General features: G+C 55.7%; 49 protein-coding genes. 40 read left to right on the top strand and 9 right to left on the bottom strand.

The features are described 5' to 3' along the window. From C5O24_RS00995 to C5O24_RS00965, 7 genes are all read right to left on the bottom strand, one after another. On the bottom strand, nt 1-852 hold an 852-nt coding region (locus tag C5O24_RS00995), incomplete at its 3' end, for an RsmB/NOP family class I SAM-dependent RNA methyltransferase (protein ID WP_133165420.1). Further along, nucleotides 852-1,832, bottom strand: coding sequence for a 6-phosphofructokinase (gene pfkA / locus C5O24_RS00990; protein WP_107036239.1), 981 nt, complete (start codon nt 1,830-1,832; stop codon nt 852-854). The genes pfkA and C5O24_RS00995, both read right to left, overlap by 1 nt. A gap of 244 nt (nt 1,833-2,076) precedes the next feature. Beyond that, complete coding sequence (locus C5O24_RS00985; protein WP_107036238.1) at nt 2,077-3,888, bottom strand: RagB/SusD family nutrient uptake outer membrane protein; 1,812 nt, start codon at nt 3,886-3,888, stop codon at nt 2,077-2,079. Nucleotides 3,889-3,907: 19 nt separating this feature from the next. Next, nucleotides 3,908-6,949, bottom strand: a complete 3,042-nt coding sequence (locus C5O24_RS00980) for a SusC/RagA family TonB-linked outer membrane protein (protein ID WP_107036237.1) — start codon at nt 6,947-6,949, stop codon at nt 3,908-3,910. Nucleotides 6,950-7,318: 369 nt separating this feature from the next. Continuing rightward, nucleotides 7,319-7,807, bottom strand: a complete 489-nt coding sequence (locus C5O24_RS00975) for a hypothetical protein (RefSeq protein ID WP_107681341.1) — start codon at nt 7,805-7,807, stop codon at nt 7,319-7,321. After that, the gene (locus C5O24_RS00970) at nt 7,794-8,912 is read right to left on the bottom strand and encodes a lysylphosphatidylglycerol synthase transmembrane domain-containing protein (RefSeq protein ID WP_107036235.1); all 1,119 of its coding nucleotides are present in this window, start codon (nt 8,910-8,912) and stop codon (nt 7,794-7,796) included. The genes C5O24_RS00975 and C5O24_RS00970 overlap by 14 nt, the downstream gene beginning before the upstream one ends. Beyond that, a complete protein-coding gene (locus tag C5O24_RS00965) occupies nt 8,909-10,795 on the bottom strand; it encodes an amidophosphoribosyltransferase (protein ID WP_107036234.1) in 1,887 nt (628 codons plus the stop codon). Before C5O24_RS00965 ends, C5O24_RS00970 begins: the two co-directional genes overlap by 4 nt. Before the next feature lie 143 nt (nt 10,796-10,938). Here C5O24_RS00965 and galK point away from each other — a divergent pair, with 143 nt between their 5' ends. From galK to C5O24_RS00935, 6 genes are all read left to right on the top strand, one after another. Further along, nucleotides 10,939-12,084, top strand: a complete 1,146-nt coding sequence (galK, locus tag C5O24_RS00960; protein WP_107036233.1) for a galactokinase — start codon at nt 10,939-10,941, stop codon at nt 12,082-12,084. Nucleotides 12,085-12,404: 320 nt separating this feature from the next. Continuing rightward, entirely contained in the window at nt 12,405-12,875 is a 471-nt protein-coding gene (gene greA / locus C5O24_RS00955; protein WP_107036232.1) for a transcription elongation factor GreA, read from the top strand. Between the two features lie 18 nt (nt 12,876-12,893). After that, nucleotides 12,894-13,298, top strand: coding sequence for an HIT family protein (locus C5O24_RS00950; protein WP_107036231.1), 405 nt, complete (start codon nt 12,894-12,896; stop codon nt 13,296-13,298). Between the two features lie 132 nt (nt 13,299-13,430). Beyond that, complete coding sequence (locus C5O24_RS00945; protein WP_107036230.1) at nt 13,431-14,870, top strand: MFS transporter; 1,440 nt, start codon at nt 13,431-13,433, stop codon at nt 14,868-14,870. 142 nt (nt 14,871-15,012) lie between these two features. Then, entirely contained in the window at nt 15,013-16,032 is a 1,020-nt protein-coding gene (locus tag C5O24_RS00940) for an aspartate-semialdehyde dehydrogenase (protein WP_107036258.1), read from the top strand. A gap of 8 nt (nt 16,033-16,040) precedes the next feature. After that, a complete protein-coding gene (locus tag C5O24_RS00935) occupies nt 16,041-18,230 on the top strand; it encodes a cation:proton antiporter (RefSeq protein WP_107036229.1) in 2,190 nt (729 codons plus the stop codon). A gap of 17 nt (nt 18,231-18,247) precedes the next feature. Here the strand turns inward: C5O24_RS00935 and C5O24_RS00930 are convergent, their stop codons facing one another. Then, the gene (locus tag C5O24_RS00930) at nt 18,248-19,417 is read right to left on the bottom strand and encodes a putative sugar nucleotidyl transferase (protein ID WP_107036228.1); all 1,170 of its coding nucleotides are present in this window, start codon (nt 19,415-19,417) and stop codon (nt 18,248-18,250) included. Nucleotides 19,418-19,739: 322 nt separating this feature from the next. Between C5O24_RS00930 and rpsL the strand changes: the two genes are divergently transcribed. The 34 genes from rpsL to eno all read left to right on the top strand — a co-directional run bounded on the left by rpsL (nt 19,740) and on the right by eno (nt 39,674). After that, complete coding sequence (gene rpsL, locus C5O24_RS00925; protein WP_107681340.1) at nt 19,740-20,123, top strand: 30S ribosomal protein S12; 384 nt, start codon at nt 19,740-19,742, stop codon at nt 20,121-20,123. Nucleotides 20,124-20,313: 190 nt separating this feature from the next. After that, nucleotides 20,314-20,790: a 30S ribosomal protein S7 gene (gene rpsG / locus C5O24_RS00920; protein WP_107036226.1), complete on the top strand. Its 477-nt coding sequence runs from the start codon at nt 20,314-20,316 to the stop codon at nt 20,788-20,790. 55 nt (nt 20,791-20,845) lie between these two features. Next, a complete protein-coding gene (gene fusA / locus C5O24_RS00915) occupies nt 20,846-22,972 on the top strand; it encodes an elongation factor G (RefSeq protein ID WP_107036225.1) in 2,127 nt (708 codons plus the stop codon). A 24-nt stretch (nt 22,973-22,996) separates the two neighbouring features. Further along, nucleotides 22,997-23,302, top strand: coding sequence for a 30S ribosomal protein S10 (gene rpsJ / locus C5O24_RS00910; protein ID WP_016562588.1), 306 nt, complete (start codon nt 22,997-22,999; stop codon nt 23,300-23,302). A 58-nt stretch (nt 23,303-23,360) separates the two neighbouring features. Next, nucleotides 23,361-23,981, top strand: coding sequence for a 50S ribosomal protein L3 (gene rplC, locus C5O24_RS00905; protein ID WP_107036224.1), 621 nt, complete (start codon nt 23,361-23,363; stop codon nt 23,979-23,981). Then, nucleotides 23,981-24,601 (top strand): 50S ribosomal protein L4, encoded by a 621-nt coding sequence (rplD, locus tag C5O24_RS00900; protein WP_107036223.1) that lies wholly within the window; start codon nt 23,981-23,983, stop codon nt 24,599-24,601. Before rplC ends, rplD begins: the two co-directional genes overlap by 1 nt. Before the next feature lie 17 nt (nt 24,602-24,618). After that, nucleotides 24,619-24,909 carry a 50S ribosomal protein L23 gene (gene rplW, locus C5O24_RS00895; protein ID WP_107036222.1) on the top strand — a complete coding sequence of 97 codons (291 nt, stop codon included), beginning with the start codon at nt 24,619-24,621 and terminating at the stop codon, nt 24,907-24,909. Between the two features lie 7 nt (nt 24,910-24,916). Next, on the top strand, nt 24,917-25,744 hold the full coding sequence (gene rplB, locus C5O24_RS00890) for a 50S ribosomal protein L2 (RefSeq protein ID WP_107036221.1): 828 nt from the start codon (nt 24,917-24,919) through the stop codon (nt 25,742-25,744). Between the two features lie 19 nt (nt 25,745-25,763). Beyond that, on the top strand, nt 25,764-26,030 hold the full coding sequence (rpsS, locus tag C5O24_RS00885) for a 30S ribosomal protein S19 (protein ID WP_107681339.1): 267 nt from the start codon (nt 25,764-25,766) through the stop codon (nt 26,028-26,030). Between the two features lie 45 nt (nt 26,031-26,075). Next, nucleotides 26,076-26,486 carry a 50S ribosomal protein L22 gene (gene rplV, locus C5O24_RS00880; protein WP_107036219.1) on the top strand — a complete coding sequence of 137 codons (411 nt, stop codon included), beginning with the start codon at nt 26,076-26,078 and terminating at the stop codon, nt 26,484-26,486. 3 nt (nt 26,487-26,489) lie between these two features. Next, the gene (gene rpsC / locus C5O24_RS00875; RefSeq protein ID WP_107036218.1) at nt 26,490-27,239 is read left to right on the top strand and encodes a 30S ribosomal protein S3; all 750 of its coding nucleotides are present in this window, start codon (nt 26,490-26,492) and stop codon (nt 27,237-27,239) included. A gap of 21 nt (nt 27,240-27,260) precedes the next feature. After that, nucleotides 27,261-27,692, top strand: a complete 432-nt coding sequence (gene rplP, locus C5O24_RS00870; protein ID WP_107036217.1) for a 50S ribosomal protein L16 — start codon at nt 27,261-27,263, stop codon at nt 27,690-27,692. A 6-nt stretch (nt 27,693-27,698) separates the two neighbouring features. Continuing rightward, nucleotides 27,699-27,896 carry a 50S ribosomal protein L29 gene (gene rpmC / locus C5O24_RS00865; RefSeq protein WP_107036216.1) on the top strand — a complete coding sequence of 66 codons (198 nt, stop codon included), beginning with the start codon at nt 27,699-27,701 and terminating at the stop codon, nt 27,894-27,896. A 17-nt stretch (nt 27,897-27,913) separates the two neighbouring features. Then, the gene (gene rpsQ, locus C5O24_RS00860) at nt 27,914-28,171 is read left to right on the top strand and encodes a 30S ribosomal protein S17 (RefSeq protein ID WP_107036215.1); all 258 of its coding nucleotides are present in this window, start codon (nt 27,914-27,916) and stop codon (nt 28,169-28,171) included. A 5-nt stretch (nt 28,172-28,176) separates the two neighbouring features. Then, nucleotides 28,177-28,542, top strand: a complete 366-nt coding sequence (gene rplN / locus C5O24_RS00855; RefSeq protein ID WP_107036214.1) for a 50S ribosomal protein L14 — start codon at nt 28,177-28,179, stop codon at nt 28,540-28,542. A 24-nt stretch (nt 28,543-28,566) separates the two neighbouring features. Further along, nucleotides 28,567-28,887 carry a 50S ribosomal protein L24 gene (rplX, locus tag C5O24_RS00850; RefSeq protein WP_107036213.1) on the top strand — a complete coding sequence of 107 codons (321 nt, stop codon included), beginning with the start codon at nt 28,567-28,569 and terminating at the stop codon, nt 28,885-28,887. Then, nucleotides 28,887-29,438 carry a 50S ribosomal protein L5 gene (rplE, locus tag C5O24_RS00845; RefSeq protein WP_107036212.1) on the top strand — a complete coding sequence of 184 codons (552 nt, stop codon included), beginning with the start codon at nt 28,887-28,889 and terminating at the stop codon, nt 29,436-29,438. The genes rplX and rplE overlap by 1 nt, the downstream gene beginning before the upstream one ends. A 21-nt stretch (nt 29,439-29,459) precedes the next feature. Then, nucleotides 29,460-29,729, top strand: coding sequence for a 30S ribosomal protein S14 (gene rpsN / locus C5O24_RS00840; RefSeq protein ID WP_107036211.1), 270 nt, complete (start codon nt 29,460-29,462; stop codon nt 29,727-29,729). 127 nt (nt 29,730-29,856) lie between these two features. Next, nucleotides 29,857-30,255, top strand: a complete 399-nt coding sequence (rpsH, locus tag C5O24_RS00835) for a 30S ribosomal protein S8 (RefSeq protein WP_107036210.1) — start codon at nt 29,857-29,859, stop codon at nt 30,253-30,255. Nucleotides 30,256-30,271: 16 nt separating this feature from the next. Beyond that, nucleotides 30,272-30,826 (top strand): 50S ribosomal protein L6, encoded by a 555-nt coding sequence (gene rplF / locus C5O24_RS00830; RefSeq protein ID WP_107036209.1) that lies wholly within the window; start codon nt 30,272-30,274, stop codon nt 30,824-30,826. Nucleotides 30,827-30,845: 19 nt separating this feature from the next. Further along, the gene (rplR, locus tag C5O24_RS00825; RefSeq protein WP_107036208.1) at nt 30,846-31,187 is read left to right on the top strand and encodes a 50S ribosomal protein L18; all 342 of its coding nucleotides are present in this window, start codon (nt 30,846-30,848) and stop codon (nt 31,185-31,187) included. A 5-nt stretch (nt 31,188-31,192) separates the two neighbouring features. Beyond that, nucleotides 31,193-31,711, top strand: a complete 519-nt coding sequence (gene rpsE / locus C5O24_RS00820; protein WP_107036207.1) for a 30S ribosomal protein S5 — start codon at nt 31,193-31,195, stop codon at nt 31,709-31,711. A gap of 18 nt (nt 31,712-31,729) precedes the next feature. Continuing rightward, nucleotides 31,730-31,909, top strand: a complete 180-nt coding sequence (gene rpmD, locus C5O24_RS00815; RefSeq protein WP_107036206.1) for a 50S ribosomal protein L30 — start codon at nt 31,730-31,732, stop codon at nt 31,907-31,909. A 16-nt stretch (nt 31,910-31,925) separates the two neighbouring features. Continuing rightward, nucleotides 31,926-32,372: a 50S ribosomal protein L15 gene (gene rplO / locus C5O24_RS00810; RefSeq protein ID WP_107036205.1), complete on the top strand. Its 447-nt coding sequence runs from the start codon at nt 31,926-31,928 to the stop codon at nt 32,370-32,372. A gap of 2 nt (nt 32,373-32,374) precedes the next feature. Next, nucleotides 32,375-33,727, top strand: a complete 1,353-nt coding sequence (gene secY / locus C5O24_RS00805) for a preprotein translocase subunit SecY (protein ID WP_161953415.1) — start codon at nt 32,375-32,377, stop codon at nt 33,725-33,727. A 55-nt stretch (nt 33,728-33,782) separates the two neighbouring features. Then, on the top strand, nt 33,783-34,565 hold the full coding sequence (gene map, locus C5O24_RS00800; RefSeq protein ID WP_107036203.1) for a type I methionyl aminopeptidase: 783 nt from the start codon (nt 33,783-33,785) through the stop codon (nt 34,563-34,565). A 15-nt stretch (nt 34,566-34,580) separates the two neighbouring features. Next, nucleotides 34,581-34,799: a translation initiation factor IF-1 gene (gene infA / locus C5O24_RS00795; RefSeq protein WP_107036202.1), complete on the top strand. Its 219-nt coding sequence runs from the start codon at nt 34,581-34,583 to the stop codon at nt 34,797-34,799. Between the two features lie 31 nt (nt 34,800-34,830). Beyond that, nucleotides 34,831-34,947, top strand: a complete 117-nt coding sequence (gene rpmJ, locus C5O24_RS00790) for a 50S ribosomal protein L36 (RefSeq protein WP_016562612.1) — start codon at nt 34,831-34,833, stop codon at nt 34,945-34,947. 34 nt (nt 34,948-34,981) lie between these two features. After that, nucleotides 34,982-35,362, top strand: coding sequence for a 30S ribosomal protein S13 (rpsM, locus tag C5O24_RS00785; RefSeq protein ID WP_107036201.1), 381 nt, complete (start codon nt 34,982-34,984; stop codon nt 35,360-35,362). Between the two features lie 13 nt (nt 35,363-35,375). Beyond that, the gene (gene rpsK, locus C5O24_RS00780) at nt 35,376-35,765 is read left to right on the top strand and encodes a 30S ribosomal protein S11 (RefSeq protein ID WP_107036200.1); all 390 of its coding nucleotides are present in this window, start codon (nt 35,376-35,378) and stop codon (nt 35,763-35,765) included. 192 nt (nt 35,766-35,957) lie between these two features. Continuing rightward, nucleotides 35,958-36,563, top strand: coding sequence for a 30S ribosomal protein S4 (gene rpsD / locus C5O24_RS00775; RefSeq protein ID WP_107036199.1), 606 nt, complete (start codon nt 35,958-35,960; stop codon nt 36,561-36,563). A 17-nt stretch (nt 36,564-36,580) separates the two neighbouring features. Continuing rightward, nucleotides 36,581-37,573: a DNA-directed RNA polymerase subunit alpha gene (locus C5O24_RS00770; RefSeq protein WP_107036198.1), complete on the top strand. Its 993-nt coding sequence runs from the start codon at nt 36,581-36,583 to the stop codon at nt 37,571-37,573. 5 nt (nt 37,574-37,578) lie between these two features. Beyond that, a complete protein-coding gene (gene rplQ, locus C5O24_RS00765) occupies nt 37,579-38,088 on the top strand; it encodes a 50S ribosomal protein L17 (RefSeq protein WP_107036197.1) in 510 nt (169 codons plus the stop codon). A gap of 296 nt (nt 38,089-38,384) precedes the next feature. Beyond that, nucleotides 38,385-39,674, top strand: coding sequence for a phosphopyruvate hydratase (gene eno, locus C5O24_RS00760; RefSeq protein ID WP_107036196.1), 1,290 nt, complete (start codon nt 38,385-38,387; stop codon nt 39,672-39,674). Between the two features lie 132 nt (nt 39,675-39,806). On the opposite strand, the gene C5O24_RS00755 is transcribed toward eno, so the two are convergent. Next, entirely contained in the window at nt 39,807-40,679 is an 873-nt protein-coding gene (locus tag C5O24_RS00755; protein WP_107036195.1) for an N-acetylmuramoyl-L-alanine amidase-like domain-containing protein, read from the bottom strand. Nucleotides 40,680-41,035 lie beyond the last annotated feature (356 nt).

Genomic DNA, 41,035 nt, shown 5'->3' with positions numbered 1-41,035 from the left:
ATGGGGCATGAAACGCATGCACCATGCATCGGTGCCGATACCGGGCGCGATACCCCATGAAGGGTCGATTGGCTGTGGCATGACGGTCTCTCCGCCGAGGGTGTTGATGATCCACTCCACGTTTTCCTCGTTTTCATGGCGGTTGAAGGTGCAGGTGCTGTAGATCAGATAGCCTCCGGGTCGGATGGCGGGCCACAGATCGGCTATGATCTCTCTCTGGAGCGAGGCGCACTGCGCGGTCAGGGCCAGAGTCCACTGGCGGCGCGCTTCGGCGTCCTTGCGCATCATTCCCTCGCCGGAGCAGGGAACGTCGGCGGCCACGATGTCGAATGAGGCCGGATAGCTTCCGAACTGTCCGACGGAGCCTTGTGTGACTGTGGCCGGAACGCCCCATTTGGCGAGGTTCTCGCAGAGGATTACGTGGCGTTTGCGGTCAAATTCGTTGGCGACGGCCACCGATCCGGGTGGCAGAGCCGACAGGGCGGCGGTGGTCTTGCCGCCGGGAGCCGCGCAGGCGTCGAGATAGCTGACGGGGCGTCCGTCGGCCAGACCTGCTACAACGCGGGCTATGATCATCGAGGATGCGTCCTGCACGTAGTAGCGTCCCTGATGGAGATGCGGATCGGCAGTGAAAAGCGGGCGCTCCGGAAGGTAGAAGCCTTCGGCGCACCAGGGCACCGGCCGTGTGGCGTCCCATTTTCCGTCGGGAACACCTTTGGCCGGATTGACGCGTACAGCCACCGACGGCTCACCGTCGAGCGCGGCCGCGAGGCCTTGCGTCAGCGGTGAGCCGTATGACTCTATCTCCCGGACGAATCCGGAGGGAATTTCGGGGAAACCTTGGCGGTCCATCAGATCGACAGGCGGCGCAGGGTGTCGAGGAGCGCCCGGTTGATGGGCTTGTCGTTCTTGATGGCCTTGGTGAACGGCACGTAGCAGATGTTGTCGTTCGAGATGCCTATCATGACGTTGCGCTGATCCTCAAGCAGTGCGTCGATGGCAGCCGCTCCCATGCGCGAAGCCAGTATGCGGTCGTGGGCTGTGGGCGATCCGCCGCGCTGCAGGTGGCCGAGTATGGACACACGCACGTCGTAGCCCGGATATTCGTTCTTGACGCGTTCGGCCATGCCCATGGCGCCTCCGGTGACGGGGCTTTCGGCCACGAGCACGATCGAGGAGTTTTTCGATTTGCGGAATCCGTTCTGTATCAGTTCGGCCAGCTGGTCGACCTCGGTGGAGATCTCCGGTATGATGGCCGCTTCCGCTCCCGATGCGATGGCTCCGTTGAGAGCCAGAAATCCGGCGTCGCGGCCCATGACCTCGATGAAGAAAAGTCGCTCGTGGGAGGTGGCAGTGTCGCGGATCTTGTCGACGCACTCCATGATGGTGTTGAGCGCGGTGTCATATCCGATGGTCGTGTCGGTGCCGTAGAGGTCGTTGTCGATGGTGCCGGGCAGGCCTATGCAGGGCAGATTGAACTCGTTGGCAAAAATGCGTGCTCCGGTGAGCGATCCGTCGCCTCCGATCACCACCAGGGCGTCGATGCCGTGGCGTTTGATATTGTCATAGGCCAGCTGACGGCCTTCGGGTGTGGTGAATTCCGGGCAGCGTGCTGTCTTGAGGATTGTGCCGCCGAGCTGTATGATGTTGCTGACGTTCTGGGTCTTGAAATCCTGTATCTCGTCGGAGATCAGACCCTTGTAGCCGCGATAGATGCCCTTTACCTTAAATCCGGCGAAGATGGCCGCGCGTGTGACGGCGCGGATGGCTGCGTTCATTCCGGGAGCGTCGCCTCCCGAAGTGAGGATGCCTACGCATTTGATTTCTGACATAATCTATGTGGTTTTTTGGTTTTGATTAAGCCGCAAATATACGTAAAATCCGTCTTACAAATCTTAAAAATAGACTAAATAAATGCTAACGGAGCCGGCAGCCGCGTCAGCTTGCATGTTCACAATGGGAAAAGATCTGATGGTTGGAGCATGGGTGATGAAAAAGAGACTCCCCGGAGCAGCCTGCGAGGCTGCTCCGGGGAGTCCGGTATCTGTTGGGTCACCTCGCAGGGAGGTGTCCGGGTCAGTTGAGGATCACTCCGGCGTTGTCAGTGGGGTTCTGAGTGAGTGTGCCGGGATATGCGTTGATCGCATTCTGGGGGATGTAGTAGACTACGCGGTACTCAGTGGCCGGTATCTCCTGCGACTGTGTGTGCGCGCCGGGATAGTGGCGGGTGAGTGTGCCTCCGTTGCGGAACACGTCGTAGCTCCTCTCGGCCTGATATGCAAGCTCGAGTGTGCGCTCCTTGTCGATGAGTTCGGCAGCGTTGGTGGCGTCAAGCGTCGGATACTCGCCGCCGATGATGGCGCGGCCGCGGACGAGATTGAGGTCCTGGAGAGCCTGGCCGTATTGTCCGAGTTTTGCATTGGCTTCAGCGCGGTTGAGGTAGATTTCGCTCAGACGGCTGATGACGGGCGAATGGAGGTGTGATTCCTCGCCTTCGCGTGAGCACTTGGTGATGTAGAACTGCGGATACACGCGGTTGAGCGAGATGTAGTAGTCGATGAATCCGTCGACAGTCTGTTTGCCGCCCTTCTCGGTAGTGTAGGTGATCGAGTAGATGTCCTGTGCGGCATCGACTGCTGTGAGCGGATAGGTGTTGTCGATCACCGTGTTGCCGTTGTCGTCGGTCTTGGTGTCGTAGGCATCGACAGGCACTCCGTTGGCGTCGCGGTGTATGCGGAGCTGCACGTAGTCCTGAACGTCGGGTGTGGTCCACACGATGAAGCGGATCACCTCGTAGGGCACGTTTTGCTCACCTGTCACCGGATCTTTGGCCAGAGTGGTCTCGTAAGTAGGTTCGATGTAGGCCGCGCGTGCGTCGCTGAGATAGTAGGATTCCTCGCGCCAGTCGTTGCGGCCCGTTTCGTTGAGCAGATCGATGTACTTGGCCGATGCATACATTTCGCCCCAGCCCATGCCGCCGATGTTGGCATACATGCCGCCGATGCCGTAGTAGTGGTCAAATCCGGAGAATTCGGTTTCTACGCGCTTTACCACGAATATAGCCTCAGGGTTGTTTTCAGGCACGATGGTGGGATATTTCATCAGATCGTCGCGGCTGACGAGCGAGTAGTCGCCGGAGTTGATCACCTTGTCGGCATACTCTACTGCGAGGCGTGCATACTCGTTGTTGGGGTTTTCGTAGGTTCCGCTCATGTAGAGATACACACGCGAAAGCATGGCCTGTGCGGCGCCTTTCGAGGCGTAGGCCGGACCCTTGTCGACGGTAATCAGTTCCTCGGCCTTTCTGAGGTCGGAGATCACCTGCTCGTAGGTCTGTGCTACGGTGGCGCGGTCGTCGAGATGCAGGTCGCCGATCACGTCCTCCGGGGTGCCGTTGACGATGGGCACACCGAGGTTTTTCTCGGGAGCCTGATAGTAGGGACGGCCGTAGGCGCGCACGAAATAGAAGTAGAGCATTCCGCGCACGTAGTAGCACTCTCCGAGGGCGTTGTCGACCTCGGCGGATTTTCCTTCCTCAAACATGTTGATGATGTTGGAAGCCTGTGCTATGCCCTTGTAGCCGTAGTCCCAGAAGTTCTGCAGGCGGTAGTTGTTGGGGGTGCGGGCGAAGGAGATGAACTCGAAGAAGGCGTCGGTGGAGTTGCCTCGGATCATCATGTTGTCGCCGGCATATTCGCCGCAGCGGTGCATGGGGTCGGACCATGTCTTGAGCTGGGCATAGACGCCGTTCATGAGTGCGTCGAGCGATGCTTCCGGATTGCCGGTCACCTGCTCTGCCGACATGGAGCCGTTTGGAAGACGCTCCACATCGCATGATGCCGTGATCATCGCGGCTGCCGCTACGGCAGCGGTCAATATCTTTTTCATTTCTGTAATTGCTTAGAGGTTAAAGGGTGATGTTGATTCCGAGCGAGAAGCGGCGGACCGACGGATATACCGATGCGCCGGTGGTTCCCATCACTACTCCGTCCGATGCGGGGAGTTCGGGGTCGACACCCGAGTACTTGGTGACGGTGAAGAGGTTTTCGCCGCTGAGCGAGACGCGCAGGTTGGAGATGCCATAGCGGCGGAGCTGGTTGAAGTTGTAGCCGACGGTGAGCGAGCGGAGCTTGAGGAAGTCGCTGTCCTCAAGGAATCGCGACGATGCGAGGTTGCCTTTGTCGGTGTTGTTGTATTTCGCTACGGGGTGTGTGGCGATGTCGCCGGGTTTTTCCCAGCGGCTCCATCCGCTCTGAAGCTTCATCTGGTTGCGGTCGACGTAGGCACCGTCGGAGTCGTATTCAATACGCGAGTAGTTGAAGATCTTGCCGCCGACGCTGTAGCCGAAGTTGGCGTTGAGGTCGAGGTCTTTCCAGCGGAGGCTTGTGGAGAATCCGCCGTAGAAGTCGGGCGACACGCTTCCTACCTTGTAGTAGTCGGCCTTGGCATAGTTGTCTGTGATGACCTTGTTGCCGTCCTCGTCGTCCATATACCACTGGGGTGCTCCGTTGTCGGGGTTGACGCCGGCCCATTCCTTGAGCCAGTATGTGTCGACAGGTTCGCCGACCTCAAGCAGACGGTTGGCCGATCCGGCTATGCCTGATCCGTCACCGATGATCACGGGCTTGACCACCATTGTGCCGTCGGCTTCTTTCTGCTTGTAGAGGTCGCGGAGCTCGTTTTTGTTGGTGGTGAGATTGGCCTCGAGGCTCCATGTCCAGTCGCGTGTGGCGATGATCTCTCCGCCGATAGTCAGCTCGATGCCTCGGTTGCGCATCTTGCCGATGTTGCGGTAGATCGATGTGACGCCCACGAGGCCGGTGACGGGCACTGCGTAGATAACGTTGTCGGTGTTCTTGTTGTACCAGTCGAAGTTGACGCGCAGACGGTCGTTGAAGAAGTTGGCGTCGAGGCCGACTCCGCCGGTGAAGGTGCGTTCCCATGTGAGATCCTTGTTGCCGATCTGCGAGATGAGTGCTCCGGGGACGCCGTTGTAGTTGACGCCAACGGAGTAGAGGTCATACTGCGGATAGAGCGACGAGGGACGGTTGCCGACGCTGCCGTAGGATGCGCGCAGCTTCAGGAAACTTACCCAGGGAGCGTTGAACCAGCTCTCGCGGTTGATGATCCATCCGCCGCTGACGCTGTAGAGGTTGCCCCAGCGCTGTCCGAGGTTGGAGGCGCCGTCGCGACGGAAGCCTGCCTCGAGGAGGTAGCGGTTGTCGTACATGTAGTTCCACTTTGTGAAGTAGGACTGCACTGCGTATTCAGTGACACCGCCGCCCACGGCTTCGGGCTTGGCGGTGACGTCGAGCACTTCTATGCCGGGCACGAAGCCGACGCCGGTGGCGCTCATGTAGGTGTATTTGTAGTCCTTATACTCGTAGGCGAGCAGGCCGTCGAGGCGGTGCTTGGTGCCGAACATCTTGTTGAAGAGAAGCTTCTGTGTGGTCGATTTGCGGACTACGTCGGAGCTCCACTCGTAGATGCGTCCGTCGACGCCTTCGCCGCCCACCGAACGCGGGTCGGTGTAGCTGTGAGTCTTGTACTGGTTGAAGCGGTAGGAGTTGACGCTCTGCCATTTGAGCCAGGGGGTGAACTGCACGTCGAAGTCGAAGTTGCCGTTGAACTCATAGTTGACCGATGTGCCCTTATTGCCTGCCTCAAGGTCGTTGAGGTAGTTGTTCTGCTGGGAGTTGACCCATCCGCTGTAGCGGTTGGGCACGAGGTTGCCCTCTTCGTCGTAGGGGGAGTCCCAGGGGAGCATCGAGTACATGGCGCTTACCGAATACTGACGGTCCTCGATGTCGCGGCGCGATCCGTAGAGAGTGGGCCGGATTGTGAGGAACTTGTAGGGCTTGTACTCGGTGGTGGCGCGGAAGGAGTATTTCTGGAACTTGTATCCTTTCACTGCTCCGTCCTCGTCGTAGTAGCCGAGCGAGAAGTAGGAGTTGAGTTTATCGTTGCCGCCGGATATGCTCACGTGGTAGTCCTGCGAGAATCCGGTGTGTGTGGCGAGATCCCACCAGCTGAAGTTGTCGTTGCGCAGCTCGGGTGTCCAGCGTGTGAACTTGATTGCGTCTGCGTTCTGGAACGATGCGAAGTAGTCGTAGAGCCCGGCTCCGTCCATTACTTCAAACCGGCCGTTGTTGAGGTTGGCGATGCCGAGCTTCACCGAAGCGCTGGCTTTCATTTCGCCCGACTTACCCTTCTTGGTGGTCACGACCACTACGCCGTTGGCTCCGTCAGATCCGTAGATAGCGGTCGAGGCGGCGTCCTTGAGGATGGTCATGCTCTCCACGTCGTCGGGATTGAGGTCGCCGGCACCTGTGCCGACGATCACTCCGTCCACTACCCATATCGGGGCGGTGGCGCCGCTCAGCGAGGCCTGTCCGCGGATCACTACAGCTGCTCCGGCGCCGGGCTGTCCGCTACCGGGGGCTACATATACGCCCGAAACCTTGCCGTTGAGCATGTTGGCGAGGTTGGGGGTGGTCACGTCCTTGAGTTTTGTGTCCTTGATGCTTGTGAGGGCGCCTGTGAGGCTCTCTTTGGTCTGCACGGTGTAGCCGAGCACCACTACTTCGTCGAGTGTGTTGGCCGCTTCCGACAGTTTGATGTCAAGGTGCTGACCGTTCCATACGACGGTCTTGTCGTTATAGCCGATGTAGCTTACGATGATTGATGAGCCGGCCTTTACGCCCTTGAGGCTGAACTTGCCGTCGATGTCGGTGGAGGCGGCTTTTGTGGCGTCGCCGACCACTTTGACGGTGGCGCCGACGAGCGGTTCGCCGGTGTCGTCTGTTACAGTGCCTTCGCAGGCCGCGGTCTGCTGCTGGGCGGCTACAGGTGCATAACTGCCCCCCCCCTCAGTGGCTTGCGCCGAAGGGATGCCTGCCGAAGCAAGGAATGCTGTGGCCATTAAGGCCGGAAAGAACCTTTTTTTCATGGAAAAAGCGGTTTTTTTGTTAATGATTGGTTTTTGAGATATTACAATTTTTCAGGATCCCGATTGTGTCAATCATGGTTGCCCTGTACATTTGTTAAGGCAAAGATATATAATAAATGTGAAATAATACCAACATAGTAGAAAAAATCATTCGGAAAATCATTCAGAAAATTTAGTCGTGTGCATAGTCGGCTGTCATATAGCCTTGTCCGGACTGCACACTGCTGCCGATGCCGGCGGTGTGGCTACATGGATAACAGCATTCGGCCAAACAACCGAATGAAAATCGGCCAAACAACCGAACGAAAACCGGCCAAACAACCGAATGGGTAGAAAAATATATATTACGTGACCGGAGAAGGGTGCGGGTCAGCGGGTGGCGGTGGCCACGCGGAGCGATTCGCCGCGCCAGGGCAGGGTGCCGTAGTATTTCTCGTAGATGAGTGTGACGGGTCGGCCGTCGGCCTCTGCATCGGCGATGACGCGGGCCAGAGCTTCGGACTCGACGGAAAATGTCATGACGGAGTCGGTGTCGGCCTGACGTATCGAGCCTTCATAGGTCTTGAATATAAGTCCGCGCTTTTCGAGCGATGTTATCCGGCCGGTGATCTGCGCCTCGACTGCGTAGGGACTGCAGTAGCGGAGATATACGGTCATGCCGAGCGCCACTCCGGCGATCAGTGCGATCCATGTTATGACGCAGCGTGTGCGGTGTTTTCTATGATGCCGTCGGTCGGGAGAGAGTGGTGTGGCAGTGTCGCCGGTCCGGAAATCGATAGTATCGGAGGTCGTCGGGTCGGCAGTCGGCTCTTCGTCGTCGAAGAGGTCGTCGGGTCGGTCAGTTTCAGTCGGATACATTGTCGGTGGATTTGGCGGGCACGTGGCATTGGTCGTCCCCGGTCGGTTTGTTATGATGCCGGTCGATGGATATCAGCACGAATGTGAGGATGCCGAGCAGTATCAGCAGCAGTGTCTGGCATCCCATGACGGTGTTGCCGAACGACAGGGCGTATTCGCGGGTCAGTCCGGGCACTCCGGAGGCATACATGCTCAGGCCGAACATCAGTGCCCACTGGTAGGGGCCGATGCCTCCGTTGGATGGGACGGCCATGGAGAGGCTTGAGAGCACGAAGCATACGAGCACGGCTGTAGGACCGAACTCGCCGGCCACATCTGCCGTCAGCGGGAATGCGTAGAAGCAGACGTAGAGTTGTGTGAAGTAGCAGCCCCATATAAGAGCGGTGTAGAGAAGCCACAGGACTTTGCCTTCCATGCGGCCCACTACCGCGAATCCTTGCCAGATGCCCGACAGCAGGCTGCGCAGGGCGGTGACTATGCGGCTGTGGGGGAAGCGGCGCCAGAGCGCTATGCACAGCAGTGCGACGGCTGTGACGGTGATCCAAAGCGCGGGCGAGGCTATGACGGCCATGAGCCGAGTGTAGGTGTCGGGATTCTGCTGGAGGTAGCTGACAATCTGTGGCTGGGCCACGACGAAAGCGAGCAGCGTGAGCAGAAACACGGTTATCGTGTCGCTCAGGCGGTCGCAGATCATCGATCCGAATACGGTGGAGAACGGCGCGCGCTGTCGGGAGGCTATGTAGCCTGTGCGCCATAGTTCGCCGAGGCGAGGGAGCACAAGATTGACCGCGTAGGTGCCGAAAATCGACAGGATGATGATGCCGAGCGGTGTGCGTATGCCGAGGGCGTTGAGCTGAATGCGCCAGCGCATGGCTCTGAACACGTGGGAGAAGATGCTGATGACGAGGGCAAGGGCTATGTAGCCGAAGCGACATTCGGTGCGGATGATCCGAGCCATTTCGTGCATATCCACGCCGGTGAACAGCAGGTAGCAGAGACCGATGGTGATCACCGGCGGCACGCCGTAGCGCAGAAGCCGGCTCCAGATTGTGGCGGAGCGTCGTGGCCGCATGGATGGTGCGTTGCTGTCGGCGGTGTGTTTCATCGGCGGTCGGTGTTGCCTTCGTAGAAATTGATGTATGCGCGATTGACGGCGCGGAAACCTCCGGGGGTGGGGTAGTCGCCGCTGAAATACCAGTCGCCGGGATGGTCGGGGATGGCTTTGTGCAGACCTTCGATGTCCTGATAGATGATCTCTACCTCAGCGTCGACATCGGCGGGGGTGAGCATCTCTGCGATTTTAGCAGCTATCTCCCGGTCGGTGAATGGCGCGTAGATGGCCTTCACGCAGTTGGCCTGCTCGGCGTCGGGGTGGCTCTCCATCTCGATGCACCGGCGGTAGGTGTCGTCGAGTAGCGAGTCCATTCCGCGCTGACGTATCAGCTCCACCGCGGCGCGGAATGCACAGAATTCGGCCATGCGCGACATGTCGATGCCGTAGCAGTCGGGGTATCTTACCTGTGGCGACGAGCTGACGACAACGATCTTGCGGGGGCGCAGGCGGTCGAGTATTCGGAGGATGCTCTGCCGCAGGGTGGTGCCGCGCACAATGGAGTCGTCGATCACTACGAGCGAGTCGATTCCATCGGTGACGCATCCGTAGGTGACGTCGTAGACGTGGGCCGCGAGTTCGTCGCGGGCTGCTCCTTCGGCTATGAACGTGCGCAGTTTTATATCCTTGATGGCTATTTTCTCGATCCTCACCTTGCGGCTCATGATGCGGCCGATGGTTTCGGATGTCAGTGTGCCCTGACGCTGCGCTTCGAGTATGGACTGCGATTTCAGACAGTCGAGATGAGCGTTTAGCCCCTCCATCATGCCGTAGAACGCCACTTCTGCGGTGTTGGGTATGAAGGAGAAAACCGTGTGGTCGATGTCGTGGCCGACGGCGTCGAGTATGCGGTCGACGAGGTTGCGTCCGAGCGCTTTGCGCTCCTGATAGATGTCGGCATCGGATCCGCGTGAGAAGTAGATGCGTTCGAACGAGCAGCGGGCGTTGGGTGCCTGCGGGAGTATGCGGTGGAGTGTCAGACGTCCGGATTTGGTGACAATCAGCGACTGTCCCGGCTCAAGCTCTCTGACATCGGCGCGGCGCACGTTCATCACCGTCTGTATGACGGGGCGTTCGGAGGCCACGACCACAATCTCGTCGTCGGCGTAGTAGAATGCCGGGCGTATTCCGGCCGCGTCGCGCATGGCGAACATGTCGCCCGACCCGGTGGCGCCGCAGATGACAAATCCGCCGTCCCATGTGGGGGATGCTGCCCGGAGCACTTCGGGTATGTCGATGTTGTCCTCTATGTGGTGTGTCAGCTCGATGCCCTGCAGCCGCTGGCGTGCTGCGCGGTAGACTTCGTGGTTGGCATGGTCGAGCGCGTGGCCGAGCTGTTCGAGCAGCACGATGGTGTCGGAATATATGCGCGGATGCTGTCCGGTCGACACTACGTCGGAGAATATGCGGTCGACGTTGGTCATGTTGAAGTTGCCGCACAGCAGCAGGTTGCGTGAGCGCCAGTTGTTGCGTCTCAGGAATGGATGGACGTATGATATTCCGCTTTTGCCGGTGGTGGAGTAGCGCAGGTGGCCCATGTAGATCTCTCCGACGAACGGAACTTCGCGCTCCACCTGCTGCGGAGGCAGACTTTCGACTCCCGATGCGTCGAGAGCCGGGCGTATGGTGTCGAATATCTGCTGTATGGCTCCGGATCCGAGCGCACGTTCGCGGAACACATATTCGTGACCCGGCTCGGCGTGGAGCTTTACCACCCCTATTCCGGCTCCCTCCTGTCCGCGGTTGTGTTGTTTCTCCATCATCAGATAGAGCTTCGAGAGCGCATAGCAGTAGGTGCCGTAGCGCTGCCGGTAGTATTCAAGCGGTTTGAGCAGACGAATCATCGCCACTCCGCATTCGTGTTTCAGCGGTTCCATCTATGTCGTATGGTCTGATTAAGGCGCAAAATTAGTGAGAAACGGCCTAAAATTGATTCGGAGCGACAAAAAAATTTCATCCATCGGATAAAATTGCATACATTTGCAACCATAATAATCTTACCATACACAAATCAATCATCATGAAATCAAAGATCAATAAGGCTTTTGTGGAGCATTTCGGCGGAGAGGGCACTCTCTTTGTGGCTCCGGGACGTTTCAATCTCATCGGCGAGCACACCGATTACAACGGTGGATTCGTATTCCCGGGCGCCATTGACAAGGCTATCATGGCCGAGATACGCCCCAACGGCACAGACCGCGTGAAGTTGTATTCGATCGACCTTGACGCGTCGGCTGAATTCGGTCTGAACGAGGAGGACGCTCCCAAGGAGCAGTGGGCGCGCTACGTGTTCGGCGTGTGCCGCGAGATCATCAAGCGCGGCGGCAAGGTGGAGGGCTTCGACGCCGTGTTCTCCGGCAATGTGCCTCTGGGTGCCGGCCTGTCGTCGTCGGCTGCTCTGGAGAGCTGCTTTGCATTTGCGCTCAACGATCTGTTCAACGACAATAAGTTCGACCGCATGGAGCTGGCCCGTATCGGTCAGAGCACGGAGCACAACTATTGCGGCGTGAACTGCGGCATCATGGACCAGTTCGCAAGCTGCCACGGCAAGAAGGACAATCTGATGCGCCTCGACTGCCGCTCTGGTGAGTTCGAGTATTTCCCCTTCAAGCTCGACGGCTACAAGCTTGTGCTTGTCGACTCGCGGGTGAAGCATGAGCTCGTCGACTCTCCCTACAACAAGCGTCGCGAGAGCTGCGAGCGTGTGGCTCGTCATCTGGGCGTGGAAACCCTCCGCGACGCCGATATGGCGATGCTTGAGGCTGTCAAGGGTGAGCTTTCGCACGAGGACTACATGCGCGCCAAATATGTGATCGAGGAGAAGCAGCGTGTGCTCGACGTGTGCGACGCTCTGCTCAAAGGCGATTACGACACAGTGGGCCGCTGCATGTATGCCACTCACGACGGTCTGTCGAAGGACTATGAGGTGAGCTGCGAGGAGCTCGACTTCCTCAACGATGTGGCCCGCGAATGCGGCGTGACCGGTTCGCGCATCATGGGCGGCGGCTTCGGCGGCTGTACGGTCAATCTGGTGAAGGACGATCTTTACGACAACTTCATAGCCACTGTAAAGGCCCGTTTCAATGAGAAGTATGGCCACGAGCCTCAGATCTATCCCGTGATAGTGAGCGACGGCGCCCGCCGTTGCTGCAGCTGCGAGGGTTGAGCAAGCCATAGACGGAAACAGACTGCAGTGCCGTGTCAGAAGGTCAGCTTTTGACGCGGCGCTGTGTTTATCTGCGATATGATGATATGAGTGCGGTGGAAGTATAGGCGGCGGCCATGAGTGACGGTGAATCGACGGGCACGATGGCGAATCGGCGAATTTGGCGGTTGGGAAAATAATTCGTAACTTTGCGGAGTATTGAAATTCAAGACAGCGAGTATGGGTCTCGCCTGCATGACAAGCAGGCCGGGATTCTTTTCTTTTTCTGTCGTCTGAATGTTTCCCCCTTATAAACAAACCACGAAAAAAATCAAGAAATTATGGCAATAACTTACATGACCAAGGAAGGTTACAAGAAGAAGATGGAGGAGATAGCCCATCTTGAATCGGTGGAGCGTCCGCGCATCTCACATGCTATCGCGGAGGCCCGCGACAAGGGTGACCTTTCGGAAAATTCTGAATATGACGCCGCCAAGGAGGCTCAGGGTTTGCTCGAAATGAAGATAGCGCAGCTGAAGGATCTGGTGGCAAACGCACGTATAATCGACGAAAGCTCACTCAATAACGAGGAGGTGCAGATACTCAATCGTGTGAAGATCAAGAATGTGGCCAACGGGATGGTGATGGAATACACCATCGTGGCCGACAGCGAGGCCAATGTAAAGGAAAAGAAAATAGGCTCTTCGACACCGATAGCCCAGGGGCTGCTCGGCCACAAGCTCGGAGAGCAGGTGGAGATCAAGGTGCCCGCCGGTCTGATGAAGTTTGAGATTGTAGAAATAAGTTTCTGACCAATCATACGACACGATATGGCAACGATATTCACAAAAATAGTCAACGGCGAGATTCCTTGCTACAAGGTGGCCGAGGATGACCGGCATATAGCTTTTCTTGACATCAATCCGGTGACTCCCGGCCATACGCTGGTGGTGCCCAAGCATGAGGTCAGCTATCTGTTTGACCTCAGCGACGATGAGTATGTGGCGCTGGAGCTTTTTGCGAAGAAGGTGGCCAAGGGTCTCCGCGAGGCCATGCCGTGCAAGCGTATCGGTGTGACGGTCATCGGTCTGGAGGTGCCTCATGCCCATATCCATCTGTTGCCCATCACTACCGAGGCCGACATGGATTTCCATCACAAGAGCCAGCTTCCCGGCGAGGAAATGGAGTCGATATGCGCCCGTATCAGAGAGGCTGTGGCCAAGGAACTGGACTGAATTACTTGCGGCGGACGATCACCTTGTGCGGATTGTCCGCCGCTGTTATCGCCTCCGATTAAGGCGCGTCGTGTAGATCGGCCGCCTGAAAACAATGCTAATATCATTATCACGCTATCTTGAATCATTATCATGGCACGACTTTCTGAAAAAATCGGTTATGGTTTCGGCGATATGGCATCGTCGATGTTCTGGAAGATATTCAGTTTCTTCCTTCCTTTCTTCTACAGCAACATATTCGGCCTGAGTCTGATCGACGCGGGCATGCTGATGCTTGTCACCCGTGTGTGGGACGCCGTAAGCGATCCGATGATGGGTGTGATATGCGACCGCACGCACACCCGCTGGGGCAAATACCGTCCGTATCTTCTCTGGGTCGCGCTGCCGTTCGCGCTGTGTGGCGTGATGCTGTTCATGACTCCCGACACCGGCTATGGTTTCAAGCTCTTCTGGGCATATTTCACTTATATACTGATGATGACCTGCTATACGGCCATCAACGTGCCCTACGGCGCGATGCTCGATGTGGTGACGACAAGCTCGCAGGAGAAGACCGTATTTTCCTCATATCGCATGTTTTTCTCCTATGCCGGCAGTTTTATGGCCCTTCTGGCGTGGGAGCCGCTCTGCGGGCTTTTCAACGGCACCGGTGCCGGCACGCCTCTCGAGTCGTGCAGTCCCAGGGCCTGGACTCTGGCCATGACGGTGATCGGAGGGGCATGCTGCCTGTTGTTTCTGCTCTGTTTCGCCATGACGCGCGAGGTTGTCGATTCGCGGTCGAAGGCGTCGGTGGGCAAGGATTTCCGCACTCTGATGACCAACCGTCCGTGGTGGATCATGAACGGTGTGGCGATCTTCAATAATTTCTACAACATCATACGCGGCTCGGCTGTGGCCTATCTGTTTGCCAATATCATCGGTGGGTCGCACGATGTTAAGATACTGACATTCGCTCTGACTGCTGGTGTGTTTCTCTGCATCGGCGAGCTGGTGAATATGGTCAGTGTGCCTCTGGCTGTGCCTCTGTCGATGAAGTGGGGAAAGAAGTCGACATTCATGTCGGCGCTGCTTGTGATCATAGTCACGAGTGTGGCGTTCTGGTTCTGTCCGGCCACTACGGGCGGTATATGGGCTATGGTCGGGCTTCAGGTGGCGTTTGCGGTGGCTCTCGGCGTCGTGTCGCCGCTGGTATGGAGCATGTATGCCGACGTGGCCAACTATTCGGAGCTTGTCAACGGTTCAGCCTCTACGGGTCTGATATTCTCTTCGGCCTCGATGGCTCAGAAGTTCGGCAGTGCTTTCGGCGGCGCGGCCGTTATGTGGCTTCTCAGCGGTTTCGGATATGACACGGCTCCGGGTGCGGTGCAGCCTCAGCTGGCTCTTGACGGCATCATGGCCATGATGAGCTTTATCCCTGCGGGTCTGGCCTGTGTGGCTTTTGTGTTGCTTTGGCGTTATCCGCTGACGAGTGCCCGCATGGAGCATATCATGTCGGAGCTTAAGGCGCTCAGGATGGCTCCGGCCGACGGTCCCCGCAAGGACAATATGGAGGACTTCGCCGATCTGCCATGATCGCAGGCTTGGGATTACCGGTGACTTTCAAATGTCACTTGCAGCTGTTTTTTGCGAGTTGGTTATGCAATATTTCGTAACTTTGCAGAGCCGTTCAAAGGGCGGACAAAACCAGAAGTATCAACAGAAATCATACAATTATATGAGAGTCGCAATCGTGGGCGCTTCGGGCGCCGTCGGACAAGAGTTTCTCCGTGTGCTCGAGGAGCAGAATTTTCCTATCGACGAGCTGCTGCTGTTCGGTTCGAGCCGCAGCGCAGGCCGGACATATATCTTCCGTGGCAAGGAAGTGAAAGTGAAAGAGTTGTGTCATAACGACGACTTCAAGGGGGTCGACATCGCTTTCACTTCGGCCGGTGCCGGAACTTCAAAGGAGTTTGCCGAAACGATCACCAAGCATGGTGCTCTGATGATAGACAACTCAAGCGCCTTCCGTATGGACGACGATGTGCCCCTGGTGGTGCCGGAGGTCAACGGTCAGGATGCGTTCGACACTCCGCGCGGCATAATCGCCAACCCCAACTGCACTACGATACAGATGGTGGTGGCGCTGAAGCCTATCAACGATCTGTCGAAGATCACCCGGGTGCATGTGGCTACCTATCAGGCGGCGAGCGGCGCCGGGGCTGCGGCCATGGACGAGCTTGTGGATCAGTATGCGCGGCTATCGCGCGGCGAGGCTCCGGAGGTGAACAAGTTTGCCTATCAGCTTGCCTACAATGTGATACCTCATATCGACGTGTTTACCGACAACGGCTACACCAAGGAGGAGATGAAGATGTTCAACGAAACCCGCAAGATCATGCACGAGCCGGCGCTGTCGGTGAGCGCTATGTGTGTGCGTGTGCCGGTGATGCGTGCTCATTCTGAGGCCGTATGGGTCGAAACCGAGCGCAGTATCAGCGTCGACGAGGCCCGCGAGGCGTTTGCCGCAGCCGAGGGTGTGGTGGTAGTGGATGATCCGGCCAACAAGAAGTATCCGATGCCGCTCGACGTCGCCGGATGCGATCCGGTGTATGTGGGCCGTATCCGTGAGGATATCGCCAATGAGCGTGGTCTTTCGTTCTGGATCGTGGGCGACCAGATAAAGAAGGGCGCTGCTCTCAACGCCGTTCAGATAGCCCAGTATCTGCTGGCTCACGGCAAGAAATTCGGAGCCTGAACGGAGTTATGGCGCTCGTTCCGGCCATACATTCCTCGACTCCTTTGCTGACATCGCCGGTGCCTATATTTCTGGCGGTGCTGCTTATAATTCTTGTCACTCCGATTGTGCTCAACAAGCTGCGGATTCCGCAGGTGATTGGTCTGATCGTGGCGGGCGTCACTGTCGGGCCTTACGGGTTCAACCTGCTGGCCCGCGACATGAGTTTCGAAGTGTTCGGTCAGGTGGGGTTGTTCTACCTGATGTTTCTGGCCGGCATAGAAATAGATATGTACCACCTGAAGAAGAACCTCCGGAAGGGGTTGGTCTTCGGGTTGTACACTTTTATAATACCCCTTGCTTTAGGTGCTGTGGCGGCCGGTCTGCTGCTCGGGCTTGACGCTCTGACTGCGGTGCTTATGGCCTCGATGTTTTCGGCGCATACGCTGATAGCCTATCCGATAGTCTCGCGCCTGGGGCTGACCCGCTCTGCGCCTGTGGTCATAGCGATAGCCGGCACAATATTTACGGTGCTTGGCTCGCTGATTGTGCTTGCCGGTGTGGTCGGCACGTTCCATGACGGCGAGTTTCGCGTCGGGGGCACTCTGAAGCTTCTCGGCCTGCTGGCGGGCTACTGTCTGGTGCTGGTGTATGCCTATCCGCGGATTACGCGGTGGTTTTTCAAGCATTGGAACGACAGCATCCTGCAGTATGTCTATGTGCTGGCGATGATGTTCACGGCCGCGCAGCTTGCCATCTGGGCAGGTATCGAGGGGGTGTTCGGCGCATTTTTCGCAGGTCTGGTGCTGAACCGTTATATTCCCGCCCGTTCTCCGCTTATGTCGCGGATTGAGTTTGTCGGCAACGCGATATTCATCCCGTACTTCCTGATCGGGGTGGGTATGCTGATCAATGTCGGGGTGGTGACGCGCGGCTGGTCGACGCTGTACGCGGCGGGTGTGATGTCGGGTGTGGCTATGTGTACCAAGTGGCTTGCGGCGTTCGTCACGCAGCGAACGTTCGGCATGAACAGTGTGGAACGGTCGACGATGTATCAGCTCAGCAACGCGCATACGGCCGTGGCGCTCGCGGTGGTGATGATAGGCTACGGTATGAGGCTGTTTGACGAGGTGATACTCAATGGCACGGTGATAATGATCCTTGTGACCTGTACGGTGTCGTCGATAGGCACTTCGAGGGCGGCAAGCCGTCTGAAGGTGATGGCTCTCGAGGAAGAGGGTGCCGGCGATGGTGTCGCCGAGCAGAGCCGTCACCGCGAGAATGTGCTGATACCGGTGGCCAATCCTGCTACGGCGCGCGAGCTTGTGGATCTGGCGCTGCTTATGCGTGACAAGGCGCGTTCGAACGGCAGGGTGTATGCCTTGCACGTGCGCAATGACAATTCGGCTGCGTCGCGGTCGCTCGGGAGGGTGTCGCTCGATACGGCCGAAAAGGCTGCGGCGAGTGTGGACACCTCGGTGGAGGCTATTGACCGGTATGACATGAATTTTGTGACGGGAGTGGTCAACACCATAGAGGAGCGCGATATAGACAGGGTGATAATCGGGCTGCACCGGCGCAATACGATTATTGACTCTTTTTTCGGCGACAAACTTCCAAATCTGTTGAGGGCAACCAACAAGATGCTCGTCATATCGCGTTGCTTCATACCTGTCAACACTATCGCGAGGATAGTTGTGGCTGTGCCTGCCAATGCCCAGTATGAGACCGGGTTTCAGGCATGGGTGACATCGCTGTGCAATCTGGCTTCGCAGCTCGGATGCCGGCTGATATTCTGCTGCAGCGACGCGACGCGGCGTTTCATCGAGGCGGTGATAAAGCGCGGGCAGTATGAGCTGCGTTCGGAATACCGCAGGGTGGAGGACTGGGATGATTTCCTGATGTTGTCGAACAAGGTGCTTGACGATGATCTGTTCGTGGTGGTGAATGCCCGCCGGGCATCGGTGTCGCATGCCGGGTATCTCGATTCGCTTCCTGAATTCCTGCAGAAATATTTTGCAAGCAACAATATGATCGTGATCTATCCCGAACAGTTCGGCGAGCGGATGGATGAGATGACGATGACCGATACGCTTACCACTGACATAGCTACAGTCAGCTCTCCGTTGTGGCTCCGTGTCAATTCGGCGTATAGCAGGCTTGTGAAGCTAAAGAAAAGGGTGACCCAGCGCGGTCGTCGTCCGAAGATAGATCTCTGAGGTGACGGCAGTGCGCGTCAGCGATATGTGTCGGTGAGATCGTAAAGATGGCGGTAGATGTCGGCGTCGACCTGAGTGAGGCTGACATCGCGGCGCGCCATGACGCGGCGCGCGGTGTCGATGAATTTGTCGAACGGCACTTCGGTCATCGCGGCGGTGGATCCTTCTGTAAATGACGGGACGAAGTTGCGCGGATATCCTGATCCGTGGAAGTTGACCCCGACCCCGAACACTGTGGCGGTGTTGATCATTGTGTTGGCTCCGGTCTTGGAGTGGTCGCCCATTATGAGGCCGCAGAACTGGAGGCCCGTGCGCTGGAAGCGGCGCGTGGGGTAATTCCAGAGTTTGATTTCCGTATAGTCGTTTTTGAGATTCGATGCTACGCATCCGGCTGCGATGTTGCACCATTCGCCTATTACGGCATTGCCGAGGAAGCCATCGTGGGCTTTGTTGGAGTAGCCGATTATCACTATGTTGGCCACCTCGCCTCCTACTTTGGAGTGCGGTCCGATCGTGGTGGCTCCGTAGATGCGTGAGCCCATTTTTATCTGTGCTCCTTCGCAAAGGGCAAGACCTCCGCGTATGCAGGTGCCTTCCATCACTTCCGATCCGGCCGCAAGATATACGGGGCCGTGGTTGAGATTTACGATAGCTCCCTCCATGGTGGCTCCCGGTTCGATGAAGAGCCGTGACGGATCGCCTATGATGGTGTTGGATGGTGATGGCGCGACGGATTCACGTCCGGCCGTAAGGAGTGTGAAGTCGTATTCGAGCGCTGCGGCGTTGAGCTGAAAAATGTCGTAGGAGCGTGTGAGTCGCAGCGGTATCTCATCGAGCTGTATCAGTTCGTACGGTTGCTGATCGAGTGGGCATCGCCGTGCTATTTCTTCGTCATGGAACATCAGCGCCTGTCCTTTGCGGAGGTGTTCGACCCCTTTGACCACTCCGGGCGTGGGGAAGAAATGGGCTGAGACGATGAAGCTGTCGTCGTCGGGCGATGATATGGATGGATACTTGACCGACAGATAGTCGGCTGTCATGTAGGAGTAGACGGCCGGAAGGCTCAGCTCCCATTTCTGCCGCAGCGTGAGTATGCCGAGCCTGAGGTCGGCCACGGAGCGGGTGAATGTCAGCGGTAGAAGATTGTCGCGCACTTCGGGCACGTCGCGGAGTATGATGTTGAGCATGAGATCGATTGTTGTAAGTGGTTCGATATGTCTGCGAAGTTACGAAAAAAATCCCGTGGGTCAGCGGTTGTGAAATAAACTTAAATCGAAAAAGTGGCATTCCGGATAATAAATCGTCAGAAAATGTGCGAATTGTTTGCGTATTAGAAAATTAGTAAGTAATTTTGCATCGCTTAAATGGACGAAGTGTGCGATTTCGGCTGTAACTGCTTGTTATGCAGTGTGTCGTGGTCGGTTGCGCGGAGTGTGTTTGATGCGTATTTCGCAAAGCAAAAAGATAGAAAACAGTAATAAACGAAAAGTTAAAAAGTAAAAGACTAAGATGCCTACTATTCAGCAATTAGTAAGAAAAGGGCGTGTAGCCCTCCAGGACAAGAGCAAATCTCCGGCCCTGGACTCCTGTCCGCAGCGTCGCGGTGTCTGCGTGCGCGTTTATACCACAACCCCCAAAAAGCCTAACTCGGCCATGCGTAAGGTGGCCCGTGTGAGACTGACCAACGGCAAGGAGGTGAACAGCTACATTCCCGGCGAAGGACACAACCTGCAGGAGCACTCGATCGTGCTGGTTCGCGGCGGCCGTGTGAAGGATCTTCCCGGTGTGCGCTACCATATCGTCCGCGGTACGCTCGATACAAGCGGTGTGAAGGATCGCACTCAGCGTCGCAGCAAATACGGCGCAAAGCGTCCGAAGGCCGCGAAGAAATAAATTGCGCAGGAAGAAGCCTGTTTCTTACAGAATTCCCCGGCGTGCGGGGAATGAAAACAAAGTTTTTAACTTCGTTTTTGATTTACTGGAAGGCTAATTCAAGGTTGAGTAAACGGGCGCCGGAGGGCGCTGTCGGTTGAAGAAGAAAGATGCAGCAACCAAGCAAACAAAAACATCACTTAAACAAAAAATGAGAAAAGCAAAGCCAAAGAAGCGGATTGTATTGCCCGATCCGGTGTTTAACGACGTTCGCGTGTCGAAATTTGTGAATCATCTGATGTATGACGGCAAGAAGAACACCGCTTACACTATATTCTACAGCGCTCTCGAGACTGTGAAGACCAAGCTCCCCAACGAGGAGAAGACCGCTCTCGAAATCTGGAAGAAAGCTCTGGAGAATATCACTCCTCAGGTGGAGGTGAAGAGCCGCCGCGTGGGTGGCGCCACATTCCAGGTGCCCACCGAGATCCGTCCCGATCGCAAGGAGTCGATTTCCATGAAGAACCTTATCTTATACGCCCGCAAGCGCGGCGGCAAGACGATGGCCGACAAGCTGGCCGCCGAGATCGTCGACGCCTACAATGAGCAGGGTGGCGCATTCAAGCGCAAGGAGGATATGCACAAGATGGCCGAGGCCAACCGTGCTTTCGCTCACTTCCGCTTCTGATATGATGCGTGCGTGACCAATACTACAACTGAAACGACACAACACCAAATAATCAATGGGAAAATCTGACGAACAACTGAAGTACACCCGTAATATCGGCATTATGGCTCATATCGACGCCGGCAAGACGACGACGTCCGAGCGCATACTTTTCTATACGGGTCTGACTCACAAAATAGGTGAGGTGCACGACGGCGGCGCCACCATGGACTGGATGGAGCAGGAGCAGGAGCGTGGCATCACCATCACATCGGCTGCAACCACAGCATTCTGGAAGTATGCCGACGAAAAGTACAAGATCAATCTTATCGACACTCCGGGACACGTTGACTTCACTGTGGAGGTGGAGCGTTCGCTGCGTGTGCTCGACGGAGCTGTGGCCACATTCTGTGCTGTGGGCGGTGTAGAGCCTCAGTCGGAAACCGTATGGCGCCAGGCTGACAAGTATAATGTTCCCCGTATCGGCTATGTTAACAAGATGGACCGTTCGGGCGCAAACTTCTTCGAAGTGTGCCGCCAGCTCAAGGAGGTGCTCGGAGCCAATCCCTGCCCGATCCAGATACCTATCGGCGCCGAGGAGACATTCAAGGGCGTTGTGGATCTGATCCGCATGAAGGCTATCTTCTGGCACGACGAGACCATGGGTGCCGAGTATTCTGTGGAGGATATCCCTGCCAATCTGATGGACGAGGCTCAGGAGTATCGCGACAAGATGCTTGAGAAGATCGCCGAGTTTGACGACGCTCTGATGGAGAAATATTTCGACGATCCCTCGACTATCGGCGAGGATGAGATCCGTCGCGCTCTCCGCAAGGGTACTCTCTCGATGGAGATCGTGCCGATGATCTGCGGATCGTCGTTCAAGAACAAGGGTGTTCAGCCTCTGCTCGACTGTGTGTGCGCATACCTGCCTTCGCCTCTCGACGCCGGTGCTGTAGAGGGTCACAATCCCTCGAGCCCCGATGAGGTTGAGACCCGTGAGCCGTCGAGCGAAGCTCCGATGTGTGCTCTTGCGTTCAAGATCGCGACCGACCCGTATGTGGGTCGTCTGACATTCTTCCGCGTGTACAGCGGCGACGTTGTTGCCGGAAGCTACGTGCTCAACGCCCGTTCGGGTAAGAAAGAGCGCGTGAGCCGTCTGTTCCAGATGCACTCCAACAAGCAGAACGCTAAGGAGATGATTGGCTGCGGCGACATAGGCGCAGGTGTGGGCTTCAAGGATATCCGCACCGGCGACACTCTCTGCGATGAGAACCATCCGATTGTCCTCGAGGCTATGGACTTCCCCGATCCCGTGATCGGTATCGCTGTGGAGCCGAAGACTCAGAAGGACCTCGACAAGCTGGGCGTGGGTCTGCAGAAGCTTGCTGAGGAGGATCCGACCTTCCGTGTACAGACCAACGAGGAGACCGGTCAGACCGTGATCAGCGGTATGGGTGAGCTTCACCTCGACATCATCATCGACCGTCTGCGCCGCGAGTTCAAGGTTGAGTGCAACCAGGGTCGCCCGCAGGTTACCTACAAGGAGGCTATCACCAAGCCTGTTGAGCTTCGCGAGGTGTTCAAGAAGCAGACAGGTGGCCGTGGTAAGTTTGCCGACATCATTGTTCGCGTGGAGCCTGTCGACGAGGGCTTCGAGGGCAACCTCCAGTTTGTCGACGAGGTGAAGGGCGGTAACATTCCCAAGGAGTTCATCCCGAGCATTCAGAAGGGCTTTGCTGCAGCGATGAAGAATGGCGTTCTCGCCGGTTATCCCGTGGAATATCTGAAAGTGACTGTGATCGACGGATCGTTCCACCCCGTAGACTCCGACCAGCTCTCGTTTGAGCTTTGCGCCATCCAGGCCTTCAAGAAGGCTTCGGAGAAGGCCGGTCCGGTTCTGCTTGAGCCGATCATGAAGATCGAGGTCGTGACTCCGGAGGAGAACATGGGTGACGTGATCTCCGACCTTAACAAGCGTCGCGGTCAGGTAGAGGGTATGGAAACCAGCCGCAGCGGCGCCCGTGTCGTGAAGGCCAAGGCTCCTCTTGCCGAGATGTTCGGCTATGTGACCGCTCTGCGTACGATCACATCCGGCCGTGCAACATCGACCATGTCGTTCTCCCACTACAGCGAGGTAAGCAGCTCGATCGCCAAGAATGTGCTGACCGAGTGCCAGGGCCGTGTGGATTTGCTCAAATAAAAATCATTCATTCCAAACAACAATATGAGCCAGAAAATCAGAATCAAACTGAAATCTTACGATCACAATCTGGTCGACAAGTCGGCTGAGAAGATTGTGAAGACCGTAAAGGCTACCGGCGCTGTGATCAGCGGTCCGATACCCCTGCCTACCCACAAGCGGATCTTCACTGTCAACCGCTCGACTTTTGTCAACAAGAAGAGCCGCGAGCAGTTCCAGCTCTCTTCGTTCAAGCGCCTCATCGACATCTACAATTCGACTGCCAAGACTGTCGATGCGCTGATGAAGCTTGAACTTCCGAGCGGTGTAGAGGTCGAGATCAAGGTGTGATAGCCTTGCGAAAGATTCAGAACATTCAACGAAAAGCAACTATTAAAAACAAAGAGAAATGCCAGGATTATTAGGAAAGAAAATCGGAATGACATCCGTTTTCAGTGCCGACGGCAAGAACGTGCCGTGCACTGTTATCGAAGTAGGTCCTTGCGTAGTGACTCAGGTAAAGACTGCCGAAACTGACGGCTACAGCGCTCTGCAGCTTGGTTTTGTCGAGAAGAAAGACAAGCACACCAATGCTCCCGAGGCCGGCCACTTCAAGAAGGCAGGAGTCAACCCGCAGCGACACTTGGCCGAGTTCAAGGGCTTTGAAGGCGAATACAAGGCCGGTGACACTATCACCGTCGACAGCCTTTTCACTGAAAGCGACTTTGTCGACATTCAGGGTACTTCGAAGGGTAAGGGCTATCAAGGCGTAGTGAAGCGTCACGGTTTCGGTGGTGTGGGCCAGAGCACCCACGGCCAGCACAACCGTCTGCGTGCTCCCGGTTCGATAGGTGCCTGCTCGTATCCCGCGAAGGTGTTCAAGGGTATGCGCATGGCCGGCCAGATGGGCAACGAGTGCGTGACTGTGCAGAACCTCCAGGTGCTGCGTGTGATGCCGGAGCACAATCTGCTTCTGATCAAGGGTTCGATACCCGGATGTAAAGGTTCAATCGTAAAAATTGAGAAATAATGGAACTCGCGATATACAATATCAAAGGTGAGGATACCGGCCGCAAGGCTCAGCTCAACGACGCGGTGTTTGCTATCGACGCCAACGAGCATTCGGTATACCTCGACGTGAAGCAGTATCTGGCCAACCAGCGTCAGGGCACACACAAGTCGAAGGAGCGCAGCGAGGTTTCGGGTTCGACCCGTAAGCTTCACAAGCAGAAAGGTGGCGGCGGTGCCCGTATCGGCGATATCAATTCTCCGCTTCTGGTTGGTGGCGGCCGTGTATTCGGTCCTCGTCCCCGCGACTATCGCTTCAAGCTCAACAAGAAGGTGAAGCAGCTCGCCCGTCGCAGCGCCTGGACCTACAAGGTGCAGGACGGTCAGGTGAAGGTGGTTGAAAACTTCACTTTCGAGGCTCCTAAGACTAAAGATTTTATAAATTTTGCTAAAAATCTTGAAGCCGAGGGCAAAAAGCTGCTCGTCATTTTAGCGGACAACAATAAAAACGTATATTTGTCGGCTCGAAATGTTCCGGGTGCCTGCATCATGCGCGCTTCGGACGTCAACACTTATGCGATAATGAAGAGCAATGCCATCGTCCTGACGGAGGGTGGCCTTGAGGTCATCAACAATCTCTGACAAAAAAGCAACTTGAAATGGACATAACAATAACCCCCATAGTCACCGAAAAGGCGACCAAGCTGACGGAGAAGCTCAACCGCTATACGTTCCGCGTGTCGCCCCAGGCCAACAAGGCCGAGATCAAGAGCCTTGTGGAGAAGCTTTACGGCGTCAAGGTTGTGAGCGTCAACACGGCAGTGGTGCGCGGCAAGAACAAGAGCCGCTGGACCAAGAGCGGTCTTCTTCGCGGTAAGAGCAACTCTTACAAGAAGGCTTTCATCACCGTAGGCGAAGGCCAGACGATAGACTTTTACAGCAACATATAAATAAGAGATGGCAGTAAGAAAATTCAAGCCCACTACACCGGGGCAAAGACACAAGGTTATTGGCGTATTCAAAGGTACGATCACTGCTACTACGCCAGAGAAATCTCTTACAGTCGGCAAGAAATCCTCGGGCGGCCGCAACGCCGAGGGACACCTCACCAACCGTTACCTGGGTGGGGGTCACAAGAGGAAATACCGCATCATCGACTTCAAGAGAAACAAAGACGGTGTGCCTGCCGTGGTAAAGTCGATAGAGTATGACCCCAACCGGTCGGCGCGAATCGCGCTTCTCTACTATGTCGACGGTGCCAAGGCATATATCATTGCACCCAACGGCCTGGAAGTAGGAACTAAGGTGATGAGCGGAGCTGAGGCAGCTCCCGAGGTAGGCAACTCGCTTCCTCTGAAGAACATCCCCGTCGGTACTCTCATCCACTGCATCGAGCTGCGTCCCGGACAGGGCGCTTTCATGGCTCGTTCGGCCGGTACATTCGCGCAGCTTGTATCGCGCGAGGGCGACTATGCTATAATCAAATTACCTTCTGGCGAAACCCGCAAGATCCTGGCCACATGCAAGGCTACGGTAGGTGTCGTGGGCAACAGCGAGCACTCGCTGGAGCGCAGCGGCAAGGCCGGACGCTCCCGCTGGCTTGGCCGCCGTCCGCGCAACCGCGGCGTAGTGATGAATCCTGTCGACCACCCGATGGGCGGCGGCGAGGGACGCGCTTCGGGCGGACATCCGCGTTCGCGCAAGGGTCTTTACAGCAAGGGTCTCAAGACACGTGCGCCGAAGAAGAGCTCTTCGAAGTACATTATTGAAAGAAGGAAAAAGTAATCTGATTAAGTAAAGCAATATGAGTCGTTCGTTAAAGAAAGGGCCGTATATCAGCGTGAAGCTGGAGAAGAAGGTGACCGCGATGGAAGAGAGCGGCAAGAAGTCGGTGATCAAGACATGGAGCCGTGCTTCGATGATCGCTCCCGAATTCGTAGGCCACACGTTTGCGATCCACAACGGCAACAAGTTCATCCCTGTCTACGTGACCGAGAACATGGTAGGCCACAAGCTGGGAGAATTCGCTCCGACACGTAACTTCCGCGGCCACGGCGGCAACAAGAAGTGATAGTCGGGCGCCGACATTAACAAGAAAAAAGAAAGAAAAATACAAATGGGTGTAAGAAAAAGAAATACTGCCGAAAGGATCAAGGCCGAGCGCAAGGAGATTGCCTTCGCGAAGCTGACCAATATCCCTTCGTCGCCGCGCAAGATGCGTCTTGTTGCGGATATGGTGCGCGGCGTTGAAGTGTTCCGTGCGCTGGGCATCCTGAAGTTCTCCAACAAGGAGGCCGCTGCCAAGCTTGAGAAGCTGCTGCGGAGCGCTATCGCCAACTGGGAAGCCAAGAATGAGAGAAAGGCCGAGAACGGCGAGCTGTGTGTGAGCACGATCTACGTTAACTGCGCTCCGATGCTGAAGCGTCTGCGTCCGGCTCCCCAGGGTCGCGGTTATCGTATCCGCAAGCGTGCCAACCACGTGACTCTCGTAGTAGACACAATCGAAAACGCTAAAAAGAAAGCATAAGGCATGGGACAGAAAGTAAATCCTGTTAGCAACCGTCTGGGTATTGTCCGCGGTTGGGACTCCAACTGGTATGACGTCAAGAAGCTGGCCGACAATATCCTTGAGGATTCGAAGCTGCGCAAATATCTCAACGTCCGCCTTGCCAAGTGCAGTGTGTCGCGTATCGTCATCGAGCGTACTCTCAAGCTGATCACCATCACGGTGTGCACCTCTCGTCCGGGTCTGATCATAGGCAAGGGCGGCCAGGAGGTCGACAAGCTCAAGGAGGAACTCAAGAAGATCACCGACAAGGATGTACAGATCAACATTTTCGAGGTGAAGCGTCCGGATCTCGACGCTCAGATCGTGGCAAGCACGATAGCTCGCCAGATCGAGGGCAAGATCGCTTACCGCCGTGCCGTGAAGATGGCTATCGCCGCTACGATGCGCAGCGGTGCCGAGGGCATCAAGGTGCAGATCAGCGGCCGTCTGAACGGTGCTGAGATCGCACGCTCGGAGATGTTCAAGGAGGGTCGTACTCCGCTCCACACTCTGCGTGCCGATATCGACTACGCTCTTGTGGAGGCTCACACAAAGGTGGGCGTGATCGGTGTTAAGGTGTGGATCTGCCGTGGCGAGGTCTATGGCAAGAAGGATCTGGCTCCTTCATTCACTTCTCAGGGCAAAGAGAGCCGTCCGGGCCAGGGCGCTCCTCGTCGCGATCGCGGCGGCCGCGGTTTCCGTGGCGGTAAGGGTGGCGCTGGCAACCGTTAAACCAACTCATAGTAAAAGAAGATGTTACAACCCAAGAAAACAAAATTCCGCCGCGCGCAGAAAGGCCGCATGAAGGGCATTGCTCAGCGTGGCAACCAGTTGGCCTTCGGTTCGTTTGGCATTAAGACTCTTGAGTCGAAGTGGATCACTGGCCGTCAGATCGAGGCTGCTCGTGTGGCCGTGACCCGCTACATGCAGCGTCAGGGTCAGATATGGATCCGCATATTCCCCGACAAGCCTATCACCAAGAAGCCTGCCGAGGTGCGAATGGGTAAAGGTAAAGGTTCGCCCGAAGGTTTCGTGGCTCCTGTGACTCCCGGCCGCATGCTCATCGAGGTGGAGGGTGTCAGCTACGACATCGCCAAGGAGGCGCTGCGTCTGGCAGCCCAGAAGCTTCCGGTGATAACGAAGTTTGTGGTACGTCGTGACTATGATCCGACTCAAAACGTGTAAGCGATTATGAAAAAAGTAGAGATAAAAGAGCTGAGCACGCAGGACCTCAAGGAGCGTCTGGAAGTGATGGAGCATGAATATGCGCAGCTGAAGATCAATCATTCGGTATCTCCGATTGACAATCCCGCTCAGATACGCCGCGACCGCCGCATGATAGCCCGCGTGAAGACAGAGTTGCGCCAGCGTGAGCTCAACAACAAATAAACAGCGCTGAGGAAACTATGGAAGAAAGAAATTTACGTAAGGAACGCATAGGCGTTGTGTCGAGCAACAAGGGCGACAAGACGATCACTGTGACCGTTAAGTGGAAGGAGAAGCATCCTATCTACGGCAAGTTTGTCAACAAGACGAAGAAGTATCACGCGCACGACGAGAAGAACGAGTGCTCGGTAGGCGATACCGTCCGTCTGATGGAGACCCGCCCCTTGAGCAAGACCAAGAGATGGAGATTAGTAGAAATCATCGAAAAAGTTAAATAAGCATCATGATACAGACAGAAAGCCGATTGACGGTAGCCGACAACAGCGGCGCCAAGGAGGCCCTGTGCATCCACGTGCTGGGTGGCACCGGCCGCCGTTATGCTACGGTTGGCGACATCATCGTGGTGTCGGTCAAGAGCGTGATTCCTTCGTCGGATGTGAAGAAGGGCACGGTGTCGAAGGCCGTGGTGGTACGCACCAAGAAGGAGATCCGCAGGCAAGACGGAAGCTATATCCGCTTCGACGACAACGCTTGCGTGCTTCTCAACAATGCCGGCGAACTGCGCGGCACCCGTATCTTCGGTCCGGTGGCCCGCGAGCTGCGTGCCACAAACATGAAGATCGTGTCGCTGGCTCCGGAAGTGTTATAATTCCCGTGATAGTACAAACAGACAATGAACAAGATTAATATCAAGAAGGGCGACACAGTCTATGTGCTGGCGGGCGATGACCGCGGCAAGACGGGCCGCGTGCTGAAGGTCGATGCGGCCAAGCAGCGTGCCATCGTGGAGGGCGTGAATGTCGTCACGAAGGCAACGAAGCCCAGCGCGAAGCATCCGCAGGGCGGTTTAGTGAAGATGGAGGCTCCGGTACACGTTTCGAATCTGAGCCTGATAGACCCCAAGAGCGGCAAGCCGACTCGTGTCTTCCGCAAGAAGAACGATGAGGGTCGTTCCGTACGTTACGCACAAAAGTCAGGAGAGGAGATTAAGTGATGAGCACAACGACACTGAAAAACGACTATAAGGAGCGGATAGTGCCTGCTCTGGTGAAGCAGTTCAACTACACAAGCGTCATGCAGGTTCCGACCCTGAAGAAGATTGTGATCAATCAGGGTCTTGGCGAAGCCACTCAGGACAAGAAGATCATCGAGACGGCTATCCGTGAGCTGACGGACATCACCGGCCAGAAGGCTGTGGCTACTCTGTCGCGCAAGGATATCTCGAACTTCAAGCTTCGCAAGAAGATGCCGGTGGGCGTGATGGTGACTCTTCGTCGCGACAAGATGTATGAGTTCCTGGAGCGTCTGATCCGTGTGGCTCTTCCGCGTATCCGCGACTTTAAGGGTATCGAGGGCAAGCTCGACGGCCGTGGCAACTACACACTGGGCATCACCGAGCAGATCATCTTCCCCGAGATCAATATCGACAACATCAGCAAGCTTCTGGGCATGAACATCACTTTCGTGACTTCGGCCAACACCGACGAGGAGGGCTATGCTCTTCTGAAGGAATTCGGTCTGCCCTTCAAGAATGCTAAAAAGTAACCCCAAGCTTACTACGAAGAAATGGCAAAAGAATCAATGAAAGCCCGCGAGGTGAAGAGAGCTAAGCTCGTGGCCAAGTATGCCGCCAAGCACGATGCCCTGAAGGCAGCCGGCGACTACGAGGGTCTGCAGCTTCTGCCCAAAAATGCCTCGAAGGTGCGCATGCACAACCGCTGCAGCATCACCGGCCGTCCGAAAGGCTACATGCGTCAGTTCGGACTGTCGAGAATACAGTTCCGCGAGATGGCCTCTCAGGGTCTGATCCCGGGTGTCAAGAAGGCGAGCTGGTAATAGTTGCTGCGCGAGACGCCCTGCCACAGCGCCATGAGGGCGTGGCGGAGGCGGCTCTCCGGAATTACAACCGACGAGTATTAAATATTGTTCGGATTGTCCGAATCAATTTAAAACAACAATAAAAATGACTGATCCAATAGCAGATTATCTGACAAGATTGAGGAATGCCATCAAGGCCAACCACCGTGTGGTGGAGATCCCTGCCTCAAACTTGAAAAAAGAAATCACAAAGATTCTTTTTGAACAAGGCTATATTCTTAACTACAAGTTTATAGACGGTGAGACTCCGGCCGGCGTGATAAAGATCGCGCTGAAGTATGATCCGGTTGACAAGGTCAACGCGATCAAGGACCTGAAGAGAGTTTCTCGTCCGGGTCTTCGCCAGTATACTGGCTACAAGGATATGCCGCGTGTGCTCAACGGACTGGGTATCGCGATCCTGTCGACTTCGCAGGGCGTGATGACCAACAAGAAGGCCAAAGACCTGAAGGTCGGCGGCGAAGTGCTGTGTTACGTTTATTAATGGAGGAGGATAGATTATGTCAAGAATAGGTAAGGCTCCCATAGCAATCCCTGCCGGTGTGACCGTAAAGGTGTCCGGCGACGTGGTGACCGTAAAGGGTCCCAAGGGCGAACTCAGCCAGAAGATTAATCCCGACCTCCAGATCACGGTGGAGGATGGCCAGCTGACTCTGGCTCGTCCGAGCGATGACCGTGAGCACCGTGCGCAGCATGGTCTTTACCGCGCTCTGATCCATAATATGGTTGTGGGAGTGTCGGAAGGCTACCGCAAGGAGATGGAACTGGTGGGTGTGGGCTACCGTGCAGCGGCTACTGGCCAGGTGCTCGAGCTGTCGCTTGGTTACTCCCACGCTATCTATATAAAGCTTCCGCCGGAGGTCAAGGTAGAGGCGAAGAGCGAGCGTAACAAGAATCCGCTGATCATCCTGGAGAGCGACGACAAGCAGCTTCTGGGCCAGGTGTGCGCGAAGATCCGTTCGCTGCGTAAGCCGGAGCCCTACAAGGGCAAGGGTATCAAGTTTGTCGGTGAGATTATCCGTCGTAAGTCGGGTAAGTCGGCAAGCGCTAAGTAAACTCTAAAAGCATACTACAATGATCTCCAAGAAAGACAGAAGAAATAAAATCAAGGCCCGTATCCGTGGCAAGATCTCGGGCACTGCGGCGCGTCCCCGCATGTCGGTGTTCCGCAGCAACAAGCAGATATACGTGCAGCTGATCGACGATCTGGCGGGCAAGACTCTTGCCTCGACTTCGTCGAAGGGTATCGAGGGCGGCACAAAGTGTGAAATCGCCGCAAAAGTGGGTCAGGCCATCGCCGGCAAGGCTCAGGCTGCAGGTATCACCGAGGTGGTTTTTGACCGCAACGGTTATCTGTTCCACGGCAGGGTAAAATCATTGGCCGACGCAGCTCGCGAGGGCGGTCTTAAATTTTAAGCATCATGGTAAAGAATAACAATAAAGTAAAGTCGACAAACGATCTTGACCTGAAGGACCGCCTGGTGGCCATCAACCGTGTCACCAAGGTGACCAAGGGTGGCCGTGCTTTCACTTTCGCCGCTATCGTAGTCGTAGGCGACGAGAAGGGCGTGGTAGGCGTCGGCCTGGGCAAGGCCAATGAGGTTACAGCCGCTATCGCCAAGGGCGTTGAGGCTGCCAAGAAGAATCTTATCAAGGTGCCTGTTCACAAGGGTACGATTCCTCACGAGCAGGAAGCCAAGTTCGGCGGTTCGCGCGTGATTCTGAAGCCTGCTTCGGAGGGTACTGGCGTGAAGGCCGGCGGTGCTATGCGTGCCGTTCTGGAGAGCGTCGGTATCACTGACGTGCTTGCGAAGAGCAAGGGTTCTTCCAACCCGCACAATCTCGTGAAAGCCACTCTGGCTGCTCTGGGCGAGATGCGCAGTCCGGCCGATGTGGCCCGCAACCGCGGTATCTCGATGGAACAGGTGTTTAACGGTTAAAAAATCTCATTACTGAAAATGGCACAGATAAAGATTACGCAGGTCAAGAGCCGCATCGGTGCTCCCGAGGTGCAGAAGCGCACTCTGGATGCTCTCGGCCTGAAGAAGATGAATCACACGGTGGTGAAAGAAGACACCCCGTCGGTGATGGGAATGGTTAACAAAGTACGTCACCTCGTGAGTGTGACCAACGCATAAAACTGATAATTTAGAAATGGAACTGAATAATCTGCGTCCGGCAGTAGGGTCAGTGACCCGCAAGACGCGTATCGGCCGCGGCCCGGGTTCGGGCAAGGGCGGCACTTCAACCCGCGGCCACAAGGGTGCAAAGTCGCGCTCCGGCTATTCGCGCAAGATCGGCTTCGAGGGTGGTCAGATGCCTCTGCAGCGTCGTCTGCCCAAGTTCGGCTTCAAGAATATCAACCGTGTGGAGTACAAGGCCATCAATATCGGTGTTCTCGACGCTCTGGCAGCTGCCAAGGGTCTGGAGAAGATTGGTATCGAGGAGCTTCGTCAGGCAGGCTATATCAACCGCAAGCAGCTTGTGAAGGTGCTTGGCGAGGGTAGCGTGCAGCGTGCTCTTCAGGTGGAGGCCAACGCGTTCTCCAAGTCGGCTGAAAAGGCTATCACCGAGGCCGGCGGCACAATCTCTAAAATCTGAGTATAATGAGGTTTGTCGAAACTCTGAAAAATATCTGGACAATCGATGAGCTGCGCAAGCGCATTCTTGTGACGCTTCTTCTGGTGCTCGTGTATCGTCTTGGCTGTTACGTGGTTCTTCCCGGTATCAGCCCGGCCGATCTCGACGCACTGTCGAAGTTTACGAACAAGAGCGGGCTTATGCAGCTCCTCGACATGTTCTCCGGCGGCGCTTTCTCTCAGGCGTCGATATTCGCGCTGGGTATCATGCCCTATATCACGGCTTCGATCGTGATACAGCTTCTTGGCATGGTGCTTCCTTCGTTCCAGAAGATGATGCGCGAGGGTGAGAGCGGACGCCAGAAGCTCAACCAGTATACGCGTTATCTGACGGTGCTGATCCTGATTCTGCAGGGTCCGGCCTACCTGATCAATCTTCAGGTGCAGGTGAGCGCTGCGGGCGCTGTGTCTGCGATGGGACCCTGGACGGTGGCTTATCTTACGGTGATACTGGCTGCCGGCTCGATGTTCATCATGTGGCTTGGCGAGCGTATCACTGACCGTGGTATCGGCAACGGTATTTCGTTCATCATCCTTGTGGGTATCATAGCCCGTCTGCCGCAGGCTCTGTTCTATGAGTTCACAAGCCGTATGCCCGGTTCGACCGGTTCGCAGGGCGGTCTGGTGATGTTCGTGGTGGAGCTTATCCTGCTTTTTGCCGTGACGGTTGGCGCTGTGCTTCTGGTGCAGGGTACTCGCAAGGTGCCTGTCCAGTATGCGAAGCGCATCGTGGGCAACCGCCAGTATGGCGGCGCTCGCCAGTATATTCCTCTGAAGGTGAATGCCGCCGGTGTGATGCCGATCATTTTCGCTCAGGCGATCATGTTTATCCCCATCACTCTCGCCGGTTTCGGCTCCAGTGACAATGCCGGTGGTTTCATAGCTGCCTTCAGCGATATCAACGGCTTCTGGTATAATCTGGTCTACTTCCTGATGATCGTGGCTTTCACGTATTTCTATACTGCCATCACTGTGCGTCCGACGCAGATGGCGGAGGATATGAAGCGCAACAATGGCTTCATTCCCGGTGTGAAGCCCGGCAAGAAGACGGCCGAGTATCTTGACAGCATCATGTCGCGAATCACTCTGCCCGGTTCGATATTTCTGGGTATTGTGGCGATTCTGCCTGCTTTCGCGCGTTTCTTCGGCATCAGCCAGAATTTCGCGCAGTTCTTCGGCGGCACTTCGCTGCTGATTCTGGTGGGCGTGGTGCTTGATACTCTCCAGCAGATCGAGAGCCATCTGATGATGCATCATTACGATGGTCTGATGAAGGAGGGCAAGATCAAGGGTCGCACTACGGGCAGTGCCTATTGATAATGTTTATTGAACTGAGTCGAGAAACGTACACAGATATTCCATACGCTGCTTTATGACTTGTCTCAAGACACCCGAGGATATGCAGAAGATGCGTGAGGCGTGTGCTCTGGCGAGCGAGACTCTGGGCTATATAGCCACGATGATCGCTCCGGGGGTGACAACGAATCACATCGAGATGAAAGTGCGCGAGTTTATCGCTGACCACGGGGCCAGGGCTGCTTGTCTTGGCTACGGCGGATTTCCGGCCGCGGTGTGCTATGAGGTGAATGAAACGGTGGTGCATGGTTTTCCTTCGAACTATTCTCTTCGCGAGGGCGATATCATCGGCACTGATCTGGTGGTGGAGCTTGACGGTTTCAACGGCGATATGTGCTATACGTTTGCTGTTGGCGAAGTCAGTCCGGAGGTGATGGCTCTGTGCCGCACTACCAAGGAGAGCCTTTACAAGGGTATCGAGGCGTGTCGCGAGGGCAATCGCATCGGTGATATATCGAATGCCGTGCAGACTTACTGTGAGAGCCGGGGTTACTCGGTGGTCAGGGAGATGTGCGGCCACGGTATAGGACGTTCGATGCACGAGGATCCGGAGATATGCAACTACGGCAAGCGCGGACATGGCCCGATGATCCGTTCGGGCATGTGTCTTTGCATAGAGCCGATGATCAATCTCGGTAGCCGGCATATAGTGATAGAGCGTGACGGATGGACCTGCCGCACGCGTGACCGCAAGCCGTCGGCTCATTATGAGCATACGGTGGCTGTGGTGGACGGTGAAACGGAGGTGCTGACTTCGTTCGAGCCTGTGAAGCGGGTGCTCGGCGACAAGTTCATATAAAAAAAGACATACAATATGGCAAAACAAGCTGCAATCGAACAGGATGGTGTGATCGTGGAGGCTCTGAGCAATGCGATGTTTCGCGTGGAGCTCGAGAACGGCCACGAGATCACAGCTCATATTTCCGGCAAGATGAGGATGCACTACATCAAGATTCTTCCGGGTGACAGGGTGCGAGTGGAGATGTCGCCCTACGATCTCTCCAAGGGTCGCATAGCCTTCAGATACAAATGATATTAAAAACAAGCAAACATCATAGAAAGAGATGAAAGTAAGAGCCTCAGTCAAGAAGCGCACCCCGGACAGCAAGATCGTCCGCCGCAAGGGTCGCCTTTACGTGATCAACAAGAAAAATCCCAAATACAAACAGCGTCAGGGATAATTTTATTACTTTTGCAAAAAATTTCAGTCAACATATGGCAGTACGCATAGTGGGAGTTGACCTCCCCCAGAACAAAAGAGGTGAGATAGCGCTGACCTACATCTTCGGCATAGGCCGCAGCGCGGCCAAGTCGATTCTTGCCAAGGCAGGCGTGAATCCTGACATCAAGGTTCAGGACTGGACCGACGAACAGGCAGCAAAGGTGCGCGAAGTGATCGGCGCCGAGCACAAAGTAGAGGGTGATCTCCGCAGCGAGATCCAGCTGAACATCAAGCGTCTGATGGACATAGGCTGCTATCGCGGCATCCGTCACCGCAATGGTCTGCCCGTGCGCGGTCAGAGCACCAAGAACAATGCCCGTACCCGCAAGGGCAAGAAGAAGACCGTGGCAAACAAGAAGAAAGCAACGAAATAAGAGTTAAAGCAATATGGCAAAGAAGACAGTAGCAGCGAAGAAAAGAAACGTCAAGGTCGACGCCGCAGGGCAGCTTCACGTTCATTCGTCGTTCAACAACATCATCGTGTGTCTGGCCAATTCGGAAGGTCAGGTCATCTCATGGTCGAGCGCCGGCAAGATGGGCTTCAGAGGCTCGAAGAAGAACACTCCGTATGCCGCCCAGATGGCTGCGCAGGATTGCGCGAAGACAGCCTACGATCTGGGTCTGCGCAAGGTGAAGGCTTACGTGAAGGGTCCGGGCAACGGTCGCGAGAGCGCAATCCGCACAGTGCATGGCGCAGGCATAGAGGTCACCGACATCATCGACGTGACTCCGCTGCCCCACAACGGATGCCGTCCGCCGAAGCGCCGTCGCGTCTGAGCCACGCCGGAGCATTATATATTCAATCCAAGGCTCTTATATTCTCAACTCACTAACCAACAATCAAGGGAACGCGCAGGAAGCCCGAACGTGAATAGACCATACAATGAAATCACCTCTCTATGGTCGCGGCTGCACAGACTGACATGTCCGGCGCTGACCCCGCAAACCAAATTATAACAATACAACAAAATGGCAAGATATACCGGCCCCAAGACAAGAATCGCCCGTAAGTTCGGCGAGCCCATCTTCGGTGAAGACAAGGTGCTCGCTAAGAAAAACTACGCTCCGGGCCAGCACGGCCAGAACCGTCGCCGCAAGACTTCGGAGTATGGCACTCAGCTGCGTGAGAAGCAGAAGGCTAAATATACCTATGGTGTGCTCGAGAAATATTTCCGCAATCTTTTCGACAAGGCTGCCCGCACCAAGGGTATCACCGGCGAAGTGCTTCTCCAGCTTCTTGAAAGCCGTCTGGACAATGTGGTGTTCCGTCTGGGCATCGCTCCTACCCGCGCCGCTGCCCGTCAGCTGGTGCTCCACCGCCACATCACTGTCAACGGTCAGGTGGTGAACATCGCTTCGTATCATGTGAAGCCGGGCGATGTTGTGGGTGTGCGCGAGCGTTCGAAGTCGCTCGAAGTGATCGCTGACGCTCTGGCAGGTTTCAACCACAGCAAGTATCCCTGGATCGAGTGGGACGAAAGCTCCAAGTCGGGCAAGCTTCTTCATGTGCCCGCCCGCGAGGATATCCCCGAGAACATCAAGGAGCAGCTCATCGTCGAGCTCTATTCTAAATAATCATAAATGAGGTCCACATGGCTATATTAGCTTTTCAAAAACCTGACAAGGTACTGATGCTCGAAGCCGACAACCGTTTTGGCAAGTTCGAATTCAAGCCATTGGAACCGGGTTACGGCATAACCATCGGCAACGCTCTGCGGCGCATTCTGCTGTCGTCGCTCGAGGGCTTCGCTATCTCGTCGATACGTATCGACGGGGTGAAGCATGAGTTTGACACCGTCCCCGGGGTGAAGGAAGATGTGACCAACATCATCCTCAACCTCAAGAAGGTAGATCTCAAGCAGAAGGTTGACGACACTGATTTCGAGAAGGTGACAGTGAAGGTTTCGGGCACAGACGTGTTCAAGGCCGGCGACATCAACAAGGTGTTGAGCGGCTTTGAGGTGCTGAATCCCGAGCTGGTGATCTGTCATCTCGATCCGGAGGCTTCGTTTGCGATCGATCTGACGATCAACAAGGGTCGCGGATGGGTGCCTGCCGACGAAAACGAGGTGCCTGCCGACGATGTCAATGTCATAGCCATCGACTCGATCTACACTCCTATCAAGAACGTCAAATATACTGTCGATAATTTCCGTGTCGATCAGAAGACCGACTACGACAAGCTCACTCTGGAGATCACGACCAACGGCTCCATTCTCCCGAAGGATGCCCTGAAGGAGGCTGCCAAGATACTGATCTATCATTTCATGCTCTTCTCCGACGAGAAGATCACCCTGGAGGCCGCCGAGGCCGAGGGCAACGAGGAGTTTGACGAAGAGGTGCTCCACATGCGTCAGCTTCTGAAGTCGAAGCTTGTCGATATGGATCTTTCGGTGCGCGCGCTCAACTGTCTGAAGAGCGCCGAGGTGGAAACTCTCGGAGAGCTGGTGCAGTACAACAAGACCGACCTGCTGAAGTTCCGCAACTTCGGCAAGAAGTCGCTGACCGAGCTTGACGATCTGCTGGCAAGCCTCAACCTGTCGTTTGGTATGGACATTTCAAAGTACAAATTAGATAAAGAGTAATAACGATGAGACACAATAAGAATTTCAATCATCTCGGACGCAAGAAGGCTCATCGCGACGCCCTTCTTGCCAACATGACCATCTCGCTCATCATGCACAAGCGCATCTTCACTACTCTGGCCAAGGCCAAGGCGCTGCGCATGTATGCCGAGCCTCTGATCAACCGCGCGAAGGAGGATTCGATGAACAATCGTCGCCTCGTGTTCGCCTACCTCCAGAACAAGGAGGCTGTCACTGAGCTTTTCCGTGAGATTTCGACCAAGATCGCTGAGCGCAACGGCGGCTATACCCGCATTCTGAAGACAGGCAATCGTCTTGGTGACAATGCCAAGATGTGCATGATCGAGCTCGTTGACTACAATGAGAACCTGCTCAAGGAGAAGGAGGCCAAGAAGGAGGGTCGCACACGTCGTTCGCGTCGTGGCGGACAGAAGGCTGCTGCCGCCGTCGAGGCTCCTGCAGCTGTCGAGGCTGAAAAGGAACTTCCCGCAGCTGAGCCTGAGAAGGAGGCCTGATAGCCCTATCTCGGCACTTCGATGTGCGTCTCCGACGCCACCGGGAGTGCCAAAGCAATACAATACTGACGCTGATCCTACGCATGGGTCGGCGTCAGTCGTTTTTTTGATGCTTGCAAAGAGGGGAGCAACGTTTTTTTTGAAAAATTCAGTAATGGCCGGATGGTAATTAGGCGGTGTTTTATTAACTTTGCGAAATGAAAAGGCGCCGGGCGGCTGTGGGCCGGCGTGGCGCGTGAAGTTCAAGCATAGTAATCAAAAACAGATATAACCAACTATTAAAGCAACACCAAGTTATGAAAATCGAAAAGATCATCGGTCGTGAGGTGCTCGACTCGCGCGGCAACCCCACCGTGGAAGTAGACGTAATCCTTGAGTCGGGTGCGCGCGGACGTGCATCTGTTCCTTCGGGAGCATCCACCGGCGTCAACGAGGCTCTTGAGCTTCGCGACGGTGACAAGAGCCGCTATATGGGCAAGGGCGTTCAGAAGGCTGTGGCCAATGTCAACGGCCCGATCGCCGAGGCTCTCAAGGGCATGTCGGCTCTCGATCAGATCAAGATCGACGAGGCTATGATAGCTCTCGACGGCACTGAAACCAAGAGCAATCTCGGTGCAAACGCCATCCTGGGCGTTTCGCTCGCTGTGGCCAAGGCTGCCGCCGACTATCTGGATCTGCCTCTCTACAAGTATATCGGCGGAGCGAACTCTTACGTTCTTCCCGTGCCGATGATGAACATCATCAACGGTGGCGCTCACTCTGACGCTCCTATCGCTTTCCAGGAGTTCATGATCCGTCCGATCGGCGCATGCTGCTTCAAGGAGGGTATCCGCATGGGCACTGAGGTGTTCCACAACCTGAAGAAGGTGCTTCACGAGCGCAATCTGTCGACAGCTGTCGGCGACGAAGGCGGTTTCGCTCCTGCTCTCGACGGCACTGAGGACGCTCTCAATGTGATCATCAAGGCTATCGAGCTGGCCGGCTACGTTCCGGGCAAGGATGTGACCATCGGTCTGGACTGCGCTTCGTCGGAGTTCTACAAGGATGGCATCTACGACTACACATGGAAGCAGGCCGACGGTCCGAAGTACACTTCGGAGGAACAGGCCAAGTATCTGGAGAAGCTTGTCAACGAGTATCCTATCGATTCGATCGAGGACGGTATGGCCGAGAACGACTGGGAGGGCTGGAAGATCCTCACCGATCTTATCGGCAACCGTTGCCAGCTCGTGGGCGACGACCTGTTCGTGACCAATGTGAAGTATCTCCAGAAGGGTATCGACATGGGCTGCGCCAACTCGATCCTCGTGAAGGTGAACCAGATCGGTTCGCTCACCGAGACTCTCCGTGCCGTAGAGCTGGCTCAGCGCAATGGCTACACCGCTGTGATCTCTCACCGTTCGGGCGAGACAGAGGACGCCACTATAGCTGACATCGCTGTGGCTACCAACGCCGGACAGATCAAGACCGGTTCGGCAAGCCGTTCTGACCGTATGGCCAAGTACAACCAGCTGCTCCGTATCCAGGAGGAGCTTGGTGATGCTGCCCAGTATGGCTACGGCAAGCGCTCGAAGCGTCAGGCGTAAGCCGGAGAGCAGCTGCGGCTGCATAGCATAAAACAGATCCGTCCCGGATGCTCCACTATGTGGGGAGTCCGGGACGGATTGTTTTTTTTGGGGGAGGGGGCGGTGACAGAGTTGTCCGCTCGTGGGGTGGGGTTATTCGTTGAGCCGCACCACTCTGATGCCTTGGATCGAGCGCTGGCGCTGCAGGTATGTGGCGAGTGGCAGGGGGTCGACGATCACCTTGCCGGCGGCCGATGAAGCATGGAGCAGGTGTATTTTGCCGTCGGTGCCTCGTGTGGCGATGCCGATGTGCTGCACGTCGAGTCCGGGTGTTTTGGTCACGATGGCTATTATGTCGCCTTCCAGTATGTCGGCTTTGTCGACGGCTGATGTCTTTATATACGGAAAACGGTGGGATCTGAATCCAATCTCCATTTTTTTCATCGCTTCGAAGCGTGCGGAGTCGGCCAGCGCGGGGTATTTTTCTCTGTTGCGGGTTATGAAGTCGAGTGTCTTGATCTGATATGACGGTGTGGCGACTATGCGCGGTGTGACGTCGGTGAGCGTGCCGCGGTGGGCGTTGTCGATGATCCAGTCGCTAATGTAGTGCAGTCGGGAGGGGTAGCCGTCGAGATGTCCCTGGCGGTAGCGGAGTCGTTCGAGGTTGTATACCATGTCGTGCCATGACGATCGTCCCTCTCCGATTGTTATGGCCATTGCGGCTACGTTTTCGACGAATGTCGTGCAGTCCATGCGCTGCATGTCAATCCGCAGGCATTCTGTGTCGCCTTCGAGTGTGCCGGCGGCGTAGGGTGTGTCGAGGAGCATGCGTCCCAGTGCGGCCATGCGTGCGTTGGGCGTCCGTAGGTCGAGTCGTTCGGCTTGCGAAAGCATCCGTGTGATTGTGGCAGTGTCTGTGGCTTCGTCGGCAAAGCATGCTTCGCCCGGGGCTATGGCTGCCGCTGTCAGTGGCAGAGTGGCCATCGCGGCCATTGTCGCTATGCGCTGAAATATTTTTTTTGGCATGATGTTGTTTTTTCTACTGCGAAGATAGGAATTTTCGGTGAGAAATGCCAAAAAACGATCGGGCAGGATGTCTGTGCGGAGGAGTGTGCGGCTATCGGCCGGGTGTTTTTACATAGGGATATTTTTGGCGTATTGGATCGCGCGGTGATGTGTCATGCTTAAAAAGTATGCTCTACAGCATAATTTTAACATTTGTTGATTTGTCTGAATATCAAGTTAAAACACGTGGTTTGTTGAAAAAGTTGGTTTTGGTGGTGTAATTTTCTTTGCGAAAAATTTGGTGGGGAAGATTTTTGGGTGTAACTTTGCACTCGCTTTCGGGAAGCAACGCTCCTGAGAGTCGCAAAGAGAACATT

The organism is Paramuribaculum intestinale, assembly GCF_003024925.1.
Lineage (GTDB): Bacteria > Bacteroidota > Bacteroidia > Bacteroidales > Muribaculaceae > Paramuribaculum > Paramuribaculum intestinale.
Note: the sequence above shows the minus strand (reverse complement) of the source record. Positions and strands in the feature narration are given on the sequence as shown.

Coding starts and splice junctions, on each gene's coding strand:
- pfkA (WP_107036239.1), bottom strand. CDS start 1,832: ATGTCAGAAATCAAATGCGTAGGCATCCTCACTTCGGGAGGCGACGCT.
- C5O24_RS00985 (WP_107036238.1), bottom strand. CDS start 3,888: ATGAAAAAGATATTGACCGCTGCCGTAGCGGCAGCCGCGATGATCACG.
- C5O24_RS00980 (WP_107036237.1), bottom strand. CDS start 6,949: ATGAAAAAAAGGTTCTTTCCGGCCTTAATGGCCACAGCATTCCTTGCT.
- C5O24_RS00975 (WP_107681341.1), bottom strand. CDS start 7,807: ATGTATCCGACTGAAACTGACCGACCCGACGACCTCTTCGACGACGAA.
- C5O24_RS00970 (WP_107036235.1), bottom strand. CDS start 8,912: ATGAAACACACCGCCGACAGCAACGCACCATCCATGCGGCCACGACGC.
- C5O24_RS00965 (WP_107036234.1), bottom strand. CDS start 10,795: ATGGAACCGCTGAAACACGAATGCGGAGTGGCGATGATTCGTCTGCTC.
- galK (WP_107036233.1), top strand. CDS start 10,939: ATGAAATCAAAGATCAATAAGGCTTTTGTGGAGCATTTCGGCGGAGAG.
- greA (WP_107036232.1), top strand. CDS start 12,405: ATGGCAATAACTTACATGACCAAGGAAGGTTACAAGAAGAAGATGGAG.
- C5O24_RS00950 (WP_107036231.1), top strand. CDS start 12,894: ATGGCAACGATATTCACAAAAATAGTCAACGGCGAGATTCCTTGCTAC.
- C5O24_RS00945 (WP_107036230.1), top strand. CDS start 13,431: ATGGCACGACTTTCTGAAAAAATCGGTTATGGTTTCGGCGATATGGCA.
- C5O24_RS00940 (WP_107036258.1), top strand. CDS start 15,013: ATGAGAGTCGCAATCGTGGGCGCTTCGGGCGCCGTCGGACAAGAGTTT.
- C5O24_RS00935 (WP_107036229.1), top strand. CDS start 16,041: ATGGCGCTCGTTCCGGCCATACATTCCTCGACTCCTTTGCTGACATCG.
- C5O24_RS00930 (WP_107036228.1), bottom strand. CDS start 19,417: ATGCTCAACATCATACTCCGCGACGTGCCCGAAGTGCGCGACAATCTT.
- rpsL (WP_107681340.1), top strand. CDS start 19,740: ATGCCTACTATTCAGCAATTAGTAAGAAAAGGGCGTGTAGCCCTCCAG.
- rpsG (WP_107036226.1), top strand. CDS start 20,314: ATGAGAAAAGCAAAGCCAAAGAAGCGGATTGTATTGCCCGATCCGGTG.
- fusA (WP_107036225.1), top strand. CDS start 20,846: ATGGGAAAATCTGACGAACAACTGAAGTACACCCGTAATATCGGCATT.
- rpsJ (WP_016562588.1), top strand. CDS start 22,997: ATGAGCCAGAAAATCAGAATCAAACTGAAATCTTACGATCACAATCTG.
- rplC (WP_107036224.1), top strand. CDS start 23,361: ATGCCAGGATTATTAGGAAAGAAAATCGGAATGACATCCGTTTTCAGT.
- rplD (WP_107036223.1), top strand. CDS start 23,981: ATGGAACTCGCGATATACAATATCAAAGGTGAGGATACCGGCCGCAAG.
- rplW (WP_107036222.1), top strand. CDS start 24,619: ATGGACATAACAATAACCCCCATAGTCACCGAAAAGGCGACCAAGCTG.
- rplB (WP_107036221.1), top strand. CDS start 24,917: ATGGCAGTAAGAAAATTCAAGCCCACTACACCGGGGCAAAGACACAAG.
- rpsS (WP_107681339.1), top strand. CDS start 25,764: ATGAGTCGTTCGTTAAAGAAAGGGCCGTATATCAGCGTGAAGCTGGAG.
- rplV (WP_107036219.1), top strand. CDS start 26,076: ATGGGTGTAAGAAAAAGAAATACTGCCGAAAGGATCAAGGCCGAGCGC.
- rpsC (WP_107036218.1), top strand. CDS start 26,490: ATGGGACAGAAAGTAAATCCTGTTAGCAACCGTCTGGGTATTGTCCGC.
- rplP (WP_107036217.1), top strand. CDS start 27,261: ATGTTACAACCCAAGAAAACAAAATTCCGCCGCGCGCAGAAAGGCCGC.
- rpmC (WP_107036216.1), top strand. CDS start 27,699: ATGAAAAAAGTAGAGATAAAAGAGCTGAGCACGCAGGACCTCAAGGAG.
- rpsQ (WP_107036215.1), top strand. CDS start 27,914: ATGGAAGAAAGAAATTTACGTAAGGAACGCATAGGCGTTGTGTCGAGC.
- rplN (WP_107036214.1), top strand. CDS start 28,177: ATGATACAGACAGAAAGCCGATTGACGGTAGCCGACAACAGCGGCGCC.
- rplX (WP_107036213.1), top strand. CDS start 28,567: ATGAACAAGATTAATATCAAGAAGGGCGACACAGTCTATGTGCTGGCG.
- rplE (WP_107036212.1), top strand. CDS start 28,887: ATGAGCACAACGACACTGAAAAACGACTATAAGGAGCGGATAGTGCCT.
- rpsN (WP_107036211.1), top strand. CDS start 29,460: ATGGCAAAAGAATCAATGAAAGCCCGCGAGGTGAAGAGAGCTAAGCTC.
- rpsH (WP_107036210.1), top strand. CDS start 29,857: ATGACTGATCCAATAGCAGATTATCTGACAAGATTGAGGAATGCCATC.
- rplF (WP_107036209.1), top strand. CDS start 30,272: ATGTCAAGAATAGGTAAGGCTCCCATAGCAATCCCTGCCGGTGTGACC.
- rplR (WP_107036208.1), top strand. CDS start 30,846: ATGATCTCCAAGAAAGACAGAAGAAATAAAATCAAGGCCCGTATCCGT.
- rpsE (WP_107036207.1), top strand. CDS start 31,193: ATGGTAAAGAATAACAATAAAGTAAAGTCGACAAACGATCTTGACCTG.
- rpmD (WP_107036206.1), top strand. CDS start 31,730: ATGGCACAGATAAAGATTACGCAGGTCAAGAGCCGCATCGGTGCTCCC.
- rplO (WP_107036205.1), top strand. CDS start 31,926: ATGGAACTGAATAATCTGCGTCCGGCAGTAGGGTCAGTGACCCGCAAG.
- map (WP_107036203.1), top strand. CDS start 33,783: ATGACTTGTCTCAAGACACCCGAGGATATGCAGAAGATGCGTGAGGCG.
- infA (WP_107036202.1), top strand. CDS start 34,581: ATGGCAAAACAAGCTGCAATCGAACAGGATGGTGTGATCGTGGAGGCT.
- rpmJ (WP_016562612.1), top strand. CDS start 34,831: ATGAAAGTAAGAGCCTCAGTCAAGAAGCGCACCCCGGACAGCAAGATC.
- rpsM (WP_107036201.1), top strand. CDS start 34,982: ATGGCAGTACGCATAGTGGGAGTTGACCTCCCCCAGAACAAAAGAGGT.
- rpsK (WP_107036200.1), top strand. CDS start 35,376: ATGGCAAAGAAGACAGTAGCAGCGAAGAAAAGAAACGTCAAGGTCGAC.
- rpsD (WP_107036199.1), top strand. CDS start 35,958: ATGGCAAGATATACCGGCCCCAAGACAAGAATCGCCCGTAAGTTCGGC.
- C5O24_RS00770 (WP_107036198.1), top strand. CDS start 36,581: ATGGCTATATTAGCTTTTCAAAAACCTGACAAGGTACTGATGCTCGAA.
- rplQ (WP_107036197.1), top strand. CDS start 37,579: ATGAGACACAATAAGAATTTCAATCATCTCGGACGCAAGAAGGCTCAT.
- eno (WP_107036196.1), top strand. CDS start 38,385: ATGAAAATCGAAAAGATCATCGGTCGTGAGGTGCTCGACTCGCGCGGC.
- C5O24_RS00755 (WP_107036195.1), bottom strand. CDS start 40,679: ATGCCAAAAAAAATATTTCAGCGCATAGCGACAATGGCCGCGATGGCC.